The 57671-nt window shown below is 37.9% G+C and carries 45 protein-coding genes and 1 tRNA gene (1 of these 46 running past the window's edge); 31 read left to right on the top strand and 15 right to left on the bottom strand.

All coding sequences use genetic code 11. The features are described 5' to 3' along the window. From rpoB to CER18_RS05760, 4 genes are all read left to right on the top strand, one after another. Positions 1 to 3966 carry the 3' portion of a DNA-directed RNA polymerase subunit beta gene (gene rpoB / locus CER18_RS05775; RefSeq protein ID WP_100129121.1) on the top strand. It extends 186 nt beyond the left edge of the window, so 3966 of the gene's 4152 nt are visible here — the last part of the coding sequence; the start codon falls outside the window, past its left edge; its stop codon occupies positions 3964 to 3966. A gap of 171 nt (positions 3967 to 4137) precedes the next feature. Next, complete coding sequence (gene rpoC / locus CER18_RS05770) at positions 4138 to 8349, top strand: DNA-directed RNA polymerase subunit beta' (protein WP_100129120.1); 4212 nt, start codon at positions 4138 to 4140, stop codon at positions 8347 to 8349. Between the two features lie 751 nt (positions 8350 to 9100). After that, positions 9101 to 9304, top strand: coding sequence for a hypothetical protein (locus tag CER18_RS10470; RefSeq protein WP_245410057.1), 204 nt, complete (start codon positions 9101 to 9103; stop codon positions 9302 to 9304). 214 nt (positions 9305 to 9518) lie between these two features. Beyond that, complete coding sequence (locus tag CER18_RS05760; protein ID WP_100129119.1) at positions 9519 to 10208, top strand: nitroreductase; 690 nt, start codon at positions 9519 to 9521, stop codon at positions 10206 to 10208. 121 nt (positions 10209 to 10329) lie between these two features. Here CER18_RS05760 and CER18_RS10725 read toward each other — a convergent pair whose 3' ends face one another. After that, complete coding sequence (locus tag CER18_RS10725; protein WP_280951577.1) at positions 10330 to 10458, bottom strand: hypothetical protein; 129 nt, start codon at positions 10456 to 10458, stop codon at positions 10330 to 10332. Positions 10459 to 10548: 90 nt separating this feature from the next. On the opposite strand from CER18_RS10725, the gene CER18_RS05755 reads away from it, so the two are divergent. Next, entirely contained in the window at positions 10549 to 11940 is a 1392-nt protein-coding gene (locus CER18_RS05755; RefSeq protein ID WP_100129118.1) for an L-serine ammonia-lyase, read from the top strand. A 1891-nt stretch (positions 11941 to 13831) separates the two neighbouring features. On the opposite strand, the gene CER18_RS05750 is transcribed toward CER18_RS05755, so the two are convergent. Both CER18_RS05750 and CER18_RS05745 read right to left on the bottom strand, forming a co-directional pair. Continuing rightward, the gene (locus tag CER18_RS05750) at positions 13832 to 14110 is read right to left on the bottom strand and encodes a hypothetical protein (protein WP_100129117.1); all 279 of its coding nucleotides are present in this window, start codon (positions 14108 to 14110) and stop codon (positions 13832 to 13834) included. Positions 14111 to 14142: 32 nt separating this feature from the next. Next, on the bottom strand, positions 14143 to 15492 hold the full coding sequence (locus CER18_RS05745) for a D-alanyl-D-alanine carboxypeptidase (RefSeq protein WP_100129116.1): 1350 nt from the start codon (positions 15490 to 15492) through the stop codon (positions 14143 to 14145). 233 nt (positions 15493 to 15725) lie between these two features. On the opposite strand from CER18_RS05745, the gene clpS reads away from it, so the two are divergent. Both clpS and clpA read left to right on the top strand, forming a co-directional pair. Next, positions 15726 to 16097, top strand: a complete 372-nt coding sequence (clpS, locus tag CER18_RS05740) for an ATP-dependent Clp protease adapter ClpS (protein WP_100129127.1) — start codon at positions 15726 to 15728, stop codon at positions 16095 to 16097. 6 nt (positions 16098 to 16103) lie between these two features. Next, positions 16104 to 18455, top strand: coding sequence for an ATP-dependent Clp protease ATP-binding subunit ClpA (gene clpA, locus CER18_RS05735; protein WP_100129115.1), 2352 nt, complete (start codon positions 16104 to 16106; stop codon positions 18453 to 18455). A gap of 7 nt (positions 18456 to 18462) precedes the next feature. On the opposite strand, the gene CER18_RS05730 is transcribed toward clpA, so the two are convergent. Beyond that, positions 18463 to 18885, bottom strand: coding sequence for an HIT family protein (locus CER18_RS05730; RefSeq protein ID WP_100129114.1), 423 nt, complete (start codon positions 18883 to 18885; stop codon positions 18463 to 18465). Between the two features lie 133 nt (positions 18886 to 19018). After that, positions 19019 to 19480: a RidA family protein gene (locus CER18_RS05725; protein WP_100129113.1), complete on the bottom strand. Its 462-nt coding sequence runs from the start codon at positions 19478 to 19480 to the stop codon at positions 19019 to 19021. A 142-nt stretch (positions 19481 to 19622) separates the two neighbouring features. On the opposite strand from CER18_RS05725, the gene CER18_RS05720 reads away from it, so the two are divergent. From CER18_RS05720 to lpxB, 13 genes are all read left to right on the top strand, one after another. Then, the gene (locus tag CER18_RS05720) at positions 19623 to 20459 is read left to right on the top strand and encodes an EipB family protein (RefSeq protein WP_100129112.1); all 837 of its coding nucleotides are present in this window, start codon (positions 19623 to 19625) and stop codon (positions 20457 to 20459) included. A gap of 168 nt (positions 20460 to 20627) precedes the next feature. Beyond that, positions 20628 to 21407: a 30S ribosomal protein S2 gene (gene rpsB, locus CER18_RS05715; protein ID WP_100129111.1), complete on the top strand. Its 780-nt coding sequence runs from the start codon at positions 20628 to 20630 to the stop codon at positions 21405 to 21407. Between the two features lie 102 nt (positions 21408 to 21509). After that, entirely contained in the window at positions 21510 to 22433 is a 924-nt protein-coding gene (gene tsf, locus CER18_RS05710) for a translation elongation factor Ts (RefSeq protein WP_100129110.1), read from the top strand. Between the two features lie 155 nt (positions 22434 to 22588). Continuing rightward, a complete protein-coding gene (pyrH, locus tag CER18_RS05705) occupies positions 22589 to 23308 on the top strand; it encodes a UMP kinase (RefSeq protein ID WP_100129109.1) in 720 nt (239 codons plus the stop codon). A 37-nt stretch (positions 23309 to 23345) separates the two neighbouring features. Beyond that, positions 23346 to 23906, top strand: a complete 561-nt coding sequence (gene frr, locus CER18_RS05700) for a ribosome recycling factor (protein WP_100129108.1) — start codon at positions 23346 to 23348, stop codon at positions 23904 to 23906. 644 nt (positions 23907 to 24550) lie between these two features. Beyond that, a complete protein-coding gene (locus CER18_RS05695; protein WP_100129126.1) occupies positions 24551 to 25366 on the top strand; it encodes a phosphatidate cytidylyltransferase in 816 nt (271 codons plus the stop codon). 15 nt (positions 25367 to 25381) lie between these two features. Further along, positions 25382 to 26530: an RIP metalloprotease RseP gene (rseP, locus tag CER18_RS05690; protein ID WP_100129107.1), complete on the top strand. Its 1149-nt coding sequence runs from the start codon at positions 25382 to 25384 to the stop codon at positions 26528 to 26530. Between the two features lie 204 nt (positions 26531 to 26734). Beyond that, positions 26735 to 29131 (top strand): outer membrane protein assembly factor BamA, encoded by a 2397-nt coding sequence (gene bamA / locus CER18_RS05685; protein ID WP_100129106.1) that lies wholly within the window; start codon positions 26735 to 26737, stop codon positions 29129 to 29131. Between the two features lie 67 nt (positions 29132 to 29198). Further along, on the top strand, positions 29199 to 30245 hold the full coding sequence (gene lpxD / locus CER18_RS05680; RefSeq protein WP_100129105.1) for a UDP-3-O-(3-hydroxymyristoyl)glucosamine N-acyltransferase: 1047 nt from the start codon (positions 29199 to 29201) through the stop codon (positions 30243 to 30245). Position 30246: 1 nt separating this feature from the next. After that, a complete protein-coding gene (fabZ, locus tag CER18_RS05675; RefSeq protein ID WP_100129104.1) occupies positions 30247 to 30714 on the top strand; it encodes a 3-hydroxyacyl-ACP dehydratase FabZ in 468 nt (155 codons plus the stop codon). A gap of 25 nt (positions 30715 to 30739) precedes the next feature. Next, positions 30740 to 31564, top strand: coding sequence for an acyl-ACP--UDP-N-acetylglucosamine O-acyltransferase (gene lpxA, locus CER18_RS05670; protein ID WP_100129103.1), 825 nt, complete (start codon positions 30740 to 30742; stop codon positions 31562 to 31564). 2 nt (positions 31565 to 31566) lie between these two features. Next, positions 31567 to 32439: an LpxI family protein gene (locus CER18_RS05665; RefSeq protein ID WP_100129102.1), complete on the top strand. Its 873-nt coding sequence runs from the start codon at positions 31567 to 31569 to the stop codon at positions 32437 to 32439. Continuing rightward, on the top strand, positions 32432 to 33628 hold the full coding sequence (gene lpxB, locus CER18_RS05660; RefSeq protein WP_100129101.1) for a lipid-A-disaccharide synthase: 1197 nt from the start codon (positions 32432 to 32434) through the stop codon (positions 33626 to 33628). The genes CER18_RS05665 and lpxB overlap by 8 nt, the downstream gene beginning before the upstream one ends. A 20-nt stretch (positions 33629 to 33648) precedes the next feature. On the opposite strand, the gene CER18_RS05655 is transcribed toward lpxB, so the two are convergent. The 7 genes from CER18_RS05655 to gltX (CER18_RS05625) all read right to left on the bottom strand — a co-directional run bounded on the left by CER18_RS05655 (position 33649) and on the right by gltX (CER18_RS05625) (position 41763). After that, the gene (locus CER18_RS05655; protein WP_100129100.1) at positions 33649 to 34422 is read right to left on the bottom strand and encodes an amino acid ABC transporter ATP-binding protein; all 774 of its coding nucleotides are present in this window, start codon (positions 34420 to 34422) and stop codon (positions 33649 to 33651) included. Positions 34423 to 34502: 80 nt separating this feature from the next. Next, complete coding sequence (locus CER18_RS05650) at positions 34503 to 35210, bottom strand: ABC transporter permease (protein ID WP_100129099.1); 708 nt, start codon at positions 35208 to 35210, stop codon at positions 34503 to 34505. After that, positions 35207 to 35929 (bottom strand): ABC transporter permease, encoded by a 723-nt coding sequence (locus tag CER18_RS05645; RefSeq protein ID WP_100129098.1) that lies wholly within the window; start codon positions 35927 to 35929, stop codon positions 35207 to 35209. The genes CER18_RS05650 and CER18_RS05645 overlap by 4 nt, the downstream gene beginning before the upstream one ends. Before the next feature lie 78 nt (positions 35930 to 36007). Beyond that, positions 36008 to 36760: a transporter substrate-binding domain-containing protein gene (locus CER18_RS05640; RefSeq protein WP_100129097.1), complete on the bottom strand. Its 753-nt coding sequence runs from the start codon at positions 36758 to 36760 to the stop codon at positions 36008 to 36010. Between the two features lie 441 nt (positions 36761 to 37201). Beyond that, complete coding sequence (locus CER18_RS05635; protein ID WP_100129096.1) at positions 37202 to 37954, bottom strand: transporter substrate-binding domain-containing protein; 753 nt, start codon at positions 37952 to 37954, stop codon at positions 37202 to 37204. Between the two features lie 816 nt (positions 37955 to 38770). Continuing rightward, positions 38771 to 40066, bottom strand: coding sequence for a citrate synthase (gene gltA / locus CER18_RS05630; RefSeq protein ID WP_100129095.1), 1296 nt, complete (start codon positions 40064 to 40066; stop codon positions 38771 to 38773). A gap of 266 nt (positions 40067 to 40332) precedes the next feature. Continuing rightward, entirely contained in the window at positions 40333 to 41763 is a 1431-nt protein-coding gene (gene gltX, locus CER18_RS05625; RefSeq protein ID WP_100129094.1) for a glutamate--tRNA ligase, read from the bottom strand. A gap of 114 nt (positions 41764 to 41877) precedes the next feature. Here gltX (CER18_RS05625) and CER18_RS05620 point away from each other — a divergent pair, with 114 nt between their 5' ends. From CER18_RS05620 to gltX (CER18_RS05590), 7 genes are all read left to right on the top strand, one after another. Beyond that, positions 41878 to 44154, top strand: coding sequence for a ComEC/Rec2 family competence protein (locus CER18_RS05620; protein ID WP_100129093.1), 2277 nt, complete (start codon positions 41878 to 41880; stop codon positions 44152 to 44154). 335 nt (positions 44155 to 44489) lie between these two features. Further along, complete coding sequence (rpiA, locus tag CER18_RS05615) at positions 44490 to 45194, top strand: ribose-5-phosphate isomerase RpiA (RefSeq protein ID WP_100129092.1); 705 nt, start codon at positions 44490 to 44492, stop codon at positions 45192 to 45194. Positions 45195 to 45291: 97 nt separating this feature from the next. Then, positions 45292 to 45849, top strand: coding sequence for a DUF2059 domain-containing protein (locus CER18_RS05610; protein WP_100129091.1), 558 nt, complete (start codon positions 45292 to 45294; stop codon positions 45847 to 45849). 204 nt (positions 45850 to 46053) lie between these two features. Continuing rightward, positions 46054 to 47445, top strand: coding sequence for a glutathione-disulfide reductase (gor, locus tag CER18_RS05605; RefSeq protein WP_100129090.1), 1392 nt, complete (start codon positions 46054 to 46056; stop codon positions 47443 to 47445). A 72-nt stretch (positions 47446 to 47517) separates the two neighbouring features. After that, positions 47518 to 48897, top strand: coding sequence for a class II 3-deoxy-7-phosphoheptulonate synthase (locus CER18_RS05600; RefSeq protein WP_100129089.1), 1380 nt, complete (start codon positions 47518 to 47520; stop codon positions 48895 to 48897). 128 nt (positions 48898 to 49025) lie between these two features. After that, positions 49026 to 50687: an NAD+ synthase gene (locus CER18_RS05595; protein ID WP_100129088.1), complete on the top strand. Its 1662-nt coding sequence runs from the start codon at positions 49026 to 49028 to the stop codon at positions 50685 to 50687. 9 nt (positions 50688 to 50696) lie between these two features. Further along, positions 50697 to 52070 carry a glutamate--tRNA ligase gene (gene gltX, locus CER18_RS05590; RefSeq protein ID WP_100129087.1) on the top strand — a complete coding sequence of 458 codons (1374 nt, stop codon included), beginning with the start codon at positions 50697 to 50699 and terminating at the stop codon, positions 52068 to 52070. A 60-nt stretch (positions 52071 to 52130) separates the two neighbouring features. Here the strand turns inward: gltX (CER18_RS05590) and CER18_RS05585 are convergent, their stop codons facing one another. Next, positions 52131 to 53534 carry a DEAD/DEAH box helicase gene (locus CER18_RS05585; protein WP_100129086.1) on the bottom strand — a complete coding sequence of 468 codons (1404 nt, stop codon included), beginning with the start codon at positions 53532 to 53534 and terminating at the stop codon, positions 52131 to 52133. A gap of 147 nt (positions 53535 to 53681) precedes the next feature. Then, positions 53682 to 54455, bottom strand: coding sequence for an NAD kinase (locus tag CER18_RS05580; RefSeq protein WP_100129085.1), 774 nt, complete (start codon positions 54453 to 54455; stop codon positions 53682 to 53684). 273 nt (positions 54456 to 54728) lie between these two features. On the opposite strand from CER18_RS05580, the gene CER18_RS05575 reads away from it, so the two are divergent. From CER18_RS05575 to CER18_RS05560, 4 genes are all read left to right on the top strand, one after another. Next, a tRNA-Arg gene (locus CER18_RS05575) sits at positions 54729 to 54805 on the top strand. Between the two features lie 428 nt (positions 54806 to 55233). Beyond that, positions 55234 to 56412 carry a YbfB/YjiJ family MFS transporter gene (locus CER18_RS05570; protein WP_180299393.1) on the top strand — a complete coding sequence of 393 codons (1179 nt, stop codon included), beginning with the start codon at positions 55234 to 55236 and terminating at the stop codon, positions 56410 to 56412. 352 nt (positions 56413 to 56764) lie between these two features. Further along, positions 56765 to 57046: a type II toxin-antitoxin system RelE/ParE family toxin gene (locus tag CER18_RS05565; RefSeq protein ID WP_100129084.1), complete on the top strand. Its 282-nt coding sequence runs from the start codon at positions 56765 to 56767 to the stop codon at positions 57044 to 57046. Between the two features lie 18 nt (positions 57047 to 57064). After that, the gene (locus CER18_RS05560; protein WP_100129083.1) at positions 57065 to 57364 is read left to right on the top strand and encodes a HigA family addiction module antitoxin; all 300 of its coding nucleotides are present in this window, start codon (positions 57065 to 57067) and stop codon (positions 57362 to 57364) included. A 56-nt stretch (positions 57365 to 57420) separates the two neighbouring features. On the opposite strand, the gene CER18_RS05555 is transcribed toward CER18_RS05560, so the two are convergent. Continuing rightward, the coding region (locus tag CER18_RS05555) for a tyrosine-type recombinase/integrase (RefSeq protein WP_180299392.1) at positions 57421 to 57671 on the bottom strand (251 nt) is incomplete at its 5' end.

Raw genomic sequence — 57671 nt, 5'->3', positions numbered from 1 at the left:
TTTAAATCGGTATTTCCTATTTCCGATTTTTCCGGTACAGCGATGCTTGAGTTTGTTGGTTATGAATTTGATTTACCAAAATTTGATGTTGAGGAATGTCGTCAACGTGACTTAACTTATGCAGCTCCATTAAAGGTGATATTGCGTTTGATTGTTTTTGATGTTGATGAGGATACTGGATCTAAAGATATCAAAGATATTAAAGAGCAGGGCGTTTATATGGGCGATATGCCTTTAATGACGACCAATGGTACCTTTATCGTGAATGGTACAGAGCGTGTTATTGTCTCTCAGATGCACCGCTCTCCTGGTGTCTTTTTTGACCATGATAAAGGGAAGTCCCATTCATCGGGAAAGCTTCTTTTTGCTGCTCGTGTTATTCCGTATCGTGGCTCTTGGTTGGATATTGAGTTTGATGCTAAGGACATCATTTATGCGCGTATTGATCGGCGGCGCAAGATTCCTGTTACCAGTCTTTTAATGGCGCTAGGTATGGATGCGTCGGATATTCTGTCGACGTTTTATGATAAAGTGACTTATGAGCGTGATGGAGAAGGATGGCGTGTTCCTTATTCTGTTGATCGCTTTAAAGGAATGAAACTCATTTCTGACCTTATAGATGCAGATAGTGGTGAAGTTGTTGCGGAAGCTGGTAAAAAGCTAACAGTTCGTACCGCAAAATCTTTAGCAGAAAAGGGCCTTAAGGCGGTTAAAGTTAGTGAAGATGATTTATTAGGATGTTATCTTGCCGAAGATATCGTCAATTACGAGACAGGTGAGATTTACCTTGAAGCTGGCGATGAAATTGACGAAAAAGTATTAAAAATTTTGCTTGATGTTAGTGCTGATCAAATCAATATTCTTGATATTGATCACATGAATATTGGCGCCTATATCCGCAATACTTTAAAGGTGGATAAAAATGAAAGTCGACAGGATGCATTGTTTGATATTTACCGAGTAATGCGTCCAGGTGAGCCTCCAACAATCGATACAGCAGAAGCAATGTTCCATTCATTGTTTTTTGATCCAGAGCGTTATGATCTTTCAGCTGTTGGACGTGTTAAGATGAACTTGCGTATGGATCTTGATTGTCCAGATACAGTTCGCATTTTACGTCAAGAGGATATTCTTGCTGTTGTTAAGATGTTGGTTGAATTGCGTGATGGCCGTGGTGAAATTGATGATATTGATAATCTTGGCAATCGTCGTGTTCGTTCCGTTGGGGAGTTGATGGAAAATCAATATCGCATTGGTCTCCTTCGTATGGAGCGTGCGATAAAAGAGCGTATGTCATCGGTTGAAATTGATACAGTTATGCCGCAGGATTTGATCAATGCAAAGCCTGCTGCAGCAGCAGTTCGTGAGTTTTTTGGATCTTCACAATTGTCGCAGTTTATGGATCAAACCAATCCATTATCGGAAATCACCCATAAGCGCCGTCTTTCTGCTCTTGGTCCAGGAGGATTGACTCGTGAGCGTGCGGGTTTTGAAGTTCGTGACGTCCATCCTACCCATTACGGTCGTATTTGTCCAATTGAAACACCAGAAGGCCCTAATATTGGTCTCATTAACTCCTTAGCAACGTTTGCTCGGGTTAACAAATATGGCTTTATTGAAAGCCCATATCGTAAAATTATTGATGGTAAAGTCACCAAAGAAGTTATTTATCTTTCAGCGATGGAAGAAGCAAAGCATTATGTTGCTCAAGCAAATTCTTCATTAGATAGTGAAGGCCGTTTTATAGAAGAGTTTGTTGTTTGCCGTCATGCTGGTGAAGTTTTAATGGCGCCGCGCGATCATGTTGATTTGATGGATGTTTCACCAAAACAGTTGGTTTCAGTTGCAGCTGCGCTTATTCCTTTTTTGGAAAATGATGATGCGAATCGTGCTTTGATGGGATCGAACATGCAGCGTCAGGCAGTTCCTCTTGTCCGCGCTGAGGCACCATTTGTTGGTACGGGAATGGAATCTGTTGTTGCACGAGATTCAGGAGCTGCTGTGAGTGCAAAACGCAGTGGTATTGTTGATCAGGTCGATGCGACCCGTATTGTTATTCGTGCAACAGAAGATTTAGATCCTTCAAAATCAGGGGTTGATATTTATCGCTTACAAAAATTTCAGCGTTCTAATCAGTCCACTTGTATTAATCAGCGCCCTCTTGTGCATGTCGGTGATCGGGTAGAAAAGGGTGATATCATTGCAGATGGTCCATCGACGGATCTTGGTGATTTGGCTCTTGGGCGGAATGTTCTTGTCGCCTTTATGCCTTGGAATGGATATAACTACGAAGATTCCATTTTGTTATCTGAGCGCATTGTTGCGGATGACGTGTTTACTTCAATTCATATTGAGGAATTTGAAGTGGCAGCACGGGATACAAAACTTGGTCCTGAGGAAATTACGCGAGACATTCCTAATGTTGCGGAAGAAGCATTAAGGAATCTTGACGAAGCTGGCATTATTTATATTGGTGCCGAAGTTCAACCGGGTGATATTTTGGTTGGAAAGATTACACCAAAGGGTGAGAGTCCCATGACGCCGGAAGAAAAGCTTCTGCGTGCAATTTTTGGTGAAAAGGCATCAGATGTTCGTGATACTTCTATGCGGATGCCTCCTGGGACGTTTGGTACTGTTGTTGAAGTTCGCGTTTTTAATCGCCATGGTGTGGAAAAAGATGAGCGCGCTATGGCAATTGAGCGTGAAGAAATTGAGCGATTAGCAAAAGACCGTGATGATGAACAGTCAATTCTTGATCGCAATGTTTATGCGCGTCTTACTGATATGTTGACAGGTAAAGTCGCTGTAGAAGGTCCGAAAGGCTTTGCAGAGAGTAAAAAGCTTGATAGTACGGTAATGGAGCGTTATCCACGTTCGCAGTGGTGGCAATTTGCTGTTGAGGATGAAAAGCTTCAAAATGAAATTGAAGCTTTGCGCAAGCAATATGATGAATCGAAAGAAGCATTACAACGTCGCTTTATGGATAAAGTTGAAAAGGTCCAAAGAGGCGATGAAATGCCTCCTGGTGTCATGAAAATGGTAAAGGTTTTTGTGGCTGTAAAGCGCAAAATCCAACCAGGTGATAAGATGGCGGGGCGTCACGGAAATAAGGGTGTTGTCTCACGTATTCTTCCTGTAGAAGATATGCCATTTCTTGAAGATGGAACGCATGCTGATATCGTCTTAAATCCGCTTGGTGTGCCTAGTCGTATGAATGTTGGGCAAATTCTTGAGACACACCTTGGTTGGGCATGTGCCGGAATGGGTAAAAAGATTGGTGATTTGTTGGAATTATATCAAGAGACTGGTGATATACTTCCTTTACGTCAACGCATTGAAAATCTTATGCCTGATGATAATCATAATGAGCCTGTGCGTCAGTATGATAACGAAAGTCTTTATAAATTAGCACTTCAGATGAAGAAAGGGGTTTCAATTGCAACACCTGTTTTTGATGGAGCGCATGAGTCTGATATCAACATGATGCTGGAAGATGCGGGCCTAGATAGTTCAGGGCAGGTTACGCTTTATGATGGTCGTACAGGAGAGCCTTTTGATCGTCCAGTGACGGTGGGATATATTTACATGTTGAAATTGCATCACCTTGTTGATGATAAAATTCATGCACGTTCTATTGGACCCTATTCACTTGTTACACAGCAGCCATTGGGTGGTAAGGCACAGTTTGGTGGTCAGCGTTTTGGTGAAATGGAGGTTTGGGCGCTTGAAGCTTACGGTGCTGCATATACTTTGCAAGAGATGTTAACAGTCAAATCGGATGATGTTGCTGGTCGTACAAAAGTCTATGAAGCGATTGTACGTGGTGATGATACATTTGAAGCCGGTATACCTGAGAGCTTTAATGTGTTGGTAAAAGAAATGCGTTCACTCGCTCTTAATGTAGAGCTTGATGATGCACGTGAACTTATTGCACAGCGTGTTTTATCTGATAGGGTAGAACAATAATTCAAGGAGCGCACTAGAAAACAAGTGCGCTCTGATTACTTTAAGAGGCTCAATAACCTTATTCGGGTCATATAGGTCATTTTTAAAAGTCAATGCATTTTAAAGAAGATCTATTATAAAATAAAAAAGAGATATTACAACAGGTTCTAAGAATCTTTGAAGGAGAACAGCATGAACCACGAGGTCATGAATCTTTTCAATCCTCAAGCGCCAGCGCAAACATTTGACTCTATTCGTATTTCCATTGCGAGTCCTGAGAAAATTTTGTCTTGGTCGTATGGTGAGATTAAGAAGCCTGAGACTATTAATTATCGGACTTTTAAACCAGAGCGGGATGGTCTTTTTTGTGCACGTATATTTGGTCCGATTAAGGACTATGAATGTCTATGCGGCAAATACAAACGCATGAAATATAAGGGCATTATTTGTGAAAAATGTGGTGTGGAAGTTACTCTTTCACGCGTACGTCGTGAGCGTATGGGGCATATTGAGCTTGCCGCACCTGTTGCGCACATATGGTTTCTTAAATCGTTACCAGGCCGTATTTCTACACTTTTAGATCTAACTTTAAAAGATATTGAGCGGGTTCTTTATTTTGAAAATTATATTGTAACCGAGCCTGGCTTGACATCTCTTAAGCTCCATCAGCTTCTTTCTGAAGAAGAATATATGCTTGCTATTGATGAGTTTGGAGAAGATCAGTTTACAGCTATGATCGGTGCTGAGGCTATTTATGAGCTTCTAGCAGGGATGGAATTAGAGAAAATTGCCAATGATTTGCGTCTCGAATTAGCGGAAACAACCTCAGAGTTAAAGCAGAAAAAATTAATTAAACGACTTAAGATCGTTGAAAATTTTCTTGAATCTGGGAATAAGCCAGAGTGGATGATTATGAAAACAATTCCGGTTATTCCACCGGATTTACGTCCATTGGTTCCACTTGATGGTGGACGTTTTGCGACATCAGACCTAAATGATCTTTATCGGCGTGTTATCAATCGTAATAACCGCTTGAAAAGACTGATTGAATTGCGTGCTCCTGGAATTATCGTGCGCAATGAAAAGCGTATGGTACAAGAAGCTGTTGACGCATTGTTTGATAATGGACGGCGTGGGCGTGTGATTACGGGAGCCAATAAACGTCCGTTAAAATCTCTTTCAGATATGTTAAAGGGTAAACAAGGCCGTTTTCGTCAAAACCTGCTTGGAAAACGTGTTGATTACTCGGGGCGTTCTGTTATCGTGACGGGTCCTGAATTAAAATTACATCAATGTGGTCTTCCCAAAAAAATGGCCCTTGAATTATTTAAGCCCTTTATTTACGCGCGGCTTGATGCGAAGGGATATTCCTCAACTGTAAAACAAGCAAAAAAGCTTGTTGAGAAAGAGCATCCAGAAGTTTGGGATATCTTGGATGAGGTTATTCGTGAACATCCTGTTTTACTCAATCGTGCGCCAACATTGCACCGTTTGGGAATTCAGGCTTTTGAACCTATCTTAATTGAAGGGAAAGCTATTCAGCTTCATCCGTTGGTATGTACCGCTTTTAATGCGGATTTTGATGGAGATCAGATGGCGGTTCACGTTCCACTTTCTCTTGAAGCGCAGCTTGAAGCCCGTGTTTTGATGATGTCGACTAATAATATTCTTCATCCAGCGAATGGCGCCCCCATTATTGTTCCATCACAGGATATGGTTCTTGGACTTTATTATCTCTCGATTGTTTCTGAAAAAGAACCAGGTGAAGGAATGGCTTTTGCCGATATAGGTGAGCTTCATTATGCCTTGGAAAATAAGGTTGTAACGCTTCATACGAAGATTAAAGGCCGTGTTAAGAATATTGGCAAGGATGGAAAAGAAGTTGCTAAACTTTATGATACAACACCTGGTCGTTTGATTATCGGTGAGCTTTTGCCTCGAAATCCGAATATCTCATTTGATATTGTCAATCAAGAAATGACAAAAAAGAATATTTCTAAAATGATTGATTATGTTTATCGGCACTGTGGACAAAAAGAGACGGTTATTTTTTGTGACCGTATCATGCAGCTTGGTTTTTCTTATGCTTGTCGTGCAGGAATTTCATTCGGTAAGGATGATATGGTTATTCCTGATAGCAAATCACGTTTGGTTGCAGAAACAGAAGCTTTGGCTAAAGAATACGAACAGCAATACAATGATGGTTTGATTACACAAGGTGAAAAATACAATAAGGTTGTAGACGCTTGGGGTAAATGTACAGACCGTGTTGCGGATGAAATGATGAAACGAATTCAAGCCGTCGATTTTGATCCTAAAACGGGTCGTCAACGGCCTATGAATTCAATCTATATGATGTCGCATTCTGGTGCCCGTGGTTCTGCTAACCAGATGAGACAGTTAGCTGGTATGCGTGGGTTAATGGCAAAACCATCGGGTGAAATTATTGAAACACCTATTATTTCAAATTTTAAAGAAGGTTTGACTGTTAACGAATACTTTAATTCCACACATGGTGCGCGTAAAGGACTTGCTGATACTGCGTTAAAAACGGCAAACTCTGGTTATTTAACACGGCGTCTTGTTGATGTTGCACAGGATGCTATTATTTCAGCGGTTGATTGTGGTACGGCAAAAGGGCTTACCATGCAGCCAATTGTTGATGCCGGACAAATTGTTGCTTCCCTTGGGCAAAGAATTTTGGGTCGTACAGCCCTTGTTGATATTTTACATCCTGTCTCTGGAGAGGTTATTCTTGAAGGTGGGGCGATGATTGAGGAGGCTGATGTCGCAAAGATTGAGGAAGCCGGAATTCAATCTGTTCAAATTCGTTCTGCTTTAACCTGTGAAACACGTCTTGGTGTTTGTGCAAAATGCTATGGCCGCGATTTGGCGCGTGGAACACCGGTTAATCAGGGAGAAGCCGTTGGTGTTATTGCTGCTCAGTCAATTGGTGAGCCGGGAACACAGCTTACTATGCGTACTTTCCACTTAGGAGGAACTGCGCAGGTTGTTGATTCATCGTATTTAGAGGCATCTTATGAAGGTACGGTAGAGATTCGTAATCGTAATGTGGCGCGTAACTCTGAAGGACATTTGGTTGTTATGGGGCGTAATATGGCTATCCTTATCAAGGATGAATTAGGAAAAGAGCGCGTTGTACATCGTATTAGCTATGGAGCACATATTTTTGTTGATGATGGTGATGTGGTTAAACGTGGCCAACGTATAGCAGAATGGGATCCTTATACCCGTCCAATTTTAACGGAAGTTGAAGGCTATGTGGGTTTTGAAGATATGGTTGATGGTTTATCGGTCACTGAAACAGCTGATGAATCGACTGGGATTACGAAGCGTTTGGTGATCGATTGGCGTGCCAATCCACGTGGTGCGGAGCTCAAACCAGCCATTATTATCCATGCAGATAAAGAAGGTAAATCCATTGCTAAATTGTATAAGGGAGGTGAAGCCCGTTATATGATGTCAGTGGAAACTATTCTTTCTGTTGAGCTTGGTGCTCATGTTAAAGCGGGTGATGTTATTGCTCGTTTGCCAATGGAAAGTGCCAAGACAAAAGATATTACGGGTGGTCTACCACGGGTGGCAGAACTTTTTGAAGCCCGTCGTCCAAAGGATCATGCGATTATTGCTGAAGTTAGTGGTACAATTCGATTTGGCCGTGGTTATAAGAATAAACGCCGTATTATTATTGAACCAAATGATGAAACTCTTGAGCCAGTAGAATACTTGATTCCAAAAGGCAAGTTGTTTCACTTCCAAGAAGGCGATCAAATTGAAAAGGGTGATTATATCCTTGATGGTAATCCAGCCCCTCATGATATCTTAGCGATTAAGGGTGTTGAAGCTTTGGCATCTTACCTTGTTAATGAGATTCAGGAGGTTTATCGTTTGCAGGGGGTTCTTATCAATGACAAGCACATTGAAGTGATTGTTCGTCAAATGTTACAAAAGGTTGAGATTACTGAATCGGGAGATTCTGGCTATATTCCAGGTGATAATGTTGATCGTATTGAACTTGATGAAATCAATGATAATTTGATTGCAGAAGGGAAGAAACCTGCATCTGGTAATCCCATTCTTCTTGGAATCACAAAAGCTTCTCTTCAAACGCCTTCTTTCATTTCAGCGGCATCGTTTCAGGAAACAACGCGTGTTCTGACCGAAGCAGCAGTTTCTGGTAAAATTGATACTTTGCAAGGACTTAAAGAGAATGTTATTGTCGGTCGTCTTATTCCTGCCGGTACAGGGGGCACGATTTCTCAAATTCGTCGTATTGCTGCAGTTCGTGATGATTTAATTGTAGATGAGCAGCGTAAGTCTAGTAATAATGAAGCCGCTAAGGCTATGTTGACAAATATGACAACTGAAGCCGTTGCTAAATAATTTAAAGACAATATCACATAATGTAAGAACGTCTGAATTTCCTTATTCAGACGTTTTTTATTTCAAAATGTGAAAGTTGCAGATTTCCCTGAAAAATATATTAATAAAAAATTATATGCTGATAGTGTTTCAAATACTCTTGGTCACTGCCATTTATTATTTGGTAATGATGCTTATCTTTTTTGTTACTTCATTTTAAAATTTTCTTATGTCTGAAGGCAGTACAGAAATTTTTTCCAAGATATGTGAAGTCTAAAAGCCATATTCCAAGGAAAAGAGAGGATTCTCTACAAGTGAAATAATGATTAATTTCAAATTTTAAGAAAGTTTTTGATTGATAGCTTCTATAAAGATTTAAAAGGCCTTATAATAAAAGACCAATAGTTTTTTCTGTAATCTAAAAAATAATTGATTTTTTGCTGTATGATAGCTGTATAACATTTGTATGATAAGGATGTGAGTCTTTATACTTAGAGTGCGGGAAAATAGAGGATAGAGTGCTTCCCTGAAGTTTTATAAAAAGTAGAAATATTTCTTATAATAATGTGCCTACGAAGACAGAATGATAAAATGTACGAATATTATTCAATTGGAGAATTGACACGTGAGTTTTCAATAATAGCTGGGATTTTGCGTTATTATGAAGAAGAGGGGGGCTTATTCCTCTCCTGAGTTGGAGTACACGACTTTGTACACAACAGACCGTCATAAGTTAAAAGAAATAATGCGTGCTCAAAGAGTTAAATTTTCATTGTCTGAAATATCTGATATGTTGTCTATGATCGGAAAACCACCAGATGATGAGAAAAAGCTGAGGAAATTAATTGCAGGAATTCATAAAAAACGAGCTGATTTAAAAAAGATGAAGCATGATATTGATGATCTTCTACAGGATTTAGAACGAATTGAGGAAAATTTTTTTGAGAGCTTAGCGGAGTTGGGGGTTAATCGTTGATTATAAAATTTATTCCATCTACTTTTAGACAATTTTCTTGCTATTAAAAGAGATAGGTCATGCACTTCTAGTGGGGTGTGGGGTCTTTAACGCTGCGTGATATGTGTAAGACATTTGAAGAAATAGAGCGTGTGAAAAAAAAGCAGCAAAGATATTTTCGCAATATATTGTTCTTGGTAGATAAGAAATATTTTTCATAAAGAAAGTAAAGACAATGGCAGTTTCCCCCATGAGTATTTTTCAATCTATTTTGTCGCGAAAGTCAATTCGCGCTTTTACTGATCAGCCAGTTAGTCTGGAAACAATCAAAGAAATCTTAAAACTTGCAGCCCGTGCACCATCTGGAACAAATATTCAGCCATGGCAAGTGATTGTGCTCACGGGAAGTGTATTACAGAAAGTAGGGCGAGAGCTTTCACAACTTGTGCTTTCAGGTGTAAAAGGAGAGCGTGAATATCAGTATTATCCACGTCAGTGGCGTGAACCTTATCTTTCAAGGCGTCGCAAAGTTGGTTTGGATCTTTATCAGAGTCTTGGAATTCAAAAAGATGATGAAGAAAAAATGCTTCATCAAAAGGCGCGAAATTTTTTATTTTTCGATGCACCTGTAGGACTCTTGTTTACAATGGATCACGATATGGAAATGGGGAGTTGGCTTGATTTGGGCATGTTTATGCAGACTATCATGTTAGCAGCACGTGGATTCGGATTAGATACTTGCCCCCAAGCAGCTTTTGCTGATTATCATAAACAGATTCGTACCCTTTTATCGATTCCTTCTGATCGTCATATTATTTGTGGTATGGCACTTGGTTATCGCGATATGAGTGCTCCAGAAAACAATTTTAAGACAGAACGAGAACCGTTAGAAAACTTTGTACGTTTCATTGAAACATATCCATAAAATATTTTGCGTAATTAAGCATGTGTTTTGAATAACTTACTGCATTATGAGAAATTTTCCGGTAAGAATTTCACATTTTTATTGAATTCAGTATTGCATATTAATACTTATTTTACTACGCTTAGAGAACTAAGAGAGTGATGAACTCTAGGGGGCATTGTTCATTTTGAAGGTTGACTATGGAAAGCACGATAGAAAGAAAGTGTTGGGTGGTGGCAAGACGCGCGACATTCGTATTTATTGCTGTCATTTTTTTGGTTTATCTCGCAATTTGATTTTAAACGAGACAAACGTTATAAAAAGCGTATGCTCAAACCATATCAAAGTTTTGAGGTGATGCGTGTTTTTATCTGTTTTTGAACTTTTTAAAATTGGAATTGGTCCTTCTAGCTCACATACGATGGGGCCAATGACGGCTGCTAATATGTTTTTGCAAAAGGTACAAAGTTTTTCTCAGTCATCCGATATTCAAGTTTCTCATATACGTGTTTATCTTTACGGTTCTTTAGCTTTCACGGGTATTGGTCATGCGACAGATAGGGCTGTTATATTAGGACTTTTAGGAGAAAAAGCTTCTACTGTTGATCCTGATAATATGGAATTTCTGTTAGAAAAAGTTATTCGTGAGAAAAAAGTGCAACCAGAAGGCCATCCCGCTTATCAGTTTGATTTGCAACGTGATCTTATTTTTGAACGAAAGGAAATTTTACCTGGACATACGAATGGACTCGCATTTGAAGGACTTGATACGGGTGAGAATGTTCTGTTGCGGCAGATTTATTATTCGATCGGTGGTGGCTTTGTTGTGACTGAGGATGAATTAAACCATATGAATGGTGATATGGCATCAGAAGCATTTGAGGTGCCGTATCCCTTTGATTCTGCGCGTACAATGTTATCAATGGCAGAAAAATCCGGACTTTCGATTGCTGAAATGAAACGCTTAAATGAAGAGACAAAAATAGAGCGTTCTTCTCTGGATGCAGGGCTTGATGAAATTTTTTCAGCGATGACAAATTGTATTGATAGAGGTCTTTCACAAGAAGGTGAGTTGCCTGGCGGATTGCGTGTTCTAAGGCGTGCTAAAAAACTGCATGAAACGCTTTTAGAAAATCAAAAGAAAAATTGCAATTATCCACTTTGGGCAAATGATTGGCTTTCAGTCTATGCTATGGCAGTCAATGAGGAAAATGCTGCAGGTGGTCGTGTTGTTACAGCACCAACAAATGGGGCAGCTGGTGTTGTCCCAGCAGTCTTGCGTTACTATCTTCAGTTTAATGATGATTCAGATCAAGAAGGCATACATAATTTTCTATTAACGGCAGCCGCTATTGGCGGTGTTATCAAACATAATGCCTCTATTTCTGGTGCAGAAGTTGGGTGTCAAGGKGAAGTTGGAGCGGCATCTTCAATGGCAGCGGCGGGGTTGACTGCAGCGTTAGGTGGAACGCCGGCTCAAATTGAAAATGCAGCAGAAATTGCACTTGAGCATCATTTAGGAATGACATGTGATCCGGTTGCAGGTCTTGTACAAGTTCCTTGTATTGAGCGTAATGCAATGGGGGCGGTTAAAGCAGTAACGGCTTCTTCTCTTGCATTACATGGTAATGGCGAACATTTTGTTTCTCTTGATGCTTGTATAGAAACAATGCGTCAGACGGGTCATGATATGAGTGAACGCTATAAAGAGACAAGTAAGGGTGGTCTTGCAGTCAATGCAATATCTTGTTAAGAGGCGGTCTTTTGTTAGGAGTTGGGATATTTTTTAATTTATAACCGCACTCTTTGGGGAAGAATTACATTCCTATTTCCTAATAAAGCTTATGTTTTTTATTGCATATAAGTCAAATTCAAATTTAATTCCGAAACATGTTTGAGATAAAATTGGAGATGGGTTTGTGCTTTCTGAACGAGTAACAGCTTTTTCCTGCAAAATTAGGAGGAGAGTATTGCTTATATCTATTTAATTTTTCTCTGAAAGGAAAACTGTCTGATTGGGAAAAATAAAAAAGCGTAAAGTAAAATGATTGATCAATCGATCATTAATTTTTGGCTAGGTTTTATGGTTTTTAAAAGTTTTCCTAGTAATATCTTTTAAGAAAGAGAGGATTATGCCTTGGTATCTAGGGAAAATTTGTTGTAAATTGAAATGATCGTGATGAGGTGTGAGAGAGCTTTAAAGATTAAAATAAAGATCTTTGGACAGCTGATATGACGTAAAAATGCCTTGAAAAGAAACTCTAATTCGCAATAATTAAGAGCTATCTTAGAAAGTCTTATTCTCCAGCTTTATTTATAAATCCTGTACTGTCCAAAAAAAAATTAAAATAAATAAAAATGTATACGCTAAAAAATATTTGTCAAAATTTTTACGAATGAGCAACCCAATGGTGCTTTGTTTTATGTGAAAGTTGTGACAGCATTAAAGAATGCAATAAACAAAAGCGTAAGATAACGCGTAATCTGCCTTACTTAAAGTATATCGCTTTAGATACTTTTGAAAGCCGTAAAGCTGAATTAAAAGGAGATGGTAAGGATTGGGATTGGTTTTCACCTTTAAAACTTCATATTCTTCCAAAATTAGTTTTTTTACCTATTGCAGAGATTATACAAACAAAGATAAATGCCTTTGCTCCCTTTTGACATCTAAAAGCTGAAACAGCAGAAAAAGCACTAAATCATCTTAATATTTATCTCAAACATGCGACTGCTTCGGGTTTGTATGTTGATTTACAAGCAACAACAAAAGCACAAGCTTTATTAGGCAAGCAAAGCCATAAAACAAAAAATTTACCAGTAATAGATTGAAGAGAAGAGCCCGCTTTTTATAAAAAACTTTGCGAAACAACAACCATAATTTGTCTTTGCATTTGTTTATTCTTATAGGTATTCATACGTATCCATTACGTTATATTTATGATAATCGGATTGGGGATGGCTTATAGATAAGCCCTGCTGAAGGGATGAAAGTCGATAAGATACTAAAAAAGTTTCATGTGCCTTTATTATTAGAAGCAATGAATAATTGAAAAAGCCCGTTGCATCTCTAAAAGTAATTTTATTTTTCATCTACTTATCATTGTCCTATTTCACTTGCTGTTATGCTAAGGTATATGCAAAGAATAAATTATCATTATAAATTAAAATCTTATGAAATCGTATCATGATATTTAATCGGATAATTTCTTTTACGTTTTTTGATCGATAGTATTTTTATTTTCAAATTTTTTTGTTTGTTGAAAAAAATAAAAGTGAAAAGACTTAAATTATTTTTTACAATATTTATGTTGTAGGAAGAATCGTTATTAAGAGAGATTTTCCTTATTGTACTTTTACCATAACCTCTAAAGTGATAAGCTTTTATCCCGTGTAGGGGGGCGTTTTTTCCAGAAAGATATCAAGGATACTTTTTGATATTAAATCAAAAAGTGAAAAAGTATTTGGTATTCTTCGTGTCCTAAAAAACGGTTTGCTTGGAAGCTTGAAGATATCTATTGGGATCTTTGAAAAAGGCGTCAGTACAATTCCTACGATTTAAGAAAAAAGTATGTCTATCAAAGGACTTTCTAAGACTGTAGATAACGATGCAATAATAAAATATTTTTTTAAAGAGGTCTGTAGAATTAAATATTTGTTGCTCCTAGACGGATTTTAATAGGTACATTACCAGTTTGACTCGCAACACGTAAGTGGATGCGTACAGGAGGCATCATGAGACGGCGATTGCGCATAGTTTGGCAAATGAGAAGATTAACAAGAGATTGTGTATCTAATGTAGTTGAATTATATTTTATACCAGTAAGTTTTGCTGCAGCATCGCGAAGAGAACGCAATGCAAGGAGGGATGATTGCTTCAATAAAATTTCTTTTTCAAGGAATGAAGCAAAAGCATTATCTTTCATAATACTATCCTTAACGCAGAATTCAAAAACTTTTAGTAGGCTACAGTATAGCAGTTAAAATTTGCTTTCTTTAATGTAGAGCACGCATCAAATGCATCTTTTTTTGACTGAAATCCTGTAAATCGAGCTCGATAATAGCGTTGCCCATTTTTTTCAAACAGTTGCATATGTGAAGAGGCATTCTTTAAAGTAGAAAAAGCTGTATTTTTTGCTTTTAAAAGCAGAGTATTTGCTTGTTCTTTACTAGGAAGAGAACCAATTTGGATAGCCCATCCGGCATTTGTGGATAAAGAAGCGTTTACAATTTTATGAGTCTCAACCGGTATAGCTTTTTGAGGGTTAGGTATTGGTACAATGACTTTATTTACAGCTGTTATTGCGATATTGGAGTTTCTAGGTTGTTCTGCAAATGCTGTCAACAGAGTCGAAATTTCATCGTCAAAATTATTTGAATTAGCTTTAATGGTTGGTATAGGAGTTTTTGCACCAGTGGGTAAGTGATAGTGTACAGAGGCCATTAAACGTTCCCCACTTTTCGTTTGGCTTGCTTTGGGTAAATATTGATTTAATAAGCTTGCCATGTGCTCGTCACGTGCGGTAGATGATTTACCTCCCATAACAACAGCAACAATAGAACGCCCTTCGAGACGCATCGAAGTTGCTAAATTAGAACCTGACATTTGTGTATAACCTGTTTTAATTCCATCGACACCTTTCATTACTTTGACGAGTTTATTGTGGCTATTAATTGTATGCCCACGGAAATTAAAACTTTTTGTTTTGAATAATTTATATTGTTTTGGAAAATCTTTACGTAAGGCTAATGACAAAGTGGCTATATCTCGTGCGGTAGAATAATTCTGCACATCCGGAAGTCCAGAAGCATTGGCAAAATGTGTATGTTTCATGCCAAGTTTATGCGCTTTTGCTGTCATCATTCGAGCGAATTTTTTTTCACTTCCTCCAAGATATTCTGCAATGGCTGCAGCAACATCATTTGCAGATTTTGTAATGAGTGCTTTAGCGGCTGCTTCTGCAGAAATTGTTTGGCCTGCTTTAAATCCGATTTTTGTTGGTGGGCGCATTGCTGCATACTGTGAAACAGGAATTGGAGTATTGGGTGTCACACGACGCATCTGCATAGCTTCAAACAGTAGATACAACGTCATCATTTTTGTTAAGGAAGCAGGATAACGTTTCAATGTTGCATTGGCTTGAAAGAGAGTTTTTCCTGTAGTGGCATCTATAACAATAGCTGCATACTTATCAGGATAGGCTCCTTGAGGTGTTGCAGATGCCCAACAGTAAGAAAAAGTTAACATAATGAAAGAAATTGCTATCTTTTTATAGCAGCGCATAATTCTCTGATTGTTAATATACACTTGTTGTATCCTATTTCTCCATTTCCCCTGAAAAACTTTTATACAGCTTTCTTTTCTGTAACGTGTTGATGCAGTTTAGACGAATGGTATTACTAATTTGTTTACAGAAATTATTTTATGAGTGAGTTAAATCTATCCCATAGGAGGAAAGTCTTTACTGATGCGAAAGGGGTATTGCAATAGTTTTGAAAGAACTTAAAATTAATAAAAAACTTGCTATATGGAAAATGATAATGGGACAAACACTCATAATTAACTCTATACCTCATATTATGCATAATGAAAAAGGCAAGAATTGGGATGAAGGTAGGCATAGTGCGGTTATAGTACCTAAGGCTAGAGCAAAACTCCAAAAACCTAAATTATATCGCGTTCTTTTACTTAATGATGATTACACGCCTATGGATTTTGTTGTTTTTGTTTTGAAGAACTTTTTTAAAAAAAGTTTCGAAGAGGCAACGCGGATTATGTTAAATGTTCATCACAATGGGATAGGCGAATGCGGAATTTATACTTATGAAGTTGCTGAAATGAAAGTCGTACAAGTGAGGGAGTGTGCACTTCAAAATGAACATCCGTTACAATGTGTAATGGAACGGAAGTGAGGAATTATGCCATCTTTTACACCTAGCCTTGAAGAGGTTTTGCATCGTGCATTAACAATCGCCACTCAAGCGCGGCATGAATATGCAACATTAGAGCATCTTCTCCTTGCACTGTTAGATGATGCCGATGCAAATTCTGTTATTCAGGCATGCCAAGTAGATGTGGAGGAATTGCGCGAACGTTTAACCAATTATCTTCGCTCAGAGTTAGATGAACAGATCAGAGCTGATGAGGATACAAAGCCCACAGCTTTCTTCCAGCGTGTTATTCAACGTGCGGTGATTCATGCGCAATCTGCTGGAAAGGATGAAGTATCAGGGGCAAATGTTCTTGTTGCAATTTTTTCTGAACGTGAAAGCCATGCAGCCTATTTTCTTCAAGAAATGGGAATGACACGCTATGATGCTGTACGTTTTATTTCACATGGTATTACGCGTGATGATGGATTGTCCATGTTACTTGAAGGACTTGAAGAGCAATTAGATCAACAGATTTCAGAGAATGGCGAAAGGGCAAAAAGTGCTTTAACGAGTTATTGTGTTAATCTCAATTGTAAAGCACGGAATGGAAAAATTGATTTATTAATTGGCCGTGAAAGAGAAATTTCACGTATGATTCAGGTTTTATGTCGACGATCAAAAAATAATCCACTTTTGGTTGGTGATCCTGGAGTAGGGAAAACCGCTATCATTGAGGGGTTAGCAAAGCGTATTGTTGATGGGCAAGTGCCTGAAGTTTTATCAAATGCAACGATATTTTCTCTTGATATGGGCGGACTTGTTGCTGGTACACGTTATCGCGGTGATTTTGAAGAACGATTAAAGCAAGTTATTAAAGAGTTTGAGTTGTATCCAGATGCTATTTTATTTATTGATGAAATTCATACCTTAATTGGTGCAGGGGCAACATTAGGGGGAAATATGGATGCAGCAAATCTTTTAAAACCTGCACTATCTTCTGGAGCTATGCGGTGTATTGGGGCGACGACTTACAGAGAATATCGAAAATTCTTTGAACAAGACCGTGCTTTAGAGCGCCGTTTTCAGAAGATTGATATTAATGAACCTTCTATTCCTGATGCGATTAAGATTTTGCAAGGAATGAAGCCTTACTTTGAAGATTTTCATCAGATCAAATATACAGATCAGGCGATGAAGGCGTCCGTAGAATTATCTTCACGCTATATGGTTGATCGTAGGTTACCTGACAAAGCAATTGATATTATTGATGAAAGTGGCGCAGCGCAAAAGCTTTTGCCACAAAAACAGCGAAAAAAGACGATAGGTGTTAAAGAAATTGAAGCAACTGTTGCTACAATTGCAAGGATTCCACCCAAAACAGTTTCGCGGAATGATCAGAAGATATTGAGTAAGCTTGAAAGAGAACTCAAGCACGTTGTTTATGGGCAAGATCAGGCAATTTCTGTCTTAGTTTCATCCATAAAATTAGCCCGAGCAGGTTTACGAGAGCCAGATAAGCCAATAGGAAGTTATTTATTTTCAGGACCAACAGGTGTTGGAAAAACTGAAGTTGCAAAACAGCTTGCGTCATCTTTAGGCATTGAACTATTACGTTTTGATATGTCAGAATATATGGAACGCCATACGGTAGCGCGCTTAATCGGTGCTCCTCCAGGCTATATAGGGTTTGATCAAGGAGGTCTCCTTACAGATGCAATTGATCAGAAGCCTCACGCAGTTCTATTGCTTGATGAGATTGAGAAAGCCCATCCAGAGTTATTTAATATTTTATTGCAGGTCATGGATTATGGTCGATTAACAGACCATAACGGCAAGAAAATTGATTTCCGCAATATTATTTTGATTATGACAACCAATGCTGGTGCTTCAGATATGGCAAAATCAGCTATTGGATTTGGAAAAGTTCATCGTGATGGCGAGGATATAGAAGCAATCAATCGATTATTTACACCAGAATTTCGTAATCGGTTAGATGCAATTATTCCGTTTACGCCTTTATCTCACTTTAGCATTAATCAAATAGTGCAAAAATTTATTTTTCAGCTTGAAGCACAATTAGCTGATCGGGGGATCTGTTTTGAATTAAGCCCTTCTGCAACTTTATGGCTTTCCAATAAAGGATATGATTCTCAGATGGGAGCACGTCCATTAGGCCGTGTTATACAAGAATATATTAAAAAGCCATTAGCGGATGAAATTTTATTTGGAAAGTTACGCAATGGCGGCATTGTTCGCATATTGACACAAAAGTCAAATGGTGAAAAAGAAAAATTACAGTTAAAAATTTCCTCTTCCGATTTATCTGTTGGCTTAAAGAAAAGTAAAACGAAAAATTTTACAAAAAAACATGGTGGAAAGAAAAGCATAATATCTTAAGAGCATGTTATAAGGCAGCACGGATTTTTTTGGCATTCTCTTCAAGTATTTCTGTAGGCGTTATTACATCATTGTGAGGGGTAAGTTCTATTCCTTCCATACGTGGTATAATATGAAAATGGAGATGATAAACGGTTTGTTGACTAGCCGCTTCATTGAATTGCATGATCGTTATACCGTCTGCTTGAAAGGCTTTTTTGACGGCATTGGCGATCTTTTGAACAGCTTTAATAACAGGAAATAATATTTCAGTATCGGCATCAAGTAAGTTTCTAGAACCTTTTTTGGGAATGACCAACGTATGACCTGGTGCTTGTGGCATGATATCCATGAAGCCAATAACATCATCATCTTCGTAAACACGAACAGAAGGAATTTCATTACGAATTAATTTAGCAAAAATATTGTTATTGTCATAAGCTTGTTTCATAGAAATATTTCCCTTTATTATAAGTTTAGAATTCTAATTTCAAAATGGAAAAATGCAAGGTTTATCAGAGTGTAAGACAAAAAATATTTTGACTTCAGTTATCTTTAAGGGATGCACTGTCTTTAATGAAGATTTAGATTTCTATGATGGCTTCAACTTCCACGGGAACATCCATGGGAAGAGAGGCAACACCAATAGCAGAACGGGCGTGTTTCCCAATTTCACCAAGAATATTGACAAATAAATCAGAAGCTCCATTGGCGACAAAAGGGATGTTGGTAAAATGAGAATCAACAGCCACAAAAACAGTAATTTTCACCACGCGTTTTATTCTATTTAGATCACCCAGCGTTGCTTTGAGTTGAGCAAGAATATTGAGAGCACAAGCCTCAGATGCTTTTTGGGCTTGTTCGGCATTCACAGCTGCTCCAACTTTACCGATGGCTATTGGTTTTCCATTTATAAGAGGAAGTTGCCCAGAAATAAAAAGTTGATTGCCACTTTGTGAAGTGGTGATGTAATTGGCAAGGGGGTGCGTTGCTGCAGGAAGAGTGATTCCAAACTTTTCTAAGTTTCTTTCAATCACATTGGTCATAATTTAAACTCCATAGCTATTCTATATATCCATTGCATAACCTATTTTTTCATTTAAGGAAATGTGTGGTTAATTGAGAAATTAGCCTTTTTTGCCTTATTGTATGATGTTATGCAACGGGGATAAAGTTTGGAAGTTGGGAATGATTAGAGCATTATTTATAATAATTTCATATATTGTTTTTTTCTGTACGGCGAGAGCTGAAGAGCCTATTTTTATTGTGCCTCATCGAGCAATTTATGATTTTCATCTCGATAGTGTTTCTCATGAAATGACAATTTCTGGGATGTCAGGGCGAATGGTTTACGAGCTTACTGGTTCGGCATGTCAAGGCTATAGCACGCGTTTTCGTTTCATTAGTCGTCTTCATATTGAAGATATGCCAGTACGTTTAACGGATCAACAGACGACAAGTTATGAAACAGGAGATAGCCGTACATTTCGTTTTAATATTACCGATCAAGAGGGAGAAGAGATTGCACATCGTGCCGAAGGGGTTGCGGAGCGAACGGGAGACGGTATTACAGTTACCTTAAAGAAGCCAAAGGAAAAAAAGTATAAACTTGCAATGGCTGAATTTCCAATGATGCAACTAAAGAATATTATCCGCCATGCAAAAGCGGGAGATCATTTCTATAATGTTACTGTATTTGATGGGACAAATAAAGCAGATAAAGTTATAAAAGAGAGTATCGTCATAGGAGAAAAGAAGGCGCTTTTATCTGATAGTGAGACGGATAAAATGAGAAAATTGGATGAAGAAGAATATTGGCCTATTACAATCTCCTATTTTGACGATGGTGAAAATAAAGATGGTTTGCCGGTTTATCGGAGTAGTTTTCTCTTACATGAGAATGGTGTCATGCGTGATCTTCATATAGATTATGGAACTTTTTCAGTACGTGCAAAATTGAACAGTCTTGAATTCCTCGAACTTGGAAAAGATCTTGATCAATGTAAAAACACAAATATTAAATGATTGAAGAAAATGACTTGAAAAAGAATCAAAGTTTAGTATGTTTGCGCTATTCCACACGCGGAGTTTGGGTGTTTATAGATGATCTCGTGAGAAAAGTCTGACAAGCATCCGCCGGTAGTAGGTTTTCCTGCTTTTTCCGCGGAGGTTGAACCGGAAAGGATAAGATTTATGGCACTACCCGATTTTACTATGCACCAGCTTTTAGAGGCAGGTGTGCATTTTGGTCACCAGACTCATCGCTGGAATCCCAAAATGACTCCCTATATTTATGGTCAGCGTAATAATATTCATATTATTGATCTTGCTCAGACCGTTCCACTTTTACACCAAGCGCTTAAACTTGTTTCAGATACCGTTGCGCGTGGTGGCCGTATTCTCTTTGTTGGCACGAAACGGCAGGCATCTGAAATTATCGCTGATGCAGCGAATCGTTCCGCACAATATTATGTTAATGCGCGTTGGCTTGGCGGTATGCTGACGAACTGGAAAACAATTTCCAATTCAATACATCGTTTGCGGAAGCTTGATAAAATTCTTGCTGCTGAAGCACAAGGCTTTACCAAAAAGGAACGTTTAAATCTTGAACGTGATCGTGAAAAGCTTAATCGTGCACTTGGTGGTATTAAAGACATGGGCTCTGTTCCAGATCTTATCTTTGTTATCGATACAAATAAAGAAAATATCGCACTCCAAGAAGCAAAACGTTTGGGTATTCCAGTGATTGCTATTATTGATACCAATTGTGATCCCGATGACGTGACACATCCAATACCAGGTAATGACGATGCTTCACGTGCAATTTCTCTTTATTGCGATCTTTTTGCTCGTGCTGCTCTTGATGGTATTGCTCGTCAACAAGGTGCAATGGGGATTGATTTAGGAGCTCAAGTTGATGCGCCTGTGGAGCCTGTTTTAGAAGAAAGTGCGGTTTTGGCAGTTTCTGAGTAATATAAAACGCCTAATTAAGGTACTTTTATTATCTAAAGAAAAAGTTATAGGCGTGCAGAGGGAATTTGCACGCTTTCACTGTTATAGAATGAAGAGGCAAATATGAGCGTTACTGCTGCACAAGTAAAAGAACTTCGAGAATTATCTGGCGCTGGAATGATGGACTGTAAAGCTGCTCTAGCAGAAACCAATGGTGATATGGATGCTGCTGTTGATTGGCTTCGTAAAAAAGGGATAGCTAAAGCAGACAAAAAGGCTGGTCGTACAGCAGCTGAGGGGTTAATCGGAGTCATGTCAAAAGACTCACATGCAGTTTTGGTTGAGATTAATTCTGAAACAGATTTTGTTGCACGCAATGATGGATTCCAAGACATTGTACGTAATGTAGCAATTGCTGCTTTAGATACGTCAGGTGATGTTGAATCTGTTTCTGTTTCTCTTTATCCAGGTTCTGAGAAGACTGTAGAGCTTACAATTAAAGATGCAATTGGTACAATTGGCGAAAATATGACATTTCGTCGTTCCGCTAAATTGTCTGTTGAGAATGGTGTTGTTGCGACTTATATACACAATAGTGTGGCTGATGGGCTTGGAAAACTTGGTGTTTTGGTTGCAATTGAAACAACGGGAAATAAAGAGGCTGCTTTTACTTTTGGTCGGCAGGTCGCGATGCATATTGCGGCAACCAATCCATTAGCGCTTACAGCACAAGATGTTGATGCTGGCGCTGTTGAACGTGAAAAAGAAATTTTTTCAGATCAGGCACGTCAGTCCGGAAAACCTGAAAATATCATCGAAAAAATGGTAGAAGGGCGTATGCGTAAGTTTTTTGAAGAGGTTGTCTTGCTTTCTCAAGCTTTTGTTATGAATCCTGATATAACTGTTGAGGCTGCTTTAAAGGACGCTGAGAAATCAATTGGTGCTCCAGCAAAAATCACAGGCTTTATTCGTTTTGCGCTTGGTGAAGGTGTAGAAAAAGAGGAGTCTGATTTTGCTGCAGAAGTTGCTGCAGCTGCAAAAGGCTAGTTATTGCAAACTCTTGCTCAGAGATTTAAAATCATCATTGGTTTTAGAAAATCTGGTGGAAGTAATGTAATTGTTGTGAGGGCGTCACGTGAAAAAAGTGGTGCCCTTCGTGGTGTCAAAAGCAAAAAGTAAATGCGCTTTTGGGGAGATTATGAATGGCATTAGCACGTCCATATAAACGTATTCTTTTAAAGGCTTCTGGTGAAGCTCTTATGGGGGGGCAGAGTTTTGGCATTGATGTTTCTGTCGTCGACCGTATTGCCGCTGATATTGCAGAAGTGCGCGCAATGGGGATAGAAGTTGCGGTTGTTATCGGTGGGGGAAATATTTTTCGTGGTGTTGCTGTTGCTTCGCATGGTGGGGATCGGGTGACAGGTGATCATATGGGAATGCTTGCAACGGCTATTAATTCTTTAGCATTGCGAACATCATTGACAAAATTAGGGGTTGAAACGGTTGTGCTCTCTGCGATTGCTATGCCACAAATTTGTGAAAGTTTTTCGCAGCGTAAAGCAATAGCTTATATGAATCAGGGAAAAGTTGTTATTTTTGCGGGCGGTACAGGAAATCCATTTTTTACTACTGATTCTGCTGCGACTTTACGTGCAGCGGAAATCGGTGCGGATGTTCTTCTTAAAGGAACACAAGTCGATGGTATTTATTCAGCAGATCCAAAGATAGACCCTACAGCTAAGCGTTTTGACCAATTAACACATGTTGAAATTTTACAATTGGGATTATCGGTTATGGATTCAACGGCGGTCACTTTAGCCCGTGAGAACAATGTCCCGATTATTGTGTATTCCATTCATGAAAAAGGTGGTTTAGCTAAGGTTTTGAATGGAACAGGGCGCTTTACAATGGTATCGGAATAAGGATAAGCTTCAAAGGACAATTGAAGGAGGTAGAAATATGAATGTTGCATCAATTATGGATGATCTGAAACGTCGCATGGATGGCGCTATTGTGGCTTTTAAACATGAATTAGGTGGCTTGCGGACGGGACGGGCATCGGCGAGTTTATTAGAACCGTTGACCGTTGAATCTTATGGTTCTGTTGTCCACATTAATCAGGTTGCTAATATTTCTGTTCCCGAACCTCGGATGCTTTCTGTTTCTGTATGGGATAAAACGATGGTCACAGCTGTTGAGCGTGCTATTCGCGATTCTGGTCTTGGTTTGAATCCCATAACTGATGGTACGAATTTACGTATTCCTTTGCCTGAGTTGAATGAAGAACGCCGTAAAGAACTTGTAAAAATTGCGCATCACTATGCAGAGCAAGCACGTGTTGCTACACGTCATGTTCGCCGTGATGGTATGGACAATTTGAAAAAATTAGAAAAAGATGGTGAAATTGGACAAGATGAAGCTCATAGTTTATCCGAAAAAGTTCAAAAACTTACAGATGAAACTATTGCTGATATCGATAAAATTTTAGCCGTAAAAGAATCTGAAATTATGCACGTTTAAAATATTTTTTTGTTAGAGAAATATTTTACTTTCGGCATATAAATTATTTTTAGGGATAAGAGCAGAGAGTAATATGCATTGTGGTAGCAAAGTGTGGTCCAGGGAGCTATTTTATCGTTTGATCATCTTGATCAAGGGAAAGATTGGTTGAAAGGATTAACGTTTCTTATTCTTTAATCTGCGAGTGAGTTTTTCCCTTTACTGGAGGACACAGTTACAGCACGATGGAATTTTTTGTTCAGCATGCCTTTGTCAAACTGCATGATGAGAAACATTATGAGGGATTATTCAAATGATGGGTAAATACTATAGCGCAAAAATAACATCTCACTCTTACCGCCCATTATAAAACATGCACGTAAGGTAGTGCACGCAGATGTTATGAGGCGTAGGTAGCTGCTTTTTCGTTTTATGTTTGCAACAATATTTTAAAACCTATTTGAAGATTAACCTTGATAAGGAAGATTTTTGAATCTGTTTTCATTGATTATTTATCTTATAAGCGCTATCTTGGTAGGCTAGATCGTTTATGGTAAATTACTAAGAGAGTTGTACAAGTATGAAATAAAAATATTGGAGAGGGCGGTTTTTCTTGCATCAATTTTAGAGCTTGTATTTTCTATTTTTATTGTTTGGATGTTGTTTTGTCTAATTTGGTTTATCGTGTTCTAACAGCTTTTGTGTTTGGTGTTATTGCTTTGTATATAACATGGTTGGGAGGGGCTTTCTTTTTTTTGTTTGCATGGTGTATTGGCGGTTTTATTCTTTATGAGTGGATAAGTATTACTCAAGAGAAGTGGTGTGTTTTACAAAAGATATTAGCAAGTATTTTTTATTTTTTCTTTGGCTTTCTTTTAGTGTTGAATGTATCTGCCTCATTGGTTTTTGGTATTTTAATCGTATTGGCTGCAGTGTTGGCTATTATATCTATAAAAAACAGTGGTTGGGTTTTTTGTGGTTTTTTATATGCATCTTTTCCTGTTTTAGCTTTATGCTTTTTACGGGATCATGAAATGGTGGGATTTCAAGTTGTTATTTTCTTATTTACGATAGTATGGGGGACCGATATTGGTGGATATTTTATCGGACGTGCATTAGGGGGACCTAAATTAGCACCACAATTTTCTCCTAATAAAACATGGTCAGGAGCACTTGGTGGTACATTTGTCGGTGTTTTCGGTGGTATATGGGTTGCTTTTGGATTTTTTGATATAAATTTAGCAAGTTTTTTTGTGCCACTTCTTACACTTGTTTTATCAATTGTTTCACAATTGAGTGATTTAGGACAATCATGGCTTAAAAGACGGTTTTCTGTTAAAGATTCGGGTTCTTTATTGCCTGGACATGGTGGTTTTATGGATCGTATGGATGGATTGGTAGGAGCAGCTTGTCTCCTTTATTTAATTGGTTCATTGGTGTCTGATATGGATGCACCTTTTAATCTTTTTAGTATGATTTGATGGAGAGAAAATATTTTGGGATTTTTAAATCATATGGTCACTACGGGTGATCTTCTTTTAAGAAGTTTGAGTATTCTTTTCATCATTATGCTTATCATTTTTGTGCACGAGCTTGGGCATTATCTCATTGGGCGGTGGTGTGGTATTAAGGCGTTAATTTTTTCACTTGGATTTGGACCACAAATAGCCAGTTACACAGATAAGCATGGTACGAAATGGCGTTTAGCACTTATCCCCCTAGGAGGTTATGTAAAGTTTGTTGGGGATGAGGAAAAAAACGATACGCTAGTATCCCCATCATCTCCGATTATTGATGGTTCATTTGCCAGTGCGCATGCTTGGAAAAAAGCAGCAACTGTTTTTGCTGGTCCCTTTTTCAATGTTCTTTTTACTGTTGTTGTTCTAACGTTTTTTTTCTTTATTTATGGTCGTGTTGCCATTGAACCCGTTGTTGGTTCTTTGGTAAAAGATAGCCCTGCTATTCAGTCTGGTTTGGAATTAGGGGACCGTTTTGTTGAAATGGATGGTCGACGGGTCGAAAGTTTTGAAGATTTGATGAATTATGTGGCTTTTCATGGAAAAGAACCGATAGAGTTTAAAATAGAACGCATGGGGCGTGTGTTTACAAAGGTTATTACCCCAAAAATCGTTGAGAGAGATGATGGATTTGGGAATCGAACACAAAGTGCTATAATCGGGGTGGGTGTGCCTGTTGATTCAAATAATCCTGCACGTTTAGATCCAACTTATATAAAACATATTCGCTATGGTTTTGTCACAGCTATAAGAGAAGCATTAAGCCGTACTGTGTCTATTACCACTCAAACGGCTCTTTTTATGAGTCGTTTAATCGGAGGCAAAGAAGATCGTTGTCGGCTAAGTGGGCCTTCCAAAACCGTTAAGATTGCTTGGAAAGTGAGCGAGACAGGTTTTCTCTCTTTGTTGAATTTAGCTGCTTTTCTTTCAATAAGCGTTGGGTTTATTAACCTTTTTCCGATTCTACCGCTTGATGGTGGGCATCTTTTATTTCATGTTATTGAGGTCATTACTGGGAGAAAAATATCCACTAAAATTCAGGGAATTGTTTTTCGTTTAGGTTTTTCCCTTCTTCTCCTTTTCATGATTTTTGTCTTCTTTAATGATTATTTTTGTTGGTTTAGCTAATTAAATTATGGAAAACGCTTTGTAAATTGGGTAATAATAGCGAAAACAAATTGAAGGTTGTTTACCATGTCTGCAAAATGTTGTGGCGTTGTATATTATAATGAGTAATTAAGGGATGAAAAGTCTCGCTGTAAAAAGGTTGTTATGGCAGTAGCTTTTTTAAAGGCATCGTGTCCGAGGAACAAGAGTAAGGTAAAAAAACCAATGACTACAAATTCAAAGTTTTTAAATGCAGCATCTGTATTGGTGTTAAAGATGGGGATCATTGCCCCAGCAACGGTTTTTATGTCAATTGCTGCGGTTGGGGAAATACAAGCGTCTGTAGTCCGTTCTATTGAGGTTCGTGGGAATAAGTTTGTAAGTTCTCAGGCGATTCGAGACAATATGGGTATTAAGGCTGGACAAGGGATTTCTAGTGGTGATGTTGATCATGCTGTGAAAAATCTTTTTGAATTAGGTTTATTTTATGATGTTAAAATAAATCAAGTCGGTGATAAGTTGGTTGTATTCGTAAAGGAATATGAGGTTGTCAATCAAATATTATTTCAGGGAAATAAATCTTTTAAAGATCCAGATCTTAAACGGTTTATTTCTTTAAAGCCAAATGAGCCTTTTAATTCTGCTAAGCTTTCTGCTGATATAAATACAATTCGTGAAGCTTATAAAACTCTAGGTCGTAATAATGTCACTGTTAACGTTCAAACGATTAACCTTGGAAAAGGGCGTGTTAATGTGGTGTTTAATGTTGTTGAAGGACAAAAAACAAAGATTGGTGATATTACTTTTAAGGGAAATAGTGTCTTTGCAAGCCGTCGGTTGCGTGATGTGATTTCAACAAAATCTTCAGGAATTTTTTCGAAGTTGTTGGGAGGCGATGTTTACAGTGAGGAGCGTCTCGCTGCTGATGAGGAAGCTTTACGTCGCTTCTATTATAATCGTGGTTATGCAGATTTTCGTGTCGTCTCTTCTAAAGCAACTTTTGATGCCGCAAGCAATAAGTATAAAATTTCTTTCGTTCTTGATGAAGGGGCGCGCTATAAAATTAGTGATATTCAGGTTGAAAGTGATGTTGATGGAATTGACGTTCAATCTGTAAAAGGAATGCTTAAAACTCAGCCAGGTAATGTTTATAGTGCAGAAGATATTGAACAATCTGTTGCGATTATTAATAACAAGGTTGCTGATTCGGGATATGCTTTTGCTAAAGTTGAACCACGAGGAAACCGTAATTTAGCAAATCATACGATTTCAATTTTATATAATATTGAACAAGGTACACGTGCGTATATTCAGCGTATTGATATACGAGGCAATGAGAAAACGCGTGATTACGTCATTCGTCGTGAGATTGATTTAAACGAAGGGGATGCTTACAATCAGACTTTATTGCAGCGGGCGAAGCGTCGTCTAGAAAGTTTAGGTTTCTTCAAAGCTGTTAATATTTCAATGGTTCCCACCGAGCAATCTGATCAAGTTGTTCTGGTGATAGATGTCGTTGAAGCTTCAACAGGAGATCTCTCTCTTTCTGGAGGATATACAACGGGGGGAACAAGCCCTGGTATGTCACTTGAAGTTTCTGTTACTGAGCGTAATCTTGGGGGGCGTGGTCAGTATGTTCGTTTAGGGTTAGGAGCAGGGCAAGAGAAATCCCGTAATTATAATTTATCATTTGTTGATCCTTATTTCTTAGGATACCGTTTATCGGCTGGCGTTGATGTTTTTCGTAGCACTTATCGTGCTGATAAAGCTTATGATGTACGACAGACAGGGGGATCTCTACGGTTTTCGTTGCCTATTAATAATCAATTATCTGCGAATGTTGCTTATTCTTATGTGCAGGAAGAATATGATTTTGGCGGAGAGTATGATTTCGACAAAGAGAGTGATATAATAGAGTTATATGGGAAATATTCTGGTGCAATTGTTCAAGCAGCTAAGAATAGCCCTTGGAAGCGTTCATCAATTAGTTATGGTTTAACCTATAATACGATTGACGATATGAGAAGCCCCCATGATGGATGGTATGTGAATTTTCTTCAGGAATATGCAGGGCTTGGCGGGAGTGCAAAGTTTTTGAAGACCACAGGTAAAGCAATGATGTACAAGACTCTTTCTGATCAAAGGGACATTGTTGGTTTACTTTCCTTTGGCGGTGGTTATATCCACGGAGTAGGAAAAGATGGTATTCGTATTTTCGATATGTTTAAGGCGAATACTGATATGATCCGAGGGTTCAAATATAATGGGATAGGTCCACGTCAGGTTTCCAGTAAAGGCGAAGTTTATTTCTTAGGGGGAACGACATATATGAATGCGACTGCTGAAGTACAGTTTCCTATTCCTGTTGTGCCTGAAGGATTCGGATTGCGCGGTGCTTTATTTGCGGATATTGCTACGCTCTATGGCAATAATTATAAAGCCGTTTTTAGCGGTGAACCGCCTGTTACCAATACCAAAAGTGCTTGGCGCTCATCTGCGGGTGTGAGTTTAATGTGGGATTCTCCGTTTGGTCCTTTGCGTTTTGATTATGCTTGGCCAATAACCAAGCAAGCGGGAGATCGTTTGCAGCAATTGAATTTTGGTATTTCTACGAAATTCTAATTTGAGTGGTTTTTTAAGAAGGAAAAACTTGAAGAGAATAGCTTAAGCTGGGAGAGAAAGTGTTTTGATGGCGGATACATTTTTTTTTACGCCGTCCCGGCAATTGACAGTTGCAAATGTTGCTGAGTTGACGGGTGCAAAGCTTCTTAATCCAGAGTTTTCTCATAAAGTTATCAATACACTCTCTTCGCTTGAGAGTGCTGTAGAAGGCTCTCTTGTTTTTGTGGAGCATCGGAAATTTTCTGATGCTCTACGGGATAGTTCTGCTGCTGCTGTTTTTTGTACGAATGAGGTTGTTTTTAAAGTTCCTGACACGATGGCAGTTTTGGTGACATCTACACCACAACGTGATTTTGCTCAGATTGGTCGTATTTTGTTTCCTGATTCTGTCAAGCCAATGCCTTGGTTTGGACAGAAGGAGATTTCACCGCATGCGCATATTCATCCAACGGCTAAGTTTGCCCATGATGTGTGTGTTGAAGCGGGAGCTGTTATTGGTAGAAATGTTGAGATTGGTGCAGGAACTCTTATTTCATCCACAGCTGTTATCGGTGAGAATTGCCGTATTGGGCGTGACTGCTATATTGCTCCTAAAGTAACTGTTCAGTGTTCTTTAATAGGTGATAGGGTTCAGATTTATCCTGGTGTTTGCATTGGGCAAGATGGTTTTGGTTATGTTGGGGGGAAAGCTGGAATCGAGAAAATTCCACAACTTGGTCGCGTTATTATTGAGGATGGTGTGGAGATTGGTGCGAACACCACGATTGATCGAGGAACATTTCAAGATACTGTTATTGGAGAAGGAAGCAAAATTGATAATCTTGTACAAATTGCTCACAATGTAAAAATTGGTCGTTATTGCCTTATTGCCGCTCAATGTGGAATTGCGGGAAGTACATCTATAGGGGATATGTCTCAGCTTGGTGGGGCGGTTGGAGTAGCAGATCATATCGTAATAGGTAAATCTGTTCAGATTGCTGCTCGCAGTGGTGTTATGAATGACATTCCGGATGGTGAGAAATGGGGAGGTAGTCCAGCACGACCATTTAAACAATGGTTTCGTGAAGTAGCGACGTTGCGCAGTATGGGAAAAGTTAAAAAGGAGAAAAGCTGAGATGATCAGCACTGAAGGAACTAAAGATCTAGAGGCTGTTGATATTGAGAAATTGCTATCAATATTACCACACCGTTATCCATTTTTGTTGATCGATCGTATCATTGATATTGATGGTGAACAAGAAGCAATTGGTATTAAAAATATAACGATTAACGAGCCACATTTTACGGGACATTTCCCCGCAAAGCCTGTTATGCCTGGCGTTTTGATTTTAGAAGCTATGGCTCAAACGGCAGGAGCAATAGCACTTTTAAATTTAGGCAATAAGCAAACAAATTTAGTTTACCTTATGACGGTTGATAATGCAAAATTTCGCAAGCCAGTTATGCCTGGTGATCAGCTCAAGATTCATGTTCAGCTTTTGAAAAAGAGATCTGGTATGAGGCGTTTTTCGTGTGTGGCAAAAGTAGAAAATGTCCGCGTTGCTGAAGCAGAAATTGCTGCTATGATTGTTGAAGAAGAATAAACGATATTTGATGGGAATTTTAAAAATGTCCGGTACGAAAATCCATCCAACTGCTCTTGTGGAGAAGGGAGCGCAGCTTGGTGAGAATGTACGCGTTGGGCCATTTTGCCATATTAGTTCAGAGGCTGTTATTGGTGATGAATGTAGTTTGACAAGTCATGTTGTAATAATGGGAAAGACAACATTAGGAGCCAAGAGCAAAGTGTTTTCTCATGCAGTTTTAGGGGCAGAACCGCAAAATAATAAACATAAAGGGGGGGCTACGACTCTCTCTATTGGTAAAAATTGTATGATCCGTGAAGGCGTAACAATGCATAGAGGCTCCGATTCGAGTGTGGGAATGACAGTTGTTGGTGATAATTGCCAATTTTTTTGTTATGTGCATATCGCTCATGATTGTCATGTAGGAAACCATGTAACATTTGCGAATAATGCGATGATTGCTGGTCATGTGACTGTTGGTGATTATGTGATTATCGGTGGTGGTGCTGCTGTTCACCAATTTGTTCGTGTTGGGCATCATGCATTTATCGGCGGGGTATCTGCACTGGTAGGTGATCTGATTCCTTATGGAACAGCTGTTGGTGTGCAGGCAAAACTTGCCGGACTCAATATTATTGGTATGAAGCGTGCAGGTCTTGAACGTCAAGATATTCACGCACTCCGTCATGCGGTTGCTATGCTTTTTGATCATAGTAAGCCATTTAAAGAGCGTGTCAATGATGTTGCTTCTTTCTATTCTTCTTCTCAGCCAGTTATTGATATTGTCAATTTTATTAAAGAAGAAGGAAAGCGTTTTTATTGTACACCAAAATATGAAGGTGATAGAATAAAAGAACATAAGGATTAAAAATGCCTATTTGGGGTGCCAGAAATTTTCTTTCCGGCCGTACTGCTATTATAGCAGGAAGTGGTGTTCTACCGATTACTGTTGCGCAGACTCTTGAGAAGGATGGGGAGAATCCTTTTCTTGTGCTTTTGCATGGTGAGGCAGATTCTGTTCTTTATCGCTATGAACATTGCGAGCTATCAATTGTAGAGTTAGCGCGGCTCATTAAAATCTTAAAGAAGGCTGGAGTTTATAATGTTGTTTTGGCAGGTGGTGTGAAAAAGCGACCACTTCTTACGCAATTGCGACTGGACTGGACAACATTTTTAGCGCTTCCTAAGTTAATCGGCGCTTTGAGAAGGGGGGATGATGCGTTATTAAAAGCGTTTATACGGGTTATTGAAGCGCATGGTTTTTGTGTTGTTGGCGCTCACGAAATAGTTCCAGATCTTTTAGCTCCTATAGAATTTAATTTAACAGTACGGCGTGCAACGCAGAAAGAGAAGAAAGATATTTTTTTAGCAGCACAAGCAGCAAAGCTTTTAGGTCAATTGGATATTGGGCAAGCCGTTGTCGTTGTTCAAGGAAGGGTGGTTGCTCTGGAGGGCGCTGAGGGAACTGATAATATGTTGTGGCGTGTTTGTGAAATGCGAGAAAGAAGACAAATTCCTCCTACAGGTGGTGTTCTTGTAAAATGTGCAAAGCCACAACAGGATGATCGGGTTGATTTGCCATCAATTGGGCCCGCAACAATAATGAATATTGCAAAGAGTGGTTTATCTGGTATTGCTGTGGAGGCAAATAGAAGCCTAATATTATCGGTGAAAACAACAATAGAAAAAGCCAACAAATATTCTCTATTTATAGAAACATTTGAAAAGTTTGATCATGAATGATTGTTTCTTAAAGATTGCTGTGGTTGCAGGTGAGGAATCTGGTGATTTGCTTGGGGCGGATTTAATTTCTTGTTTATCACAACAAATGGGATGCAACATTCATTTGATAGGTGTTGGGGGGGAGCATTTAAAGGCATTAGGTTTAAAAAGCTTTTTTGATTCTCATGATATTGCTTTAATAGGTTTAAAAGAAGTATTGAAAAAATTACCGTTGTTGTTGCTCCATATTCGCAATTTATCCAAATTTATTGCGCAAGAACAACCTGATTGTTTAATTATTATTGATAGCCCTGATTTCACGCATCGTGTTGCAAAAAAGGTACGCGCTTTAGCACCTTCTATTCCGATTATTAAATATATTGCACCAACCGTTTGGGCGTGGCGGCCAGAGCGTGCAAAGGCTATGCGGGGATTTGTGGATCATGTTTTAGCAGTTTTTCCTTTTGAAGAAAAGGTTATGCAGGATTTGGGAGGTCCTGTTACCACCTACGTTGGACATCGTCTTTTGACATATCCTCCTCTTTTGAAAGTTCAGTCAGAAAAAAGGCGCCAAGTGGAACAAAGAAATTTGTGTGGTCAACAAATATCGTCGCCTACATTGGTTATTTTGCCAGGATCACGCAATTCAGAGATTCGTTCTTTAATGCCTATTTTTCGAGAAGCCGTAGAGATTCTTGTACAACGTATCCCTCATTTACAGATTATTTTACCAACTTTACCCCGTTTGGTTGATAAAATCCGTGATTTTGTGCAGGGCTGGAAGAGCAAAGTAGAAATTGTTGTGGGGGAAGATGAAAAATGGCGTGCTTTTGCACAAGCAGATGTTGCTCTTGCAGCTCATGGAACGGTTTCACTTGAACTAGCTTTAGCAAAAATTCCTACGGCTCTTTGCTATAAACTTGATCGTTTTTCTCAATTATTTATTTTTCCTAAAATGATGTTATGGAGTGCTGCTCTCCCAAATATTATTGCTGATAAGCCTATTGTTCCAGAATATTTGAATGAACTGATACGTCCTGGCATGTTAGCAAGACAGATAGAGCAACTTTTATCTAATCCTTTATTGCGCCAAGCTCAACTCGATGCTTTTGAGATAGTAGAACAGAAAATGAAAACGGAAGTCCCGTCAGGGATTGTCGGCGCGCAAAAAATTATCACTCTTTTAAAAAGCAGGGGTAAAATTATATAAATAAAACAATATGTTGGTAACTAATGTTTAATTTTAGCAAAAAAATCACGGGCACGTTGGCTTTTAGGGTTGGTAAAAAATTTTTCAGAGGCGGTGTCTTCAATAATTTTTCCATTTTCTAGAAAGAGTATTCTTTCTGAGACTTTCCTTGCGAAGCCCATTTCATGGGTAACACAAAGCATTGTAATCCCTGTATCGGCCAATTGAGCCATCACTTCCAAAACTTCTCCCACACTTTCCGGATCAAGAGCTGAAGTGGGTTCATCAAAAAGCATGACTTCAGGTTCCATACAAAGCGCACGGGCAATCGCAACACGCTGTTGTTGTCCACCAGAAAGTTGTAAAGGATATTTTTCACAGTGTTTTTCAATACCGACATGCGTTAAGTAACGCATTGCCCGTTCTTTTGCTTGTTGTTTGGAAAGTCCTTGAACGGTTATAGGAGCTAAAATACAATTTTGTATAACGCTCATGTGGGGAAATAAATTAAAGTTCTGAAAAACCATTCCTATTTTTCGCAGAACATTTTTTTGCTGTTGTATAGGAGCAGTATTGATATCAACGTTATGAATACAAATTGAACCTTTTTGTGCTTGTTCTAATTGGTTAATACAACGAATTAGCGTTGATTTTCCTGATCCAGATGGTCCACAAATAACAATATGTTCACCAGCTTGAACATCAAAGTTGATATCGTGTAAGACCTGAAAGTTTCCATACCATTTATTGAGGTTTTGAATAGAGATCACAGGGTTTTTACTGGGAGAGATCGATTGATTATTTTCCAAATTCATCTTGTTTTATTCTTTCATTGATGAATAAATTGATTAATTCAACATTTTGGTTTGGTAAAGTTTTTTATGATCATTGTATTTTACCGTAAATATCGCGTGAGGTGATGTTCGATAAAAACGATCAAGCGATGAATGAGTTCAACAATAAAAAGATAAATAAGAGCGGCCCAAACGTAAACTTGAAAATCGAATGTACGTGAATAAGTGAGTTTGGCAACCCCCATTAAATCATAAACAGTAACAAGTGAGGCAATGGCACTCGATTTAATCATTAAAATCAACTCATTTCCTAGGGGACGTAATGCGACAATCATGGCTTGTGGAAGAATAACTCTAAAAAATGTGACAGAATTGCTCAGACCTAAAGCTTTTGATGCTTCACGTTGCCCAGTTGTTACGGATAGAAAACTTCCTTTAAAGATCTCAGATTGATAAGCAGCAGAATTGAGTGTGAAAATAAAAAGGCAACAATACCACGCGTTTTGAAAAAACCACCATAGACCAACCTGTTGCCAAAAACTGTTCATTGAACCAAGCCCATAATAAAAAAGAAAGAGTTGGGCTAACAAAGGAGAGCCACGGAAAAAATAGACATAAGAATTTGCAAAATATTGCAAAAACGTATTCTTTGATAAACGTGCAAAAGCAATAATCATACCAAGAAAAAAACCAAGAGAGCAAGAAATAGAAACAAGCTCAACAGTAACAATAAAGCCACTAATAAATTTGGGCCCATAACGGTTTAAAAGATCAGGATTAAAAAGGAAATAAAGCCACTCAGGAATCATTGACTTAGTACCTTTTTATAACCAGTTTGAGTGTATGTTTCTAAACGGCGTAAAATTGCAGCAAAAAACGCTGAAAATGATAAATAGAGTAAACATGCGACAAGGTAAAATAGCATGGGTTCATTGGTTGCAGCGACAGCTAAATTTGTTTGTCGCATGAGATCAACAAGCGCGATGGTTGAAACGAGAGATGTATCTTTCAGTAAAGTGAGCCAATTATTGGAAAGTCCTGGCAAAGCATTTCGAATGAGCTGGGGGAAGGCAATCCGAAAGAATGTGGTTGAGCGTGAAAGTCCTAAAGCTTTGGCCGCTTCATATTGACCTTTATCAAAAATGTTGAATGCTCCAAGCCAAACTTCACAAGAAAAAGCAGCAAGAACCATACTCAGAGCAAGAACACCAGCAACAAAAGCATTGATACTGAACATGACTTCAAGATTAAAATAGTCAAAGACATTTTGAATGAGACTTTGTAACCCGTAGTACACTAAAAACAAGGTTAAAAGCTCTGGTAGCCCACGAAACACTGTTGAAAAGAGACGTGCTATAACTTTAGCCATCTTAATATTAGATCGAATCATCACAGCATTTAGAAGTCCTAGAGGAAGTCCTAGAAGGCCGCAACATAATGCCAATGCCAATGTCATTCCTGCACTAGAAAGTATAACCGTTCCCCATCCACCATTGCTAAATGATAGCAATGCTAAATTTTCAATCATTCTTGTGTTCCTCATGAAAGAGTTAGATAATATTCTTAGAAATAAACAGTGGGCTTCATTTAAATAGCATAGTGATATTTAATAAATATCGCTTGTAAAATATTTTCTCATAATTTTCTCATAAGTCCCATCCAAACGGATCTCTTTTATTGCTTCATTGAACTTATTTTTAAGATCATTATTGTTTTGACGCAGGGCAATTGCAACAGGAAATTTCGTTTCTTTTAAAGTTCCTAGGAGGAGACAGCAATCTTTTCCTTCATTTTTAAGCCAATTTAATGCCTGTAATTTATCAACAATAATCACATCAAGTCGATGATTTAAAAGATCACGATTCACTTCTATTGTGGAAGGGTAGAGTTTGATTGTTACATCTTCAGAGGCATAATGATCTTCTGCATAAACAGCTTGTGTTGTATTTGATTGCACACCAAGATTTCTGCCTCTAAAGCTTTGTGCCGAGATTTCTTTAATCCCCGAAGCTTTAGTAACAATGACAGCCAGTGCTGTGTCGTAGTAAGGATCTGTGAAGTCAATTTTTTGTAAACGCTCTTGTGTATGAGAGAGCGAAGCAACGATCGCATCATATTTTTTTGCGATAAGTCCTGGGATCATTCCCTCGAAATCTTGCGTGACAATTGTACACTCAACATTCATTTTTTTACAAAGTGCATAAGATATATCAATATCAAATCCCTGTAGTTTGTTATTTGAGTCAATATAACTAAAGGGAGGATAAGTGCCTTCACTCGCGATTTTTAATGTTTTCGCATCAGCCAATTGGGTGAATAGCGCGGCGCTTATGATAAGAGCTCCTGCGAATAGTTTCATGATATTCTCCTATTGGATAAGCGGGCAAATATGAAGTCATCCACGTTTTTATAATCTGTAAGCTTTTCTGGAGCAATGCAAAAATTTACTGGTGTTTATTTTAGATTATTTATGTTGGATATTATGATCAAAAAATATCTTTTTTATTGATTGGAAGAAGAACAAATATCTTACTGTTATACGACGCTTAATTTTTCATGAAGTAATAAGTTTAAATCATYTTGAACATAAAAAATTAGATTTAGATAAGATAAAAATACAATCTCATTGTCGCCATTAGATTCCATAAACATTGAACTATCGAGAAATAATTAAAAAATATTTTTTTTGATAAATATAAATTTTTCTTATGAAAACGCTGAATTTCCAACATTTTTTCTTGTTCAACAAAAAGCTAAAAGATATTTTTTGAAAAGATTGAGTGTTAATTGATGGTGATGTTTAATCAATATCGAATGTAAAGTATTTTCTCATGATTTTATCATAGGTTCCATCGGCGCGTATCTCTTCTATTGCTTTATTAAAACTATCTTTAAGATCATTGTTATTTTGACGGAGTGCAATCGCAATAGGAAATTTTGTTTCTTCTAAAGTTCCTAGAAGCGTACAACAATCTTTTCCTTCATTTTCAAGCCAATTTAATGCCTTTAATTTATCAAAGATGATGATATCAAGCCGATGGCTCAAAAGATCACGATTCACTTCTATTGCTGTAGGATAAAGTTTGATATTCACGCCTTCAGAGGCGTAATGATCTTCTGCATATGCAGCTTGTGTTGTATTTGATTGTACACCAAGATTTTTACCTCTAAAGGCTTGAGTTGAGATTTCTTTAATTTCCGAATTTTTGGTCACAATGACAGCCAGTGCTGTGTTGTAGTAAGGATCGGTAAAATCAATTTTTTGTAAGCGCTCTTTTGTAGGAGAAAGGGAAGAAACAATAGCATCATATTTCTTGGCTAGAAGGCCGGGAATCATTCCCTCGAAGTCTTGCGTGACAATAGTACATTCAACGTTCATTTTCTTACAAAGTGCGTAAGATATATCAATATCAAACCCTTGAAGTTCGTTATTTGAGTCAATATAGCTAAACGGGGGGTAGGAGGCATCACTTGCTATTTTCAGCGTTTGAGAATTGGCCGATAAGGTGAATAATGTTGCGCTTATTATAAGAGCTCTTGCTAATAATTTCATTATGTTCTCCTATTCAATAAGCTGGCAAATATAAAACCATAAGGCATTTTTATAATCCGTAAGCTCTTTTGGAGCAATGTAAAAAATTTATCTGCCTCCATTTTGTTATCATTACGCTGGATATTACTATCAAAAAAATGATTTACTCGTATCAATATGGAGCGAGAAATACAGGAAAGAAAGCTCTTGTTAATGAAGAGATGAATTTTAATAATTGTATTTAAAATCAATTAATTATCTTTAAAAGAAAAACTACTCGTTTAAATGTAAAGAACATTTCAGCTCTTAAACAGGATAAAATGTAAATTTCATCTGTTGCATGAAATCTCTCGATATTAAAGAATATCAAAATCAATTTATTTTCTGCTATTTGGAAAAGGCTTTTATTGTAAAAAGAAGTGTGATTTTAACAGATAACGATAAGACGAGTATTTGTACGAGACATAATCATTATAAAGTGATTTTTATGAAGTTTTTAGCATAGTAGAAAAGTATTAAAAAAAGCTTTTTTATCGAGGGAAGATAGAGAGTGAAATATAAGCTTTTAAAGTATGAGGGAATAATGAGGAATACATTTCATTAAGATAATGAGAATGATGAGATGAAATTTTTGATTTCTTTTACGTTTGAATCATTTCCAAAGGGATATTCTTAATTTATTGACAGAGCCAAAACTTAAAGTTTTTTCATAAACTTTTATGATGTTGTTATCTCTGTAGAAAAAATTTTAAAATTAGGCTTTGTAAAAAATTTTAAAGAATGTTTTTTAATTTTTACAATAAAGCTTCAGTTTACTGAAGCTTTATTGATCTTCCTTTAATTGGCCCGTTTATCCATAGGAACATAATCACGCATAGCATAACCTGTGTAGAGTTGTCGAGGACGACCAATTTTTTGTGCAGGATCTTCAATCATTTCTTTCCACTGTGCCACCCACCCGACACTGCGTGCTAATGCAAAAAGAACAGTAAACATTTCGGTTGGAAAGCCTAGAGCTTTTAATGTAATACCGGAATAGAAATCAACATTGGGATAAAGCTTTTTCTCAATAAAATATTCATCATTTAGGGCAATTTTTTCAAGTTCTATTGCGATATCAAGAAGTGGATCATCTTGAATGTTGAGCTCTTTTAAAACCGCATGACAGGTTTTTTGCAAGATTTTCGCACGTGGGTCATAATTTTTATAAACACGGTGACCAAAGCCCATAAGGCGGAAGGGATCATTTTTATCTTTTGCACGTGCAATAAACTCAGGAATTCTTTTAATAGAACCTATTTCTTGCAGCATTTTTAGACATGCTTCATTGGCTCCACCATGTGCTGGTCCCCAAAGGCATGCAACTCCTGCTGCAATACAAGCAAACGGATTAGCACCCGATGATCCAGCAAGGCGTACCGTAGATGTAGAGGCATTTTGTTCATGATCTGCATGAAGGATAAAGATTTGATCCATTGCTCGAGAAAGAACAGGGTTTGTTTTATATTCTTCACAAGGAACAGCAAAACACATACGGAGGAAATTTGCTGCATAACTAAGATCATTGCGTGGATAAACAAATGCTTGTCCAATACTATATTTATAGGCCATAGCAGCAAGTGTTGGAACTTTTGAAATCAGACGAACAGAAGCGATCATTCTTTGGTGAGGATCTGTAATATCAATAGAGTCGTGATAGAACGCAGACATAGCACCAAGGCAGGAAACCATGACGGCCATAGGATGAGAGTCACGGCGGAAACCGTGGAAGAAGCGTGCAAACTGTTCGTGGACCATGGTATGTTGCATAATACATCGATCAAAGTCGTTTTTTTCTTGCTGTGTCGGGAGTTCCCCATAAAGGAGAAGATAACAACTTTCGAGAAAGTCACCTTTTTCAGCCAATTGGTCGATAGGATAACCACGATAAAGCAATATGCCCTTATCACCATCAATATAAGTAATTTTTGATTCACAAGAAGCTGTTGAAGTAAAACCAGGATCATAAGTAAAAATATCGGTTTTTTTGTAGAGAGAAGCAATTTCGATGACTTCAGGTCCACTGGTGCCTTTACGCAAGGGAAGTTCTACTTTTTTATCATTCACAATAATATGTGCGTTATTATCAGACATTAGGTATTCCTTTCAGATCCTTCGCTTCTAAAAATTAAGACTCTGCTTTATCAGAGTGGGAGATATATAGTAACTGAATCTTTTCTTACTTATATTTAAGGGCAAATTGCCTCTAAAAGCGAGTACATGCAACCTAAAAATATTTCCTCATGAACCATTATTACTCAATAAAAACTGTATTTCAATGATATAACATAAAAAACTCTTTTAGATCACATTGAGATATCTCTCTAGATATCCATTTGAAAAGATATACTCAGTATACATCATGAATCTATTGCTGTGATAAATTGGTCTTTGATGCGGTGAAGAGATTCATCGCGTCCCAATAAAATAAGAATATCCAAAATACCTGGTGATGTTGCTCTGCCTGTAAGAGCTGCCCGAAGTGGTTGGGCGATAGATCCAAATTTGAGATTCTGTGTTTGGATATAAGAGCGAAGCGTTTCATCGAGGGCTTTTGTATCCCAAGACGGGCAGGCTTGTAGGGCTAGATAAAGATCGTTCAAAATGGCTCGTCCATTTTTATCTAGGAGGATTTTTACTTTTTCATCAAGCTGTAATGGTCGTTGCGTAAAAATGAAGGAGGCATTGTCAATCAGTTCGCACAGTGTTTTTGAACGTTCTTTCAAATGTGGAATTGCTTTTAAAAATTGGATACGACGTTTTTCATCAAGCCTTTCAAGAGTTTGTGCCCCTCCATCAATTTCTGGGAGAATATCAAGAGCGGCATCAAAAAGTTCTTGATCATTGCTCATGCGCATATAGTGTCCGTTGATAGAATCGAGTTTTTTGAGATCAAAACGCGCTGCACCTTTATTAATATCTTCAATATCAAACCAAGAAATCATATCTTTAAGTGACATGAGTTCATCATCACCATGACTCCATCCTAAACGGACAAGGTAATTGCGCAAAGCCGCAGGAAGGTAGCCCATTGTTCGATAAGCATCAACACCCAGTGCACCATGCCGCTTTGATAATTTTGCACCGTTTTCACCATGGATAAGAGGAATATGGGCCATGACAGGAATATCCCATCCCATTGCTTTAAAGATGATCGTTTGTCGGGCTGCATTGGTTAGGTGATCATCACCCCGTATGATATGTGTGACCCCCATATCATGATCATCAACGACAACAGCATGCATATAAGTTGGCGAGCCATCAGAACGCAAAATAATAAAGTCATCTAAATCTTTATTAGGAAAACGAACATCACCTTGAACACGGTCGTGTACAATCGTTTCTCCATCTTCAGGGGCTTTGATACGAATAACAGGTTTGATACCTTGAGGAGCTTCAGAACGATCACGGTTACGCCAACGTCCATCATAACGTGGTGGGCGTCCTTCTGCACGGGCTTTTTCACGCATTTCAGCTAATTCTTCAGGTGAGGCATAACAATAATATGCTTTACCATTTTCGACCAACTGTTCGGCGATTTGGCGGTGACGTTCTGCACGTTCGAATTGCGAAATAGGGGCACCATCATAACTAAGCCCCATCCATTGCAAGCCATCTATAATGGCTTTTACAGCTGCGTCTGTTGAACGCTCTCGGTCTGTATCTTCAATGCGTAGAAGCATTTTTCCACCAGTATGTTTTGCATAAAGCCAATTAAAAAGAGCAGTACGAGCGCCACCAATATGAAGGAAGCCTGTGGGTGAGGGGGCAAAACGAGTAATAACAGACACGAATATTTTCCTTTAAATTGAGATATTACTTATGGAATTTTATAGAAAGGTTATGTTAGCATAGGTAGCGGGGTGTGCAATAGCTGCATTGCAAGTTAAAGTGGGGATTTGCGGATGTTTAATCAAAGTAAAGTTAAAGAGACTTTATCTGTAAGATCTGCTACAGAAAGAAAAAACGCATGTCAAATAGGGCGGAGTATTTTTTTTAGACGTGATGATGCAAAGAATGGCAGTGATAACCAACAAGAACTTTTTTTATTAAAAATTTTAAAAGAAGCAATCATTCTTGTTAGAAAATGGTTGGCAGATTGTATCAATAAAGAAGTTTCTTTTGGTATTCTTTTTTCGCTGATTTTAGTCTTTTTTTCCCTAGGAATCATTTTTTATTTTCATTTAGATCAGGAACCAAGTTGGAGACAATTGGGAGCATTGGTCAGCGTCTTTATTGGAATATTCTATATTGCACGTTTTTATCCAAAAATACGGATTCCTACGGGGTTTTTGTTGTGCATTGTATTGGGGGTGCTGGCGGCAAAAGTAGAAACGTGGCGTATTGCAACACCTATGTTAAGCAGTGATATTATCACCACATTGACGGGAAGAATTGTTTCTATTGAGTCAGTTACCAAAGGGGGATTTCGTTTAGTTTTGGATGTTTTGAGTACAGAAAAACCCATATTACGCCATAGTCTTCATCGTGTTCGTTTATCGGCAAGATATTTGCCATCTGGATTAGCAGTTGGTAATGGCTTGTATGGAACAGTTAAGCTTCGTGCTTTCTCTGGGCCAGCGCGTCCAGGAAGCTACGATTTTAGTTTTCATAATTATTTTAAAGGTATTGGGGCTCAAGGTGTTTATTTAGGAAAACCAAGAAAAATATTTGTTTTACAGCCTGATGGAATATTCACTATCGCTCTACAGAAAATTGAAAATTTACGCATGAAGATGACGCAAAAAATCCGTCTAGCCCTTGAAGGGGAGAAGGGAAGTGTTGCGGCAGCTCTCATAACAGGACAGCGTGCTGGTATTTCAAATGAGACAAATGAGGCATTGCGTACGGCTGGATTAGCCCACATTTTATCAATATCGGGTTTACATATGGCTCTGTTGAGCGGTCTCGTTCTTTTGGGTATCCGTCGTTTTTTAGCATTTTTTCCAGTTTTTTCTTCCTATTATTCCAGTAAAAAATTTGCTGCCATCGTTGCATTGATGATAACAGCTTTTTATTTGCTCTTGTCGGGCTTAGCCATATCAGCACAAAGAAGCTTTGTGATGATTGCTGTTATGTTGGTTGCTATATTGTGTAGTCGCTCTGCCGTAACAATGCGTAATTTTTCCATTGCGGGATTGATAACTCTAGCGATTAGGCCCCATGAAATATTAGGTCCTAGCTTTCAAATGTCTTTTTCTGCGACGGCAGCTTTGATTGCTTTTTTTGATTGGTGGAGCAGAAGGTCGCTTTTTCGTAAAAGAAAAACAACCTCCTCTTATGTTGGAGAAAGAGTGATAAATTTTGCTTTTTTATCAATATTGTCAACATGTGCGTCTTCGTTTGTAGCAGGGAGTGCAAGTGGAATTTATGCTGCTTATCATTTTTCTAATACGGCATCTTTGAGCATTATCAGTAATGCTTTTGCTTTACCTATCATCTCAATTTTGGTGATCCCTTTTGGCTTAATCGCAGTTCTTGCAATGTTAGGAGGATTCGAATGGCTTCCTCTTCAAATTATGGGGTTTGGTGTTGATCTTGTGATAAAGATTGCATATGCTATTAAGGCTATTTCTCCTGATTTGAATCCTGGTTTTATGCCGTTGTCTGCGTTGGTTTTATTGAGCATAGGCTTGGTAGGGCTGACTTTTTGCAAAACACCCATCAGGCTCTTTTTTAGTCTTTTTATTTTAGCTGGTCTTTCTATTTGTATCATGCATTCACCTATCCAATTGATTATAGCAGATAATATGCGTCTGGTGGGTGTTATCGATGATAAAAAATTATATATTGATCGTTACCATCATTCTAAGTTCACGGCATCCATATGGAAAAAGTCATTTCGTTTGAATGAAACGATTAAGCCAACAAAATATGGTCCTTCGTTTCATGAACAATTTATTTGCGATCGTTATGTATGTACATCCTTATTAGAGAATGGATTAAAAGTTATCGTTTTACGTGGAGAAACAGATCATTGCATAGAGGCCGATATCCTCATTCAGACATTTATAATGCATAATCCAACATGTCACAAGAAGGCAAAAATAATATTTACTCCCCAGCAATTATTATCAAGAGGAAGCGTTATGATGACTAAAGATGGAGATATTATTTGGACTTCGCGAGGGTTTCATAGACCATGGAATATGCACAGACAGCATTCACAAAAAAACATATAATTTATCACATTTTTTCATATCTGGATAATTGATAAAACAAAAAACAATAGAAGATTTTTCTGATATATTTTGCGTTTTTTAAATTGATCAGTTTCACGATTTCATTGTGAATGAGAAAAATACCAACAAATTTTTTCGAAGAAATAAAAAAGATAATTGTTGATTATTCTATTTTATTCTTATCATATATTTCTATAACGAGTAACATCTCTTCGAAAAAAAGATAACGGTTAAATTTAGGTAGATTTAAGTCAAGAGGCTGCCTTTTATTATCATTGTTATAGGTGGTAAGAGTGGTGATGAATGTTGTTTGTGGATAAAAGGTAAAGTCATTCATGGATGTTCAGCAGTTAAAAAAAAGGGCAGCTTTTAAAGCGCTTGAATTTATTGAAGATGATATGCGGCTTGGTATTGGATCGGGTTCAACTGTTAATGAATTTATCCGTCTTCTTGGTGCGCGTGTTGCGGATGGTCTGCGGGTGATAGGTGTTGCTACTTCACGATATTCTGAACAACTCTGTCATGAGTTTGGAGTGCCTGTTAGTACTTTAGAACAAATACCGGAATTGGATCTTGATATTGATGGAGCAGATGAAATTGGTCCTGAGATGATGCTCATTAAAGGGGGCGGAGGAGCGTTGTTGTATGAAAAAATTGTCGCATCGGCATCTCGTACAATGCTTGTCATTGCTGATGAAACAAAGGTAGTCAAAAGACTTGGTGCTTTTGCACTACCGATTGAAGTGAATCCATTTGGTGTCCATACAACACGCAAAGCCATCGAGAAAGTTGCAGATGATTTAGGACTTTCTGGAGAAATTGCATTGCGAATGAATGGAAAAGTACCTTTTGAAACAGATGGAGGTCATTTTATTCTTGATGCATTTTGGGGATGTATTTTGCAGCCCAAATTATTATCAGATGCGCTTCTTGCCATTCCTGGTGTTGTTGAGCATGGTCTTTTTTTAGGATTGGCTTCACGTGCAATTATCGCTATGGCAGATGGACAAATAAAAGTTTTAGAACCATTTGATTTTTAGAAAAGACATTTACATTGTGATATGTTAGCACAATAAAAAAGATTTTGAGTGGAATAACAAATTTAAATTATAATTAGCGATTGGGGTAATCATTAAAATGAGAATAATATTTTCTTTTCAGCGTTTGTTCGTATGTTTTGGTATAATTGCCATTTTTTTTGTGAATATTGGAATGGTTCATGCACAAGGTGTGAGTGATCAACATTTAGATTCAGCCCGAAAGGCGATTAAGGCCATTCATGCAACGGATCAATTTGATAGTTTTTTACCAAATGCGGTCCAAGATTTTAAAAATCAACTAATCAGTGATGATCCGAATTTGGCAACAGATATTTCTAATATCGTTGATAAGCATGCGCTTGCTTTAATTAAAAGGCGCTCTGATCTAGAAAAAGAGATTGCTCATGTGTATGCAAAATATTTTACGCAAAAAGAGCTTGATGCAATCACGACATTTTATAATTCTGATACCGGTAAAAAGTTTTTGACAGAAGTTCCCAACATTGCACGTGATTCCTATTCTGCATTTGATGTATGGCGTTCTGCTCTTATGCAAGATCTTGTAGAAAATGTGAAAAAAGAAGTGTCTGAAACTCTGGATTTGAATAATTCTACGATGCCAACAAAATCAAAAGCTTCAGAAAAGAAAAAATAACTTGATTGATATCATGACATAAGTTTGCAATTTCTGATTTTTTAAAGAGCGGCGGTTTTCCCGCCGTTATTAATATTGTAATTAAGATTCTGTCTTTTTAGACTATTGCTTTATAGAAAAATGCTTCTTTAAAAGAAAAAAGGCTTTCATTTGATAATAAATGACCGTAGCTTATCGTTGCAAATTTATGAGAAGGAATAGTTCGTGGGCTCTTTTGATTTTGATTTATTTGTTATTGGAAGTGGTTCTGGTGGGGTGCGTGCAGCACGGCTTGCTGGAAGTCTTGGGAAGCGTGTCGCTATAGCAGAAGAATATCGTATAGGAGGAACCTGTGTTATTCGTGGCTGTGTTCCCAAAAAGCTTTATGTCTATGCTTCACAATATGCAAAAGAGTTTAAGAAAAGCGTTGGTTTTGGGTGGAAATATGCGGATCCAATTTTTAGTTGGGAAAAGTTGGTTGCAGCTAAAAATAAAGAAATATCAAGATTAGAAGGGCTGTATCGTAAGGGGTTAGAGAATAACAATGTGCATATTTATGAAAGTCGGGCGACTTTTATCGATGATCACACATTAGAGCTTTCTGCTACGGGTGAGCGGGTAAGGGCGGAAAAAATTTTGATTGCAACAGGGGCAAAAGTTGCACCAAATACGACTATAGAAGGCGGTGATTTTTGTCTGACTTCTAATGAGATCTTTGATCTAAAAAAGCTCCCAAAATCAATAGTTATTGTTGGCGGAGGGTATATTGGTGTTGAATTTGCTAATATTTTTCATGAGCTCGGTGTAAAAATAACACTCCTTCATCGTGGTGATTTAATTCTCCGTGATTTTGATCATGATTTGCGGCAGTTGCTTAACGATGCAATGATTGAAAAAGGCATTTCTATTCTCTATGGAACAACAATTTCTAAAGTGCAGGCGGCAGAAAATGGTTATGATGTTTTTTTATCAAATGGGCAAACAATCAAAACTGATCAAGTTATGTTAGCCACGGGGCGTATACCCAATACAGTGGGTTTAGGACTTGAGAAGATAGGGATAGAAGTTAACGAGTTTGGTGGTATTATTGTTGATGAAAAAATGACAACCAATATCCCCCATATTTGGGCTGTAGGGGATGTAACGGGTCATATTCAATTAACACCTGTTGCGATCCATGATGCAATGTGTTTCGTTAAGACAGCATTTGAGAATATTCCAACAAAACCTAATTATGATTTAATTACAACAGCGGTTTTTTCACAGCCAGAGATTGGAACGGTAGGTCTTTCAGAAAAAGAGGCGATACAGCGTTATAAGCGTCTTGAAATTTATCGTACAGTTTTTCGTCCTATGCGTAATGTTCTTTCCGGTAGTTCAGAGAAAATGTTTATGAAGCTCATTGTTGATGGTGAAAGCCGCATTGTTGTAGGTGCGCATATTTTAGGAGAAAATGCGGGTGAGATGGCACAACTTATTGGAATATCTCTCAAGGGGAAGTTGACGAAGGATATTTTTGATGAAACAATGGCAGTGCATCCAACGATGGCAGAAGAATTGGTAACGATGTATAAACCAAGTTATATATATGAAAATGGGAAGAAAATAGAAAATTAAACAACACCCCATAGTGTGGTAAAAAGTTTTTGATATGCTAAGCTTGGAAACTTCATTTTTAGAGAGAGTGTAATGATAAAAGAATGGTCGCCTGACTCTTGGAGAGAAAAGCCAATTAAACAAGTTCCGACTTATCCGGATAAGTCTATGTTAGAAGATGTTGAGCGAAAGCTGAGAAGCTATCCTCCTTTGGTTTTTGCTGGTGAAGCACGTGATTTAAAAAATGAATTAGCAGCTGTTGCAAAAGGACAAGCTTTTTTATTGCAAGGTGGTGATTGTGCCGAAAGCTTTGCAGAACATGAAGCTGATAATATCCGCGATTTTTTTCGTGTATTTTTGCAAATGGCCATTGTTTTAACCTTTGGTAGTTCTAAACCCGTTGTTAAAATTGGCCGTATTGCTGGTCAATTTGCAAAGCCCCGCTCTTCTGATATAGAAAGCAAAGAAGGAATTGAGTTTCCTGTTTATCGAGGGGATATTATTAATGGCATTGAATTTGGAGCCGACTCTCGTATTCCAGATCCGCAACGGATGTCTATGGCTTATCGTCAATCTGCGGCAACACTTAATCTATTGCGTGCTTTTTCACAAGGTGGCTATGCTAATTTAGAAAATGTTCACACATGGATGTTGAGTTTCGTATCTAATAGTCCACAAGGGGAACGCTATGAATTATTAGCAGAGCGTATTTCTGAAGCAATTGATTTTATGCGTTCTATAGGGATTACATCTAAAACGCATTCTTCATTGCGTGAAACATCTTTTTATACCAGTCATGAAGCGCTTTTGCTTGGTTATGAAGAGGCATTGACGCGCATTGATTCAACTTCAGGAAATTGGTATGCAACATCTGGCCATATGTTATGGATTGGTGACCGTACACGTCAGATTGACCATGCTCATGTTGAATATTGTCGCGGCATTAAAAATCCTATAGGATTAAAGTGTGGTCCTTCTATGGAGCCTGATGAGCTTTTAAAATTAATTGATATTTTAAATCCTGAAAACGAACTGGGGCGTCTTACTCTTATTACGCGCTTTGGATATGATAAGGTTGAAAGCCATCTGCCTAAACTCATCCGTGCCGTTGAACGCGAAAAGCATGCGGTTATATGGTCATGTGATCCAATGCATGGCAATACTATTACGGCTAATGGTTATAAGACGCGTCCCTTTGATTATGTTTTAAAAGAAGTAGAGAATTTTTTTGCAGTGCATCGTAGAGAGGGGACTTATCCAGGAGGCATTCATATTGAGATGACAGGTCGTGATGTCACTGAATGTACGGGTGGAGCGCATGCTATTTCTGTCGATGATTTGTCTGATCGTTATCATACACAATGTGATCCACGATTAAATGCAGATCAAGCGTTAGAATTAGCTTTTCTTGTTGCTGAGCTTCTTAAAAAAAATCGTGCGACTGATCCGTTAGCCGTTGCTATTGGTGGGTAGGCAAAAATTTGTCTGACATTTTTTATTTTAGGTCATTATGGAAGATAAAGAATTTTTAAAAAGTGGATATTTCTGATGATGAGGAATAAAGTTGTAGTTACCAAACTAATAAAGTGATACAGAATCTTATGAAAAATAACTTTCGAATAGCCGTTGCTCAATTAAATCCTATTGTCGGTGATATTGAGGGAAATTTTTCTCTAGCCATCATAGCGTATCAAAAGGCTAAAGAAGAGGGGGCTGATCTTGTTTTATTCACAGAGCTTTTTATAAGTGCTTATCCACCGGAAGATCTTGTTCTAAAACCTGCCTTTACAAAAACATGTGAAGAGGCTGTTGAAAAATTAGCAAAAATAACTGTCGGCGGACCAGGAATTGTCATTGGTCTTCCATTAAGGCGTAATGGCAATATTTACAACGGTGTCATGCTTCTTGATGAAGGGTGCGTCATTGCCGAAAGCTTGAAATTTGATTTACCTAATTATGCTGAGTTTGATGAAAAGCGTCTATTTTCTTCCGGTCCACGTCCTGAGCCTATTATTTATCATGGAATTCAATTAGGAATAGTCATTTGTGAGGATCTATGGAATGACTTCTCTCTTAGTACAGAGCTTAAGGATAAAGGTGCTGAAATTATTCTTGTTCTTAACGGATCTCCCTACTATCGTAATAAAACAAAAAAGCGGATAGAAGTTGTTCGTGCGCATGCACTTCAATCTGGAGTCCCGATTATCTATGCTAATCAAGTTGGTGGTCAAGATGAACTTGTTTTCGATGGAGGATCTTTTGCCTTAAACGGACAAGGTGAAAAGGTGTTTCAAATGAAACACTTTGAAAAACATATTGCTTTGAGCCATTGGCAACGCACAACGGCGGGATGGCACTGTGTTTCAGATTCTAATGAAAATCTTCTCGATGGGTTAGCAGCCGATTATCAAGCTTGTGTTTTAGGTTTGAAAGATTACGTTAATAAAAACGGCTTTAAGGATGTTGTTCTTGGTCTTTCCGGAGGAATTGATTCAGCCCTGTGTACGGCAATGGCGGTGGATGCTTTTGGTGCTGAGAGGGTTCGCACCATTATGATGCCCTATCATTATACTTCGCAAGAATCATTGAATGATGCCAAAGAATGTGCTGATCTTTTGGGATGTCGCTATGAAATCATACCGATTACACAGCCTGTTGAGGCTTTTTTAAAGACAATGACACCTGTTTTTTTAGGATTACCCTCTGATGTCACAGAAGAAAATCTTCAAAGTCGTATACGTGGTACACTTTTAATGGCTCTTTCAAATAAATTCGGCTCAATGGTGGTAACGACAGGCAATAAATCAGAAATGGCTGTGGGCTATGCAACACTGTATGGTGATATGAATGGCGGATTTAATCCTCTTAAAGATATTTATAAAATGCAGGTTTATGCCTTAGCTGAGTGGCGCAATAAAAATTATTTGCCTCATTTAAAGGGACCAAAAGGAATTGTCATTCCATCCAATATTATAGAAAAAGCGCCTTCTGCAGAGTTGCGGGAAAATCAAAAAGATGAAGATTCACTACCACCTTATCCTATTCTAGATGATATTTTGCAATCTCTTGTAGAAAATGACATGAGTATTGGTGATGTTGTTCAACATGGGTATTCACGGGAAACTGTTGAGAAAGTTGAACAGCTTCTTTATGCAGCCGAATATAAAAGGCGCCAGTCTGCACCCGGTGTAAAAATCAGTTACAAGAATTTTGGACGCGATCGTCGTTATCCCATTGTCAATCATTTTCGCGATAAAAATTGAGTCTTTTTTATGGTTAAAGTTCGTTTTGCTCCCTCTCCAACAGGTTATATTCATATCGGCAATATCCGTATTGCGCTTTTCAATTGGCTTTATGCGCAAGCGCATAAAGGAGACTTTATTTTGCGCTATGATGATACAGATATTGAGCGTTCTAAACAAGAATATATCGATGCTATTGCTGTAGACCTTGAATGGCTTGAGATTCAACCAGATACAATTTATTACCAATCTAAGCGATTTAGTCGATATGATGAAGTGGCAGAAATTCTCAAACAACGTGGTCTGCTTTATCCCTGTTATGAGACAGCGGAAGAATTAGAGCGGCGTCGTAAAATCCAGCTTTCACGTAAACTGCCTCCCATTTATGATCGTGCAGCATTGAAGTTGACAGAAGAAGACAAGAAAAACTTTGAATCACAAGGTCGTAAACCCCATTGGCGTTTTCTTCTTCCTAATTTTGAAAATAATCCTTTGCAAACAAAGCGAACAGAAGTTTGCTGGAATGATGCCGTAAAGGGAAAGCAGACGATTGATTTGGCTTCTCTTTCAGATCCTGTTCTGATTCGTGAAGATGGAACCTATCTTTATACATTACCGTCTGTTGTGGATGACATTGATATGGCCATTACACATATTATCCGTGGTGATGATCATATTACAAATACAGGTGCTCAAATTGCTCTTTTTAAAGCTCTGGAAGCAGAATTACCGGTTTTTGGTCATATTAATTTATTGTCAACAGTTTTAGGAAAAGGGCTTTCAAAACGTAACAATGATCTTTCTATTCGTTCTCTAAGGGAAGAAGGATTTGAATCGATCGCTGTTCAGTGTCTTGCTGTTTTGATTGGGACATCACAAAATGTGCATCCCTATCCTCATCAAGCAGCGCTTTTAGAACATTTTAATTTACAAGATACATCAAAATCGGTTGCAAAATTTGATATTGCTGATCTTTGTACTTTGAACAGTCATCTTGTTCATGAACTAAATTATGAGGATGTTAAAACGCGCCTTAAAAATCTTTCTATTGAAGGAGAAAAGGCGGAGTATTTCTGGAATGCGATAAGAAGCAATATTGATAAAGTCAACGATGCTGTCTTGTGGTGGAAAATCATTCATGATGCAAAGAGTTTTGATACAGTGGCAGTAGAGGACCGTGCATTCGTGCAGCAGTCACTCAATTTCTTACCTGAAGGTGTCTTAAAGGATGAAAGTTGGCAAGTTTGGACGATGGCATTAAAAGAAAAAACAGGGAGGAAAGGAAAGTCTTTATTTATGCCATTACGTCAAGCACTTACGGGCATGGATCATGGACCTGAAATGGGAAAGCTTTTGCAGCTTTTAGGGCGGGAAAAGGTAATAGAAAGACTCTCTCAGAAATAAAAGCAACTTTTTAAAAGCATTTTTTATCTATTTTACGTTTACAGAGAGTAAAGTAAAAGTCTATCTACGCGTTTTTATGAGCATGAATGCAGGAGTATCATCACCAAATCCAAGGGGCGCAAAATTCTTATTTTTTCGAAGGCGCTGTTGCTTGGATGGATTTTCTTTACTCTTCACATTTTTGATATAATCTATTTTGTTCTCTTTTGCAGTTTTTTTGAGGTCTGCAATAGGCTCTTTGGGAGTAGTTTTCTTTGATGACTGTGAAGATTTTTTCTTTACAACACTATCTTCTGTTTGATCATCGGTTATTAAAGTCGATAGATCTCCATTGAGCCACTCAATTTTTTCATTACTCATTTCCTCAATGGCGTTGATATATTTTTGATCAGCTTTTGTGACGATTGTAAAAGCTTTTCCACGACGATTTGCACGTCCTGTACGACCAATTCGATGGATGTAGTCTTCAGCATGTGTAGGAACATCATAATTAAATACATGACTTACCGCAGGGATATCGAGTCCACGGGCAGCAACATCCGAAGCAACCAGAAGTGTCAGTTTATTATTTTTAAAATCAGCTAGGGTATTCATGCGTGAATATTGATCCATATCTCCATGAAGTGCCCCTGCATTAAAGTTATGTTTGATGAGCGATCTAAAAAGTTCAGAGATATCTCTCTTTCGATTACAGAAAATAATTGCATTTTGAAGTTCTGTACCTTCGTTTTGGATAAGCTCTCGTAAAACCGCTCTTTTATCCCACGATTTATTTCCAGATTTGACAAGCCGCTGTGTAATTGTGGTCGCTGTTGAGGACGCTTTTGTAACTTCAACGGATACAGGAGAATGTAAAAATTGTTTCGTTAGCTTTGTAATTTCTGGCGCCATTGTTGCAGAAAAGAACAAGGTTTGACGCGTGAAAGGGGTTAGTTTACAGATACGTTCAATATCAGGAATAAAGCCCATATCCAACATACGATCAGCTTCATCAATAACAAGGATTTCAACGCCCATCAGAAGTAATTTACCACGCTCGAAATGATCAAGAAGACGCCCTGGTGTTGCTATAAGAACATCAGCACCTCGTTCAAGTTTACGATCTTGGTGTTCAAAAGAAACCCCACCAATCAAAAGAGCAACATTTAAACGATGATTTATTCCGTATTTATCGAAATTTTCTTCAACTTGAGCTGCGATTTCCCTTGTTGGTTCCAAGATAAGCGTACGGGGCATTCGTGCTCTTGCACGACCTTTTTCAAGGAGGGTGAGCATAGGCAATACAAAAGAGGCCGTTTTACCCGTGCCTGTTTGAGCGATTCCTAGAACGTCTTTTCTTTGAAGGACATGAGGAATTGTTTCACTTTGAATAGGTGTTGGAACTGTATATCCCGCTGACTTTACTGCATTAATAACTTTTGCGGAAAGACCTAAATCATCAAAACTATTCAAAGATGGTATCATTTTTTTATCAATTGCTCTGTGCTTTTAACTTTGCTATCTCAATGATAAGTACAGGTAATGTTCTCCACTCTTTAAAGAGTGTTAAGATGCTTTCATAAAAAAGCCAACTATAACAATCATATACATATAAAGCGTATAATACAATCATTAATAGCGAAATTGTTCTGATAAAATGCGCTCATCCCATGAATGACTTGAGTCAAAAAGGATTGAAGCTGTTACTTCTGTTGCCATCGAAATAGTCACTGAATGGACAGATTTAACTTCAACATTATCAGCAGCAGCATTGACAGGGCGTTTGTCAGGTTCAAGCATATCAAAACGCACTGTTACTGTATTGGGAAGCAATGCGCCATGCCAACGTCTTGGGCGAAAAGGGCTAACGGGAGTGAGGGCCATAAGGGGGGCCATAAGGGGGAGAATAGGTCCTTGTGCTGATAAATTATAGGCGGTTGATCCTGCTGGTGTCGCGACAAGAATACCATCACAACTTAATTGTTCCATGCGTACGTTATTATCAATGGTGATGCGAATTTTTGCTGCTTGATAAGATTGCCGAAAGAGGGATACTTCATTAATTGCAAGCGCTTCGATAGATTCTTGACATTCAGCTTTTGCAATCATACGCAAGGGATGAATTTCTTTTTTATGGGCGACAGCAATACGATTGGGCAATTTTTTTTCATGAAATTCATTCATAAGAAATCCTACAGAACCTTGATTCATACCATAAATAGGCTTTCCAGTATTCATAACGTCTCGTACGGTTTGTAACATTGTTCCATCACCACCGATTGCAACAACAACATCAGTTTTTTCCAGGGAAGAATGACCATAAACGGAAACTAATTTATGGGTAGCTTTGATAGCTTCCTCCGTTTCTGCAGAAATAAAATGAAAGCGACTTGGTAATGTAGTCATTTAAGAATTATCCTGATACTTATAACTTATCTTGTAACTTATTTTTTGAAAGTTTTGAAGTTGTAATAAAAGCTTTTTTTATAATAAAAAGAGTATTGCAGACAAAAAGAAAAGCTATTTCAAGATAAAGTATCATGATCGAAAAGAAAGAAGATTGTGCGTTGTTAAATAATTTACAAATAAGTAATTTTTTTACCAGAATGATAATTTAGCATTGAAGCTGAGGGTATGATTAGTTAAAAGAGCACAACTGGTTTTAATAATCAGTTTGAAGCACCCGTAGCTCAGCTGGATAGAGCGCTGCCCTCCGAAGGCAGAGGTCACAGATTCGAATTCTGTCGGGTGCACCAAACTTCTCAACTTGATATCATCCTCAATAACAATATCGCCTAAAAAGAAGCAAATTTCCTCTTTTATGAAAATGGTTATTTGAGTTGTTTATTAAGTCTCACAGCAAATAAGTAAATGATGTTAAGAGAAGTAAAATCTATGGCAGCATCTTATAATTTTTCGGTTAGTCGTTTTGAATATCGAGATAAAAAGCAAGATTGTCTAAATATTTTTCGACTTAACTATGAACGTATATAACATAAAAATACATATTAATTTAATATGTTATTGTATCACTACCCCAGCAATTAGTAATGTTGACAATAATCACTCAATATGTTCTTTAAATAAATGGCTAGATTTTCTTTTATTCTCTGATATTAGGTTACGACTATGATGAAATAGAATGCAGATAAGAAAAAAATAATCAGTTAAGGGAATAAAGGGAATGAGGGAGAAAAATAATCATCAGGATTTGCATTGTTTTAAAATAGCTGTATTCGGTATGGTTATTATGATTTTGGGGATAGGGATTGGGCGATTTTTCTATACACCGATATTTCCAGTTATGTTGAGTGAAGGATTGTTTACCTTTAATCAACTTTCTTATATAGCGAGCGCTAATTATGGCGGTTATTTWGTTGGGRGTTTGTTTTTTTYATTTTGCAGAGTTGGAAATATATCCCGTGCTCCCTACGTGTTATTTGGTGGAGCCATAGTAACGAGTGTACTTATTTTTGCAGTGACGTTAACAACAAACTTTTATTTGGTTATTTTAATCCGCTTTGCTGCTGGTATTGCAAGTGCAGCAATGATGATTTTTGGTTCTATTATGGTTATGCAGCATAGTCACACTCTGCGGGTTATTGCTTCGCTCTATGCAGGTGTAGGAGTTGGTATTCTATTGGGTAATGAGTATGTTCTTATCGGTTTGAGTAGATCAATGGGTGCAAAAAACATTTGGTTTGGAGCTGGTTTAATATCTATTATCTTGTTGTTCTTATTGTTTATTTTATTTCCGCGTCGTGTTGATGCGTCTCAATTTGCTATTAATGCGCCATTGGTACACAAAAATATTGTTTGGTGGGAACTCGTTCTGCTTTATGGACTCGCTGGTTTCGGTTATATCATTGTTGCAACATATCTTCCTTTGATGGCAAAAACGTTTAATTTTCAACTTCTTGCTAACCATTTATGGTCGTTTGTTGGAATAGCCATTGTTCCCAGTTGTTTTATTTGGTTATGGGGAGCAAATCGATGGGGAGTCTTACATTGTCTGATGCTCAATTTTCTTATTCAAGGAGGATGCGTATTATTGACATTATTTAGCCAGTCTCCTGTACTGGCCGTTTTTAGTTGCATAGGGTTTGGATTTACCTTTATGGGAACGACTTCTTTAGTTATGCCGTTAGCTAAGCGTTTGCAGGCACCGTATAGCATAAATTTACTTGGGTTAACGACTTTAGCTTACGGTTTTGGTCAAGTATTAGGACCTCTCTTGACGAGTTTTCTAAAGTTTGGTTCATACACTATTACACTTTCCATTATCTGTGCTGCTGTAGCACTTTTTGTAGCCGCTGGAATCTGTCAATATTGCCTTTGTAAAAAAACACTTAGCGTTTCATAAAACTGTAATCGTCACTAAAAAGCATAGAAAATTTATTAAGCTCTTTCTTAAGATATTTCATGAAAGTCGAATTATTCTAATGAGGTATATCTACAGCGTTCTTCACTCTACAGTTGCTATTTTGAGTGTTGGTCTCGTGGGAATGCTATATTTATATGTAATCAATAACTTATATAAAGGTAAGGGAATTTTAATTCCATTGATTTTATTAACTTATTTCTCTATCTATCCCGAACCTTTTTGTAGCTTATTCTCAATCATTTTATCCAAATATGTAACCAGATTTTCCAGTATCTTACTTGACTCTTATCTTTATTAATCGTATAGTAATAGTATACGATAAAGGGTGCTAATGGCAATTGTGAGTTTTAAACATAAGGGCTTAAAATTATTTTACACAACAGGTTCCACAAAAGCTATTCGACCAGATCACGTAAAGAAATTACGCGTTATCTTAACGGCTTTAACAAGTGCTACCACGCCTGAAATGTTGAGAGCGCCTGCCTTTAAAATGCGTCCTCTTAAAGGTGAACTTACAGGATACTATTCTATATGGGTGAATGGGAATTGGCGTGTTACTTTTCGCTTTATAGGAACAGATGTGGAGCTTGTTGATTATCAAGATTACCATTGATGAAAGGAACGAAAACAAATGATGCATAACCCCGCACATCCGGGCGAAGTTCTAAAAGTAGCTTTCTTAGAGGAAATGGGGATAACAATACAAAAGTTAGCGGATCATCTCCATATGACAAGAGCTTCTCTATCAAGAGTGATTAACGGTCATGCTTCTATGAGTACCGAGCTTGCAATTAAATTAGAATTAGCTGGTTTTAGTAAAGCAAAATTTTGGTTGGATATGCAAACAAACTATAATTTATGGCAAACAATGCAACAGACACAACCACCTATTTCTCCTCTGGTTTCTGATGCATCTCAAACGCAGCTTTGATTTCGTTCATAATTTTGACGAGGCTTTGGTTTGTTTTTTAGCTGCCGCACATTGCTCTAACCTTTTTGTAGCTTTTTTATTGCTTCTATTGCTAATCGTTTTCTATCTGCTGTTTTAGTATAAAGGGATGCCATTTTATCTTCTGTCCAGCCAAAAAGCGCTTTCATTTGTGAAACTGTCGCACCAGCATTCGCAGCGCGTGTGGCTGCTAATTTTCTCAATCCATGGGCTGATTTTTTAATTCCAGCCGCATTACAAGCGTCTCTAAAGGCGTTACCAAAGCTTTCTTTGATGAATTTTTTATTAG

The organism is Bartonella tribocorum (genome assembly GCF_002777915.1).
Classification (GTDB): Bacteria; Pseudomonadota; Alphaproteobacteria; order Rhizobiales; family Rhizobiaceae; genus Bartonella; species Bartonella tribocorum_A.
Note: the sequence above shows the minus strand (reverse complement) of the source record. Positions and strands in the feature narration are given on the sequence as shown.

Coding starts and splice junctions, on each gene's coding strand:
- rpoC (WP_100129120.1), top strand. CDS start 4,138: ATGAACCACGAGGTCATGAATCTTTTCAATCCTCAAGCGCCAGCGCAA.
- CER18_RS05760 (WP_100129119.1), top strand. CDS start 9,519: ATGGCAGTTTCCCCCATGAGTATTTTTCAATCTATTTTGTCGCGAAAG.
- CER18_RS10725 (WP_280951577.1), bottom strand. CDS start 10,458: ATGACAGCAATAAATACGAATGTCGCGCGTCTTGCCACCACCCAACAC.
- CER18_RS05750 (WP_100129117.1), bottom strand. CDS start 14,110: ATGAAAGATAATGCTTTTGCTTCATTCCTTGAAAAAGAAATTTTATTG.
- clpS (WP_100129127.1), top strand. CDS start 15,726: ATGGGACAAACACTCATAATTAACTCTATACCTCATATTATGCATAAT.
- clpA (WP_100129115.1), top strand. CDS start 16,104: ATGCCATCTTTTACACCTAGCCTTGAAGAGGTTTTGCATCGTGCATTA.
- CER18_RS05730 (WP_100129114.1), bottom strand. CDS start 18,885: ATGAAACAAGCTTATGACAATAACAATATTTTTGCTAAATTAATTCGT.
- CER18_RS05725 (WP_100129113.1), bottom strand. CDS start 19,480: ATGACCAATGTGATTGAAAGAAACTTAGAAAAGTTTGGAATCACTCTT.
- CER18_RS05720 (WP_100129112.1), top strand. CDS start 19,623: ATGATTAGAGCATTATTTATAATAATTTCATATATTGTTTTTTTCTGT.
- rpsB (WP_100129111.1), top strand. CDS start 20,628: ATGGCACTACCCGATTTTACTATGCACCAGCTTTTAGAGGCAGGTGTG.
- tsf (WP_100129110.1), top strand. CDS start 21,510: ATGAGCGTTACTGCTGCACAAGTAAAAGAACTTCGAGAATTATCTGGC.
- pyrH (WP_100129109.1), top strand. CDS start 22,589: ATGGCATTAGCACGTCCATATAAACGTATTCTTTTAAAGGCTTCTGGT.
- frr (WP_100129108.1), top strand. CDS start 23,346: ATGAATGTTGCATCAATTATGGATGATCTGAAACGTCGCATGGATGGC.
- bamA (WP_100129106.1), top strand. CDS start 26,735: ATGACTACAAATTCAAAGTTTTTAAATGCAGCATCTGTATTGGTGTTA.
- lpxD (WP_100129105.1), top strand. CDS start 29,199: ATGGCGGATACATTTTTTTTTACGCCGTCCCGGCAATTGACAGTTGCA.
- fabZ (WP_100129104.1), top strand. CDS start 30,247: ATGATCAGCACTGAAGGAACTAAAGATCTAGAGGCTGTTGATATTGAG.
- lpxA (WP_100129103.1), top strand. CDS start 30,740: ATGTCCGGTACGAAAATCCATCCAACTGCTCTTGTGGAGAAGGGAGCG.
- CER18_RS05665 (WP_100129102.1), top strand. CDS start 31,567: ATGCCTATTTGGGGTGCCAGAAATTTTCTTTCCGGCCGTACTGCTATT.
- lpxB (WP_100129101.1), top strand. CDS start 32,432: ATGAATGATTGTTTCTTAAAGATTGCTGTGGTTGCAGGTGAGGAATCT.
- CER18_RS05655 (WP_100129100.1), bottom strand. CDS start 34,422: ATGAATTTGGAAAATAATCAATCGATCTCTCCCAGTAAAAACCCTGTG.
- CER18_RS05650 (WP_100129099.1), bottom strand. CDS start 35,210: ATGATTCCTGAGTGGCTTTATTTCCTTTTTAATCCTGATCTTTTAAAC.
- CER18_RS05645 (WP_100129098.1), bottom strand. CDS start 35,929: ATGATTGAAAATTTAGCATTGCTATCATTTAGCAATGGTGGATGGGGA.
- CER18_RS05640 (WP_100129097.1), bottom strand. CDS start 36,760: ATGAAACTATTCGCAGGAGCTCTTATCATAAGCGCCGCGCTATTCACC.
- CER18_RS05635 (WP_100129096.1), bottom strand. CDS start 37,954: ATGAAATTATTAGCAAGAGCTCTTATAATAAGCGCAACATTATTCACC.
- gltA (WP_100129095.1), bottom strand. CDS start 40,066: ATGTCTGATAATAACGCACATATTATTGTGAATGATAAAAAAGTAGAA.
- CER18_RS05620 (WP_100129093.1), top strand. CDS start 41,878: ATGTTTAATCAAAGTAAAGTTAAAGAGACTTTATCTGTAAGATCTGCT.
- rpiA (WP_100129092.1), top strand. CDS start 44,490: ATGGATGTTCAGCAGTTAAAAAAAAGGGCAGCTTTTAAAGCGCTTGAA.
- CER18_RS05610 (WP_100129091.1), top strand. CDS start 45,292: ATGAGAATAATATTTTCTTTTCAGCGTTTGTTCGTATGTTTTGGTATA.
- CER18_RS05600 (WP_100129089.1), top strand. CDS start 47,518: ATGATAAAAGAATGGTCGCCTGACTCTTGGAGAGAAAAGCCAATTAAA.
- CER18_RS05595 (WP_100129088.1), top strand. CDS start 49,026: ATGAAAAATAACTTTCGAATAGCCGTTGCTCAATTAAATCCTATTGTC.
- gltX (WP_100129087.1), top strand. CDS start 50,697: ATGGTTAAAGTTCGTTTTGCTCCCTCTCCAACAGGTTATATTCATATC.
- CER18_RS05585 (WP_100129086.1), bottom strand. CDS start 53,534: ATGATACCATCTTTGAATAGTTTTGATGATTTAGGTCTTTCCGCAAAA.
- CER18_RS05580 (WP_100129085.1), bottom strand. CDS start 54,455: ATGACTACATTACCAAGTCGCTTTCATTTTATTTCTGCAGAAACGGAG.
- CER18_RS05565 (WP_100129084.1), top strand. CDS start 56,765: ATGGCAATTGTGAGTTTTAAACATAAGGGCTTAAAATTATTTTACACA.
- CER18_RS05560 (WP_100129083.1), top strand. CDS start 57,065: ATGATGCATAACCCCGCACATCCGGGCGAAGTTCTAAAAGTAGCTTTC.